The sequence below is a fragment of the Mesorhizobium sp. WSM4833 genome (assembly GCF_055811095.1).
The window spans coordinates 113,007-169,149 of record NZ_JBVVQG010000005.1; the positions used below are offsets into that span (position 1 = coordinate 113,007).

The 56,143-nt window shown below is 63.9% G+C and carries 55 protein-coding genes (2 of these 55 only partly in view); 22 read left to right on the forward strand and 33 right to left on the reverse strand.

The window, feature by feature from the left end; all coding sequences use genetic code 11:
- The 7 genes from bcoG to AC0L2D_RS11280 form a co-directional block, all read left to right on the forward strand.
- Positions 1-282, forward strand: partial view of a 3-dehydrocarnitine:acetyl-CoA trimethylamine transferase BcoG gene (gene bcoG, locus AC0L2D_RS11250; RefSeq protein WP_473541060.1) — the final stretch only. 636 nt of this gene lie to the left of the window's left edge; the window shows 282 of its 918 coding nt (coding positions 637-918); the start codon falls outside the window, past its left edge; the stop codon is at positions 280-282.
- A gap of 21 nt (positions 283-303) precedes the next feature.
- A complete protein-coding gene (locus AC0L2D_RS11255; protein WP_063169799.1) occupies positions 304-933 on the forward strand; it encodes an HD domain-containing protein in 630 nt (209 codons plus the stop codon).
- Positions 930-2,033 (forward strand): carnitine 3-dehydrogenase, encoded by a 1,104-nt coding sequence (locus AC0L2D_RS11260; RefSeq protein ID WP_024501970.1) that lies wholly within the window; start codon positions 930-932, stop codon positions 2,031-2,033. Before AC0L2D_RS11255 ends, AC0L2D_RS11260 begins: the two co-directional genes overlap by 4 nt.
- 4 nt (positions 2,034-2,037) lie before the next feature.
- A complete protein-coding gene (locus AC0L2D_RS11265) occupies positions 2,038-3,201 on the forward strand; it encodes an acyl-CoA dehydrogenase family protein (RefSeq protein WP_224675071.1) in 1,164 nt (387 codons plus the stop codon).
- 3 nt (positions 3,202-3,204) lie between these two features.
- Entirely contained in the window at positions 3,205-5,283 is a 2,079-nt protein-coding gene (locus AC0L2D_RS11270) for an acetate--CoA ligase family protein (RefSeq protein ID WP_013528297.1), read from the forward strand.
- Complete coding sequence (locus AC0L2D_RS11275; RefSeq protein ID WP_013528298.1) at positions 5,276-6,058, forward strand: carnitinyl-CoA dehydratase; 783 nt, start codon at positions 5,276-5,278, stop codon at positions 6,056-6,058. The genes AC0L2D_RS11270 and AC0L2D_RS11275 overlap by 8 nt, the downstream gene beginning before the upstream one ends.
- Positions 6,059-6,275: 217 nt before the next feature.
- Positions 6,276-7,214 carry an alpha/beta hydrolase gene (locus tag AC0L2D_RS11280; protein ID WP_473541061.1) on the forward strand — a complete coding sequence of 313 codons (939 nt, stop codon included), beginning with the start codon at positions 6,276-6,278 and terminating at the stop codon, positions 7,212-7,214.
- Between the two features lie 35 nt (positions 7,215-7,249).
- On the opposite strand, the gene AC0L2D_RS11285 is transcribed toward AC0L2D_RS11280, so the two are convergent.
- From AC0L2D_RS11285 to AC0L2D_RS11305, 5 genes are all read right to left on the reverse strand, one after another.
- Complete coding sequence (locus AC0L2D_RS11285) at positions 7,250-8,908, reverse strand: FAD-binding dehydrogenase (protein WP_473541062.1); 1,659 nt, start codon at positions 8,906-8,908, stop codon at positions 7,250-7,252.
- Between the two features lie 41 nt (positions 8,909-8,949).
- Positions 8,950-9,936 carry a Gfo/Idh/MocA family protein gene (locus AC0L2D_RS11290; RefSeq protein ID WP_063169794.1) on the reverse strand — a complete coding sequence of 329 codons (987 nt, stop codon included), beginning with the start codon at positions 9,934-9,936 and terminating at the stop codon, positions 8,950-8,952.
- Between the two features lie 68 nt (positions 9,937-10,004).
- Positions 10,005-10,580, reverse strand: a complete 576-nt coding sequence (locus tag AC0L2D_RS11295; protein WP_013528302.1) for a YceI family protein — start codon at positions 10,578-10,580, stop codon at positions 10,005-10,007.
- 69 nt (positions 10,581-10,649) lie between these two features.
- Positions 10,650-11,222: a cytochrome b gene (locus tag AC0L2D_RS11300; RefSeq protein WP_473541063.1), complete on the reverse strand. Its 573-nt coding sequence runs from the start codon at positions 11,220-11,222 to the stop codon at positions 10,650-10,652.
- A 291-nt stretch (positions 11,223-11,513) separates the two neighbouring features.
- Positions 11,514-12,404, reverse strand: coding sequence for a LysR family transcriptional regulator (locus tag AC0L2D_RS11305; protein WP_224675075.1), 891 nt, complete (start codon positions 12,402-12,404; stop codon positions 11,514-11,516).
- A 96-nt stretch (positions 12,405-12,500) separates the two neighbouring features.
- Here AC0L2D_RS11305 and AC0L2D_RS11310 point away from each other — a divergent pair, with 96 nt between their 5' ends.
- Positions 12,501-13,496 carry an aldo/keto reductase gene (locus AC0L2D_RS11310; RefSeq protein ID WP_275953207.1) on the forward strand — a complete coding sequence of 332 codons (996 nt, stop codon included), beginning with the start codon at positions 12,501-12,503 and terminating at the stop codon, positions 13,494-13,496.
- Between the two features lie 110 nt (positions 13,497-13,606).
- Here the strand turns inward: AC0L2D_RS11310 and AC0L2D_RS11315 are convergent, their stop codons facing one another.
- From AC0L2D_RS11315 to infC, 8 genes are all read right to left on the reverse strand, one after another.
- The gene (locus AC0L2D_RS11315) at positions 13,607-14,209 is read right to left on the reverse strand and encodes a nucleotidyltransferase family protein (protein ID WP_027161016.1); all 603 of its coding nucleotides are present in this window, start codon (positions 14,207-14,209) and stop codon (positions 13,607-13,609) included.
- A gap of 40 nt (positions 14,210-14,249) precedes the next feature.
- Positions 14,250-16,658: a phenylalanine--tRNA ligase subunit beta gene (gene pheT, locus AC0L2D_RS11320; protein ID WP_275953209.1), complete on the reverse strand. Its 2,409-nt coding sequence runs from the start codon at positions 16,656-16,658 to the stop codon at positions 14,250-14,252.
- Positions 16,655-17,077, reverse strand: a complete 423-nt coding sequence (locus tag AC0L2D_RS11325; protein WP_013528308.1) for a GFA family protein — start codon at positions 17,075-17,077, stop codon at positions 16,655-16,657. Before AC0L2D_RS11325 ends, pheT begins: the two co-directional genes overlap by 4 nt.
- Positions 17,074-18,171, reverse strand: a complete 1,098-nt coding sequence (gene pheS / locus AC0L2D_RS11330) for a phenylalanine--tRNA ligase subunit alpha (protein WP_013528309.1) — start codon at positions 18,169-18,171, stop codon at positions 17,074-17,076. The genes AC0L2D_RS11325 and pheS overlap by 4 nt, the downstream gene beginning before the upstream one ends.
- Positions 18,172-18,324: 153 nt before the next feature.
- A complete protein-coding gene (rplT, locus tag AC0L2D_RS11335) occupies positions 18,325-18,726 on the reverse strand; it encodes a 50S ribosomal protein L20 (RefSeq protein WP_013528310.1) in 402 nt (133 codons plus the stop codon).
- A 93-nt stretch (positions 18,727-18,819) separates the two neighbouring features.
- Positions 18,820-19,023 carry a 50S ribosomal protein L35 gene (gene rpmI, locus AC0L2D_RS11340; protein WP_006201248.1) on the reverse strand — a complete coding sequence of 68 codons (204 nt, stop codon included), beginning with the start codon at positions 19,021-19,023 and terminating at the stop codon, positions 18,820-18,822.
- Positions 19,024-19,204: 181 nt separating this feature from the next.
- Positions 19,205-19,852, reverse strand: a complete 648-nt coding sequence (locus AC0L2D_RS11345; RefSeq protein ID WP_013528311.1) for a methyltransferase family protein — start codon at positions 19,850-19,852, stop codon at positions 19,205-19,207.
- 163 nt (positions 19,853-20,015) lie between these two features.
- A complete protein-coding gene (infC, locus tag AC0L2D_RS11350; RefSeq protein ID WP_013528312.1) occupies positions 20,016-20,552 on the reverse strand; it encodes a translation initiation factor IF-3 in 537 nt (178 codons plus the stop codon).
- Between the two features lie 220 nt (positions 20,553-20,772).
- Here infC and AC0L2D_RS11355 point away from each other — a divergent pair, with 220 nt between their 5' ends.
- The 4 genes from AC0L2D_RS11355 to AC0L2D_RS11370 all read left to right on the forward strand — a co-directional run bounded on the left by AC0L2D_RS11355 (position 20,773) and on the right by AC0L2D_RS11370 (position 24,144).
- Positions 20,773-21,543, forward strand: coding sequence for an alpha/beta hydrolase (locus tag AC0L2D_RS11355; protein ID WP_473541065.1), 771 nt, complete (start codon positions 20,773-20,775; stop codon positions 21,541-21,543).
- Positions 21,543-22,685 (forward strand): benzoate/H(+) symporter BenE family transporter, encoded by a 1,143-nt coding sequence (locus tag AC0L2D_RS11360; RefSeq protein ID WP_275953213.1) that lies wholly within the window; start codon positions 21,543-21,545, stop codon positions 22,683-22,685. Before AC0L2D_RS11355 ends, AC0L2D_RS11360 begins: the two co-directional genes overlap by 1 nt.
- 117 nt (positions 22,686-22,802) lie before the next feature.
- Complete coding sequence (locus tag AC0L2D_RS11365; RefSeq protein ID WP_063169787.1) at positions 22,803-23,285, forward strand: DUF2852 domain-containing protein; 483 nt, start codon at positions 22,803-22,805, stop codon at positions 23,283-23,285.
- 100 nt (positions 23,286-23,385) lie between these two features.
- The gene (locus AC0L2D_RS11370; RefSeq protein WP_013528316.1) at positions 23,386-24,144 is read left to right on the forward strand and encodes a M48 family metallopeptidase; all 759 of its coding nucleotides are present in this window, start codon (positions 23,386-23,388) and stop codon (positions 24,142-24,144) included.
- Positions 24,145-24,149: 5 nt separating this feature from the next.
- Here AC0L2D_RS11370 and AC0L2D_RS11375 read toward each other — a convergent pair whose 3' ends face one another.
- Positions 24,150-24,368, reverse strand: coding sequence for a hypothetical protein (locus AC0L2D_RS11375; RefSeq protein WP_013528317.1), 219 nt, complete (start codon positions 24,366-24,368; stop codon positions 24,150-24,152).
- A gap of 112 nt (positions 24,369-24,480) precedes the next feature.
- On the opposite strand from AC0L2D_RS11375, the gene AC0L2D_RS11380 reads away from it, so the two are divergent.
- From AC0L2D_RS11380 to AC0L2D_RS11400, 5 genes are all read left to right on the forward strand, one after another.
- On the forward strand, positions 24,481-25,140 hold the full coding sequence (locus AC0L2D_RS11380) for a phosphoribosylanthranilate isomerase (RefSeq protein WP_024501981.1): 660 nt from the start codon (positions 24,481-24,483) through the stop codon (positions 25,138-25,140).
- 91 nt (positions 25,141-25,231) lie between these two features.
- Positions 25,232-26,482, forward strand: a complete 1,251-nt coding sequence (trpB, locus tag AC0L2D_RS11385) for a tryptophan synthase subunit beta (RefSeq protein ID WP_013528319.1) — start codon at positions 25,232-25,234, stop codon at positions 26,480-26,482.
- Positions 26,483-26,484: 2 nt separating this feature from the next.
- Positions 26,485-27,324: a tryptophan synthase subunit alpha gene (gene trpA / locus AC0L2D_RS11390; protein WP_013528320.1), complete on the forward strand. Its 840-nt coding sequence runs from the start codon at positions 26,485-26,487 to the stop codon at positions 27,322-27,324.
- A gap of 101 nt (positions 27,325-27,425) precedes the next feature.
- Positions 27,426-28,352 carry an acetyl-CoA carboxylase, carboxyltransferase subunit beta gene (gene accD, locus AC0L2D_RS11395; protein ID WP_013528321.1) on the forward strand — a complete coding sequence of 309 codons (927 nt, stop codon included), beginning with the start codon at positions 27,426-27,428 and terminating at the stop codon, positions 28,350-28,352.
- Positions 28,353-28,470: 118 nt separating this feature from the next.
- On the forward strand, positions 28,471-29,796 hold the full coding sequence (locus tag AC0L2D_RS11400; RefSeq protein ID WP_024501984.1) for a bifunctional folylpolyglutamate synthase/dihydrofolate synthase: 1,326 nt from the start codon (positions 28,471-28,473) through the stop codon (positions 29,794-29,796).
- A 64-nt stretch (positions 29,797-29,860) separates the two neighbouring features.
- Here the strand turns inward: AC0L2D_RS11400 and AC0L2D_RS11405 are convergent, their stop codons facing one another.
- The 15 genes from AC0L2D_RS11405 to AC0L2D_RS11475 form a co-directional block, all read right to left on the reverse strand.
- Complete coding sequence (locus tag AC0L2D_RS11405; RefSeq protein WP_013528323.1) at positions 29,861-30,274, reverse strand: type II toxin-antitoxin system VapC family toxin; 414 nt, start codon at positions 30,272-30,274, stop codon at positions 29,861-29,863.
- Positions 30,271-30,519 (reverse strand): type II toxin-antitoxin system VapB family antitoxin, encoded by a 249-nt coding sequence (locus AC0L2D_RS11410; RefSeq protein WP_013528324.1) that lies wholly within the window; start codon positions 30,517-30,519, stop codon positions 30,271-30,273. The genes AC0L2D_RS11405 and AC0L2D_RS11410 overlap by 4 nt, the downstream gene beginning before the upstream one ends.
- A gap of 108 nt (positions 30,520-30,627) precedes the next feature.
- Positions 30,628-30,909, reverse strand: coding sequence for a cupin domain-containing protein (locus tag AC0L2D_RS11415; RefSeq protein ID WP_013528325.1), 282 nt, complete (start codon positions 30,907-30,909; stop codon positions 30,628-30,630).
- A gap of 128 nt (positions 30,910-31,037) precedes the next feature.
- The gene (gene trxA / locus AC0L2D_RS11420; protein ID WP_013528326.1) at positions 31,038-31,361 is read right to left on the reverse strand and encodes a thioredoxin; all 324 of its coding nucleotides are present in this window, start codon (positions 31,359-31,361) and stop codon (positions 31,038-31,040) included.
- A 76-nt stretch (positions 31,362-31,437) separates the two neighbouring features.
- Entirely contained in the window at positions 31,438-34,956 is a 3,519-nt protein-coding gene (addA, locus tag AC0L2D_RS11425) for a double-strand break repair helicase AddA (RefSeq protein ID WP_473541066.1), read from the reverse strand.
- On the reverse strand, positions 34,953-38,087 hold the full coding sequence (gene addB / locus AC0L2D_RS11430; RefSeq protein ID WP_473541067.1) for a double-strand break repair protein AddB: 3,135 nt from the start codon (positions 38,085-38,087) through the stop codon (positions 34,953-34,955). Before addB ends, addA begins: the two co-directional genes overlap by 4 nt.
- Entirely contained in the window at positions 38,084-38,812 is a 729-nt protein-coding gene (locus tag AC0L2D_RS11435; protein WP_473541068.1) for a nucleotidyltransferase family protein, read from the reverse strand. Before AC0L2D_RS11435 ends, addB begins: the two co-directional genes overlap by 4 nt.
- Positions 38,809-40,320: a tRNA (adenosine(37)-N6)-threonylcarbamoyltransferase complex ATPase subunit type 1 TsaE gene (gene tsaE / locus AC0L2D_RS11440; RefSeq protein WP_473541069.1), complete on the reverse strand. Its 1,512-nt coding sequence runs from the start codon at positions 40,318-40,320 to the stop codon at positions 38,809-38,811. The genes AC0L2D_RS11435 and tsaE overlap by 4 nt, the downstream gene beginning before the upstream one ends.
- Positions 40,321-40,328: 8 nt before the next feature.
- Entirely contained in the window at positions 40,329-42,884 is a 2,556-nt protein-coding gene (locus tag AC0L2D_RS11445; RefSeq protein WP_473541070.1) for a sensor histidine kinase, read from the reverse strand.
- A gap of 199 nt (positions 42,885-43,083) precedes the next feature.
- A complete protein-coding gene (ahcY, locus tag AC0L2D_RS11450) occupies positions 43,084-44,484 on the reverse strand; it encodes an adenosylhomocysteinase (RefSeq protein ID WP_013528332.1) in 1,401 nt (466 codons plus the stop codon).
- 181 nt (positions 44,485-44,665) lie between these two features.
- Positions 44,666-44,962 carry an HPr family phosphocarrier protein gene (locus AC0L2D_RS11455; protein WP_013528333.1) on the reverse strand — a complete coding sequence of 99 codons (297 nt, stop codon included), beginning with the start codon at positions 44,960-44,962 and terminating at the stop codon, positions 44,666-44,668.
- Entirely contained in the window at positions 44,959-45,360 is a 402-nt protein-coding gene (locus tag AC0L2D_RS11460) for a PTS sugar transporter subunit IIA (RefSeq protein ID WP_010912939.1), read from the reverse strand. The genes AC0L2D_RS11455 and AC0L2D_RS11460 overlap by 4 nt, the downstream gene beginning before the upstream one ends.
- Positions 45,361-45,524: 164 nt before the next feature.
- Positions 45,525-45,986: an HPr kinase/phosphorylase gene (locus AC0L2D_RS11465; protein WP_013528335.1), complete on the reverse strand. Its 462-nt coding sequence runs from the start codon at positions 45,984-45,986 to the stop codon at positions 45,525-45,527.
- 17 nt (positions 45,987-46,003) lie between these two features.
- Entirely contained in the window at positions 46,004-47,788 is a 1,785-nt protein-coding gene (locus AC0L2D_RS11470; RefSeq protein WP_013528336.1) for a sensor histidine kinase, read from the reverse strand.
- Positions 47,789-47,808: 20 nt separating this feature from the next.
- A complete protein-coding gene (locus tag AC0L2D_RS11475) occupies positions 47,809-48,510 on the reverse strand; it encodes a response regulator transcription factor (RefSeq protein WP_013528337.1) in 702 nt (233 codons plus the stop codon).
- Positions 48,511-48,853: 343 nt separating this feature from the next.
- On the opposite strand from AC0L2D_RS11475, the gene AC0L2D_RS11480 reads away from it, so the two are divergent.
- Both AC0L2D_RS11480 and arfB read left to right on the forward strand, forming a co-directional pair.
- Entirely contained in the window at positions 48,854-50,464 is a 1,611-nt protein-coding gene (locus AC0L2D_RS11480) for a phosphoenolpyruvate carboxykinase (RefSeq protein WP_064992854.1), read from the forward strand.
- A gap of 85 nt (positions 50,465-50,549) precedes the next feature.
- Entirely contained in the window at positions 50,550-50,987 is a 438-nt protein-coding gene (arfB, locus tag AC0L2D_RS11485) for an alternative ribosome rescue aminoacyl-tRNA hydrolase ArfB (protein WP_027161031.1), read from the forward strand.
- 251 nt (positions 50,988-51,238) lie between these two features.
- On the opposite strand, the gene AC0L2D_RS11490 is transcribed toward arfB, so the two are convergent.
- From AC0L2D_RS11490 to AC0L2D_RS11500, 3 genes are read right to left on the reverse strand one after another with little or no spacing between them, the layout of a single operon-like run.
- Positions 51,239-52,489 (reverse strand): NAD(P)/FAD-dependent oxidoreductase, encoded by a 1,251-nt coding sequence (locus AC0L2D_RS11490; RefSeq protein ID WP_275953218.1) that lies wholly within the window; start codon positions 52,487-52,489, stop codon positions 51,239-51,241.
- On the reverse strand, positions 52,486-53,205 hold the full coding sequence (locus tag AC0L2D_RS11495; RefSeq protein WP_473541071.1) for a methyltransferase domain-containing protein: 720 nt from the start codon (positions 53,203-53,205) through the stop codon (positions 52,486-52,488). Before AC0L2D_RS11495 ends, AC0L2D_RS11490 begins: the two co-directional genes overlap by 4 nt.
- Positions 53,202-54,269 carry a type III polyketide synthase gene (locus AC0L2D_RS11500; protein WP_224618274.1) on the reverse strand — a complete coding sequence of 356 codons (1,068 nt, stop codon included), beginning with the start codon at positions 54,267-54,269 and terminating at the stop codon, positions 53,202-53,204. The genes AC0L2D_RS11495 and AC0L2D_RS11500 overlap by 4 nt, the downstream gene beginning before the upstream one ends.
- 70 nt (positions 54,270-54,339) lie before the next feature.
- Between AC0L2D_RS11500 and AC0L2D_RS11505 the strand changes: the two genes are divergently transcribed.
- The 3 genes from AC0L2D_RS11505 (at position 54,340) to AC0L2D_RS11515 (ending at position 56,019) form a co-directional block, all read left to right on the forward strand.
- A complete protein-coding gene (locus AC0L2D_RS11505) occupies positions 54,340-54,723 on the forward strand; it encodes a hypothetical protein (protein WP_473541072.1) in 384 nt (127 codons plus the stop codon).
- A gap of 90 nt (positions 54,724-54,813) precedes the next feature.
- The gene (gene lysM, locus AC0L2D_RS11510) at positions 54,814-55,287 is read left to right on the forward strand and encodes a peptidoglycan-binding protein LysM (RefSeq protein WP_013528340.1); all 474 of its coding nucleotides are present in this window, start codon (positions 54,814-54,816) and stop codon (positions 55,285-55,287) included.
- A 102-nt stretch (positions 55,288-55,389) separates the two neighbouring features.
- On the forward strand, positions 55,390-56,019 hold the full coding sequence (locus AC0L2D_RS11515) for an alpha-ketoglutarate-dependent dioxygenase AlkB family protein (protein WP_064993026.1): 630 nt from the start codon (positions 55,390-55,392) through the stop codon (positions 56,017-56,019).
- On the opposite strand, the gene coaA is transcribed toward AC0L2D_RS11515, so the two are convergent.
- Positions 56,006-56,143, reverse strand: the 3' end of a protein-coding gene (gene coaA / locus AC0L2D_RS11520) for a type I pantothenate kinase (protein ID WP_013528342.1). 822 nt of this gene lie beyond the right edge of the window; 138 of the gene's 960 nt are visible here — the last part of the coding sequence; its start codon lies off the right edge, out of view — the gene reads right to left on this strand; its stop codon occupies positions 56,006-56,008. The genes AC0L2D_RS11515 and coaA overlap by 14 nt on opposite strands.

A 56,143-nucleotide genomic window follows, 5' to 3' on the forward strand; every position in this document is an offset into this window, starting at 1 on the left:
TTCATGGCCATGGTCAACAATGTGCCGTCGACCTGGAACTGGTCGGCCTTCGCCATCGGCCGCAATCAGATGGCCTATGCCGCGGCGGCGGTGCTGGCCGGCGGCAATGTCCGCGTCGGGCTGGAGGACAATCTGTGGCTCGACAAGGGCGTGCTGGCCACCAACGCACAACTGGTCGAGCGCGCCGCCAGCATCGTCACCAATCTCGGCGCCAGAATCCTTGGACCGGAAGAGGTACGGCAGAAGCTCAACCTCACCAAGCGGGCGCCGATCGCGGCATAATTATTCATCGGGAGGGTCGGCATGACTACCGTAAAATTCACCGCGATGAAGGATGGCGACCGGGACGACTACGAGTTCCTGACCGCGCATGAAATCGACTATGCGGCCAGGACCGGCGAGCGGCTGCTCGACGCGCTGGTGCAGCTCGACGCGGGTCTTTCCGGCTACAAGATCACCCGGCTCGGCCATTCGCTGCAGGCAGCGACACGTGCCTGGCGCGACGGCGCAGACACCGACTGGATCGCTTGCGCGCTGCTGCACGACATCGGCGACATCTATGCGCCTTACAATCACGACGAATATGCCGCTTCGATCCTGAAACCTTTCGTGCGCGAGCAATGCACTTGGGTGGTGGAAAAGCATGGCGACTTCCAGCGGCTCTATTATGCCCATCATCTCGGCGGCAACCGCCACGCCCGCGACCGCTTTGCCGGCCATGCTTATTTCGACGATTGCGACCAGTTTTGCGAACGCTGGGACCAGCCCAGCTTCGACCCCGACTATGACACGCTGTCGATGGAATTCTTCCGGCCCTTCGTGCTCGAAGTCTTTGCCCGCAAGGCCTACGATCCCTCGGTGATCCGAGCCGGCGAGCGCGTACCCCTCATCGATCCCGCAACCGCCGCGACAAGAACCGGAGCTTCAGCATGAGCATCATCAACAAGGCAGCCGCCATCGGCGGCGGCGTCATCGGCGCCGGCTGGGTGGCGCGCCTGCTGCTCAACGGCATCGACGTGTCGATCTTCGATCCCGATCCCGAGGCGTCGCGCAAGGTCGGCGAAGTGATGAAGGGCGCGCGCCGCGCCTATAAGCAGATGGTGCCCGGCGGCCTGCCGAAAGAGGGCAAGCTGACCTTCGCCAAGACCATCGCCGAAGCGGTCGCCGATGCCGATTTCATCCAGGAGAGCGTGCCGGAGCGGCTCGACCTGAAACACCGCGTGCTGGCCGAGATCGACGCTCACGCGCCGGCCAACGCGATTGTCGGCTCCTCGACTTCCGGCATCAAGCCGACCGACATGCAGGTGGCGATGAAGAAGCATCCGGAGCGGCTGGTCGTCGGCCATCCGTTCAATCCGGTCTATCTCCTGCCGCTGGTGGAGATCGTCGGTGGCGAGCAGACCTTCCCCGAGGCGATCGAGGTCGCCAAGGAGATGTATGCCTCGATCGGCATGAAGCCTGTCGTCATCCGCAAGGAGATCGAGGCCTTCGTCGGTGACCGCCTGCTCGAAGCGGCATGGCGCGAGGCGCTGTGGCTGATCAAGGACGGCATCTGCACGGTCGAGGAACTCGACGACATCATGCGCTACGGCTTCGGCCTGCGCTGGGCGCAGATGGGCATGTTCCAGGTCTATCGCGTCGCCGGCGGCGAGGCCGGCATGCGCCACTTCATGGCGCAGTTCGGGCCGTGCCTGAAATGGCCATGGACCAAGCTGATGGACGTGCCTGAGTTCAACGACGAACTGGTCGACCTGATCGCCACGCAGTCGGACGAACAGGCGCATGGCCTGTCGATCCGCGAGCTGGAAAAGATCCGCGACGACAATCTGGTCGCCATCATGGATGCGCTGTCGAAACAAAACAAAGGCAAGGGCTGGGGCGCCGGCGCGCTGCACAAGGACTATACCAGGCAGCTGGCCAAGCTGGCGGCGAAGAAGCCCATGGCCTCCAAGGCGGCCGAGAAGGCCAAAGCCTTGAAACCGGTCAAGAAAGCCGAAAAGCCGAAGAAAAAGACCGGCAAGAAGAAAGGCTGAGAGCATGGATTTCGGGCTGTCGGAGGAACAGAAGCTCATCGTCGAGACGACGCGCGCGTTCGTCGAGAACGAGCTTTACCCGCATGAGCGCGAGGTCGAGCGCACCGGCGTGCTGCGCCGCGACCTGATCGAAGAGATCAAGGTAAAGGCGATCGAGGCCGGGCTCTATGCCGCCAACATGCCGGCAGATGTCGGCGGAGCGGGCCTCGATACGGTGACCTGGCTGCTCTACGAGAAGGAACTCGGCCGCGCCAATTACGCGCTGCACTGGACCTGCGTGGCGCGCCCCTCCAACATCCTCCTGGCCGGCACGCCCGAGCAACGCGAGAAATATCTGTTCCCCTGCATCCGTGGTGAGAAATGGGACTGCCTGGCGATGACCGAGCCGGGCGCCGGCTCCGATTTGCGTGGCATGAAGGCAACCGCCGTGCAGGACGGTGACGACTGGGTGCTGAACGGCACCAAGCATTTTATCTCCCACGCCGACCTCGCCGACTTTGCCATCGTTTTCATGGCCTCAGGCGAAGAGGATTCGCCGCGCGGCAAACGCAAGAAGATCACCGCCTTCTTCGTCGATAAGGGCACCAAAGGCTTCACCGTCCGTGACGGTTACCGCAACGTCTCGCATCGCGGCTACACCAACGCCATCCTCGAATTCGACGATTGCCGGCTGCCCGCCGCCCAAGTGTTGGGCGAAGTCCATAAGGGGTTCGACGTCGCCAATTCCTGGCTCGGCGCCACCCGGCTGCAGGTCGGCGCCACCTGCCTCGGTCGCGCCGAGCGTGCGCTTGGCCATGCCGTCGAATACGCCGCGCAACGCCAGCAGTTCGGCCAGCAGATTGGCAAGTTCCAGGGCGTATCGTTCAAGCTTGCCGACATGGCGACCGAATTGAAGGCCGCCGACCTGATGGTGTTCGAAGCCGGCTGGAAGTACGATCAGGGCACCGTCACCGACCAGGACATGGCCATGGCCAAGCTGAAGGCCACCGAAATGCTCGCGTACGTTGCCGATGAAGCGATCCAGATCCATGGCGGCATGGGGCTGATGGACGATCTGCCGCTGGAGCGCATCTGGCGCGACGCGCGCGTCGAACGCATCTGGGAAGGCACGTCCGAGATCCAGCGCCACATCATTTCGAGGGCGCTGCTGCGCCCGTTCGGGGCATAACATATGCATAAACTGGAGCGTCTCCTGCGGCCTAAATCGATCGCCGTCTTCGGCGGCGCGCAGGCTGCAGCCGTCGTCGCGCAATCGATCAAGATGGGTTTTGCCGGCGAGATCTGGCCGGTGCATCCGACCAAGGACGAGGTTGCCGGTCGCAAGGCCTATCGTTCGGTGGCTGACCTGCCCGGCGCGCCGGATGCTGCCTTTGTCGGCGTCAACCGGCATTTGACCATCGAGGTGATCAAGGCGCTGGCCGAACGCGGCGCCGGCGGCGCCGTCTGCTTTGCCGCCGGCTTCCTCGAAACCGAGGCCTATGACGATGATGGCGAGCGGCTGCAGGCCGAGCTGGTCGCGGCGGCCGGCCAGATGCCGATCATCGGGCCGAATTGCTACGGCCTGATCAATTATGCCGACGGCGCGCTGCTGTGGCCCGACCAGCATGGCGGCATAAGACTGGCCGAGGGCGGCAAGGGCGTCGCCATCATCACCCAGTCCTCCAACATCGCCATCAACATGACCATGCAGAAGCGCGGCCTGCCGATCGCCTTCCTGATGACCGCCGGCAACCAGGCGCAGACCGGCCTATCCGAAATGGCGCTCGGCCTGATCGAGGATGAGCGCGTCACGTCGCTCGGCCTGCACATCGAGGCCTTCGATTCGGTAGCCGGCTTCGAACGGCTGGCGGCACGAGCCCGCGAGCTGAAGAAGCCGATCATCGCCATGAAGGTCGGCCGTTCCGAACAGGCCAGGCAAGCGACTGTCTCGCATACCGCGTCGCTCGCCGGCTCGGACGCGGCCTCGGGTGCGTTCCTGCGGCGGCTCGGCATTGCGCGTGTCGATTCAATCCCCGCCTTCATCGAGGCGCTGAAGCTGCTGCACATCACCGGACCTTTGCCCGGCTATAGGCTGTCGTCGATGAGCTGCTCCGGCGGCGAGGCCTCCGTCATGGCCGACAGCGCCGAAGGCCGCTGGGTCAATTTCCCTGTGCTGACCGACAGCCATCGCGCCCATGTCAAATCGACGCTCGGGCCGCTGGTCGCGGTCGCCAATCCCTTGGACTATCACACCTTCATCTGGAACAACGAGCCGGCGATGACCGCCACCTTCACCGCCATGGTGTCGGGCGGTTTCGACCTCAACATGCTGGTGCTCGATTTTCCGCGACCCGACCGCTGCTCGGTCACCGACTGGTGGGCGACGTTGCGCGCTTTCGAATCGGCGCTCAAGACCAACAAGGCGCATGGTGCGATCGTCTCCTCGCTGCCGGAGAACCTGCCGGAGGAATACACCGCCGAACTGATGGCGCGCGGCATGGTGCCGTTGTTCGGCATTTCGGAAGCGATGGATGCAGCCGGCGCAGCAGCCTTCATCGGCTGGGCTTGGGCTGAACCGCAGGCGCAGCCGATCGACACGTCGGCCTCCGGCGCCTCTGGCGGGGACCACGTCACGCCCGACGAAGCCGAGGCGAAGTCACGGCTGATCAAAGCCGGCCTGCCGGTGCCGAAGGGCGAGCGCGCCGCCAATGCCGTCGAAGCGGTGATTTCGTCCATGGCGCTCGGCTTTCCCGTCGCGTTGAAGGCGCTCGGCGTCACCCACAAATCCGAAGTTGGCGCTGTCAGGCTCAATCTCAGGGATGCCGAATCCGTCAGCACCGCAGCGCATGACCTGTTGCCGCTCGGCACCGGGCTCTATGTCGAGCGCATGGTGCGCGACGGTGTTGCCGAACTCATCGTCGGCTTCACCCGCGATCCGATGTTCGGCGCGGTGATGACGCTCGGCACTGGTGGCGTGCTGGTCGAGCTGTTGCGCGACAGCGTCACGCTGATGCTGCCGGCGACCCGCGACGATATCGAGGCGGCGCTGCGCGGCCTGAAACTGTTCCCGCTGCTCGAAGGCTATCGCGGCCGGCCGAAGGCCGATGTCGCGGCTGCCATCGATGCTATCTCTGGCATTGCCGCCTTCGTGCAGCAGAATGCCGGTGAGATCGAAGAACTGGACATCAACCCGCTGATCGTCTGTGCAGAGGGCAAGGGCGCCTGGATCGCCGACGCGCTGCTGGTGCTGGGAGAGAACAAGAATGTCTGACGTCATTTCGACCCGCCGCGAGGGCACCATCCTCGAAGTCACCCTCGACCGGCCCAAGGCCAACGCCATCGACCTGAAGACCTCGCGGCTGATGGGCGAGACCTTCAAGGCGTTCCGAGACGATCCGGAATTGCGCGTCGCCATCGTCAAGACCGCTGGCGACAAGTTCTTCTGCGCGGGCTGGGACCTCAAAGCAGCTGCCGGCGGCGATGCGGTCGACGGCGACTATGGCGTCGGCGGCTTTGCCGGCCTGCAGGAGCTGCGCGACCTCAACAAGCCGATCATCGCGTGCGTCAACGGCATGGCGGTCGGCGGCGGCTTCGAGCTGGCGCTGTCCTGCGACCTCATCTACGCCTCCGATCATTCCTCCTTCGCGCTGCCCGAGATCCGAGCCGGCACGCTGGCCGACGCGGCGACGATCAAGCTGCCGAAGCGCATCCCCTATCATGTCGCCATGGACCTTCTGCTCACCGGCCGCTGGATGGATGTCGCTGAAGCGCATCGCTGGGGCTTGGTCAACGAAGTGCTGCCCAAGGAAAAGCTGGAAGATCGCGTCTGGGAGATCGCCCGGCTGCTCGCAGGCGGCCCACCGCTGGTGTTTGCCGCGATCAAGGAGACGGCGCGCGTGGCCGAGGCGCTGACCTTCCAGGACGCCATGAACAAGGTGACCCGCCGGCAATTGCCGACGGTCGATGCGCTCTATGGCTCCGAGGACAATATGGAGGGTTTTCGGGCTTTTGCGGAGAAGCGGGAGCCGGTGTGGAAGGGGAAGTAAGGATTGTTGCCGAAATGACGGCGCTTACCCCCCTCTGCCCTGCCGGACATCTCCCCCTCAAGGGGGGAGATTGGCAGCTTCGATCTCTGCAGTCTTCTTGCGACGCCGAAGGTTGGCGAAAGCCTTCGCAACATCCGATCTCCCCCCTTGAGGGGGAGATGTCCGGCAGGACAGAGGGGGGCGCCCAGGCTCAGCCTTGGCCGCCTCTCCAGCACCCATGACCGACTACATCAAGCTCATCGACGCCGAGACCTGGGCCTTCATCGAGCGCACCAATTCCTATTACCCGCCCGATACGATCGACTACACGATCGTGCAGCAGCGCGAGATTTACGACCGCATGTGCCGGGAATTCTTTGCCGGCTACCCCGAGGGCGTCGCTGTCGAGACCTCCGCCATTGCAACGCCGACGCATGACATCCCGATCCGCATCTACCGAAGCACACTTCAGGCAGCCGTGACGGTGCTCTATGTCCATGGCGGTGGCTTCATCCTTGGTGGGCTGGACAGCCATGACGATGTTTGCGCGGAGCTGTGCTCGCGCACAGGCTATGAGGTGGTCTCCGTAGATTACCGGCTGGCGCCGGAACATTTGCATCCAGCCGCCTTCGACGATGCCATGAGCGCCTTCGAATGGGCCGCCGCCAATCGCGATCATCCTATCGTGCTCTGCGGCGACAGCGCCGGCGGCAATCTCTGCGCCGCCGTCAGTCACGCCACGCGCGGCCATTCGAAAAGGCCGGTCGGCCAGGTGCTGATCTATCCCGGCCTCGGCGGAAACCGCTCGAAAGGCTCCTATGTCAAGCACGCCGAAGCGCCGATGCTGACCGTGCGCGATCTCGAATTCTACAAGCACATTCGCACTGGAGGGCAAGACCGTAGCGGCGATGCGACGCTGGCCCCGCTTGCCGACACCGATTTCTCCAACTTGCCGCCGACAGTGCTGATCACCGCCGAATGCGACCCGCTGTCATCGGATGGCGAGACCTATCGCGACCTGATCATCACGGCAGGTGGCCACGCGACGTGGTTCGAGGAGCCGGGATTGGTTCACGGCTATCTCAGAGCCCGGCACACGGTTGGCCGCGCCCGCACCAGCTTCACCCGGATCGTCGGTGCGGTGACCGCGCTTGGACGGGGCGACTGGCGCTGGTGATCGCGGCCAAACTCTGAGGACCAAGTGGCGCCCCATCACGCCACCGAGGCAGCCGCTGCCCGGCCGGCGCTGCGGCCGGAAAAGATGCAGCCGCCGAGGAAGGTGCCTTCGAGCGCCGCATAGCCATGCACGCCGCCGCCGCCGAAACCGGCGGCTTCGCCGACGGCATAAAGCCCGGCTACCGGCTGGCCATCTGCCCCCAGCACGCGGCTGTCGAGATCGGTCTGCAGGCCGCCCAGCGTCTTGCGGGTCAGGATGTTGAGCCGCACCGCGATCAGCGGGCCATTTGCCGGATCGAGCATCTTGTGCGGCTTGGCCGTGCGGATCAGCCGGTCGCCGAGATAGGCGCGCGCGCCGCGCAGAGCGGTGATCTGCATATCCTTGGAGAACGGGTTGTCGAGCTGCCTATCGCGGGCGCGGATCTCGCGCTCGACTTGAGCCACCCCAAGCAGCGCCTCGCCGCCGGCCAGCGCGTTCATGCGCGCGACCAGCGCCGGCAAATCGGCCTCGACGATGAAGTCTTCGCCCTTTTCCATGAACGCCTTGACGGGGCCCGGAATGCCCGATGTGGCGCGGCCGAGCACCTGGCGCCAGCTCTTGCCGGTCAGATCGGGGTTCTGCTCGGAGCCCGACAGCGCGAACTCCTTCTGGATGATCTTCTTGGTCAGGATGAACCAGGAATAGTCGAAGCCGGTGCTCATGATGTGGGAGAGCGTGCCCAGAGTGTCGAAGCCGGGATAGAGCGGCACCGGCAGGCGCTTGCCGCGCGCATCGAGCCACAGCGATGATGGGCCGGGCAGGATGCGTATCGCATGGTCGGTCCAGATCGGCGCCCAGTTCTTGATGCCCTCGACATAGTGCCACATGCGGTCGCGGTTGATGATCGAACCGCCGGCCTGTTCCGTGATCGCCAGCATGCGGCCGTCGACATGGTCGGGCACGCCGGTGATCATGCGCTTGGGCGCCGCGCCCAGCCGCTGCGGCCAGTTTTCCCGTACAAGCTGATGGTTGGCGCCGATGCCGCCGGAAGCGACGATCACGGCTTGCGCGCGAAGCTCGAAATCTCCTGATATTTCGCGCGAACTCTTGTGGCCGCGCTCGGCGGTGCTCGGTTGCAGGATGTCGCCGCGCACCCCGTCGACAGTCGCACCCGTGCGGGTCAATTCATCGACCCGATGGCGGAATTTGAAACTGATCAGTCCGCGCTTCTGCGCCTCGCGCACGCGCTGTACGAAAGGTTCGAGAACGCCGGGGCCCGTGCCCCAGGTGATGTGGAAGCGCGGTACCGAATTGCCGTGGCCGATGGCATTGCCGCCGCCTCGCTCGGCCCAACCGACCACGGGAAAGAATTTCAGGCCGCGCTGTATCAGCCAGGAGCGTTTTTCGCCGGCGGCAAAGCCGACATAGGCTTCCGCCCATTTGCGCGGCCAGAAATCCTCGGGCCGATCGAAAGCCGCGGTGCCCAGCCAGTCTTCCAGCGCCAGGTCATGCGAATCGCGGATGCGCATGCGCCGCTGCTCGGGCGAATCTACGAGGAAAAGGCCGCCGAACGACCAGAATGCCTGGCCGCCGAGCGACTGCTCCGGCTCCTGGTCGACGATGATGATTTTCTTGCCGGCCTCGGCAAGCTCGGCGGCGGCAACCAGCCCTGCAAGGCCGGCGCCGACAATGATCACGTCCGCATCGTCAGCCATTTTTCCTCCCAGAATTAGCCGGCTATTTCAATGCGAGGAATTCAGACGGTCTCCCAGCCTTCTTTGCCGCCGGCGCGGAAGATGGCGTCGATGACTTTCTGGTTGAGCACCGATTCCTCCAGCGTGAAGACGCGCTCCTTGCCGCCCTGTGCCGCGCGCGCGAAGGTCTCGACCTCCAGCCGGTACTGCTGCGTGCCGGGAAAGCGGAAAACCTGCGCCTCGGTGTGGTTCTGGTTGTGCAGTTCGACACGGTGATGGTCGTAGAGGCCGGCATTGAAAGGCGAGAACAACTCGATGAAACCCTTCTCGCCATGGAACACCATCACCTGGCGCGCCGCCATCTGCGTCGACAGATAGAACGACAGCTCGAAGTCACCGAAATCGGCACGGATCGAGGAGTAGATGTCGGTGCCGAATGTCTTGTCGCGCTCGATCGTCGCCTGCACGCGCAGCGGCTCCTTGCCGGTGGAAAAGCGCGTCGACACGGTCGGGTAAACGCCGATGTCGGGCAGCGCGCCGCCGCCGAGGTCGAGCTGGTTGCGCATGTTGCTGGGGTCGACGTTGTAGTAGGAGAACGCGCCCTGCACATGGCGCAGCCGGCCGATGGCGCCGCTGGCGATGAGCTCGCGCACCTTGATCCATTGCGGGTGGTAGATGACCATGAAGGCTTCGCAGACCAGCACCTTTTTCTGGTCGCGCAGCTTGATCAGCGGCAGGATGTCCTTGGCGTCGAGCGCCAGCGGCTTTTCGACCAGCACATGCTTGCCGGCTTCGATGGCCTTGGCCGACCACTCGACATGCTGCGAGGTCGGCAGCGGGATGTAGACGCCGTCTACTTCTTTCGAGGCGAGCAGTTCCTCATAGGAGCCGAAGGCATGGCGTGCACCGAAGCGGTCGGCCAGCGCCTTGGCCTTCGACAGGTCGCGGCTGGCGATCGCCGACAGCACGCCATTCTCCGCCTCGACCATCGCCGGCAACAAATGCTCGCGGCCGATCTTGGCCGTCGACAACACACCCCATCGGAACATCAGGCTTCTCCATCACGATTACAGGCGACGAGGTTTGCCCGAAATCGCCGGAAAAGCCAATGACGAGGTCAGCCCCTTTTGCCGGTCAGCGTCATGTCGAAGTCGACGATGTTGGAATAGATCGGCGTGCCGACATCCATGCCGTAGCGCGACCTCAGCACCTTGCCGGTGACATGGAATTTGATCATGCCGGCCTTGAGACCGCCGAGCTCGGCCGTGAATTTTTCCGGGAACGTCTTGCCGCGCGCCGTCAGCCGGCCGCTGACCAGGGCCGTGGTGTCGCTGGTTCGGGTCACGCTGGTAGAGCGGAACTGGATTTCCGGGCTGTTGGCGGCATCAAACACCGCGTCGGAGCGCAGGAAGGCATCGATACGGCCCTGGCCGGTGCCGACGCTTTCGGGAAAAATGGTGAAATTGACAGCTGAGCGCCCGACATCGCTGTTGTCGATGCGGATCGAGCCCTTGAAGCGGGCGAAGGTGCCATTGAGGCCGCCGCCGCCGACCTTGCCGATGGAGAAGCGGATGCTGGAACTGGCCGGGCTGATCGAATAGCTGCCGGCGGCGTCACCCAGCGCGACGGCCGCAGAAACAGGCATGGCAAGGCAAGCGGCGACCGCCGCAAATCCGAGGATGCGCGTGTACATGAGGATGTTCCTTGTTGGAGGCAGCGCATTTCTTGCGCCCTCACTTCATGAACGAATGAACCGCTCGCTCTATTCCGAATCTGACGAAGGCGTGACCATGCGCGTGAGCACGCCATCCCTGAGCTGGAAATGATGCCGCAGCGCCGCCGCGACGTGGAGAGCCACAAGCGTCATGCCGGCATAGGCGAGATACCAATGTGCCGCCGCCCAGAAGCTCTCGGCACCATCCGATTCGGCCAGCGGCAGGTTCGGCATGACGAACAGGTTGAATGGCAGGCTGGGGATCTCCAGCATCGAGACCGACACCAGCGCCCAGCCGGACAAGGGCAAGGCAAGCTGAAACGCGTAGAGCGCAAGATGGGCCAACGGTGCTGCCCGACGCTCCAGGGTTCCGACCGAGCGCGGCAGCGCCGGCGTTGCATTGCCAAGACGCCAGGCGATGCGCAGCAACACAAGCCCGAGCAGCAGGAAGCCGAGAGATTTGTGCAGTTGGATCAGCTCGAAGGCGGTGCGCTGGCTGGTCAGCCGCACCATGACGAAGCCGAGCCCGAACTGGCCGATGAAAATGAGCGCAATCAGCCAGTGGAGAAGGATCGCGCCCCAGCCATAGCGGGTGGCGCTGTTGGTGATCGATGTTTGCATGGGGAGTGAACGAATGTTGGTTCGGCTTTCTTCCAGCGCGCTTCACCCTCCCCCTTGTGGGGAGGGGCGCGCAGCAAATGCCGCGAAGCGGCTTTTGCGAGGCGGGGTGGGGGTCTCGTAGGGCGCTACCCACCCCGTCCCTCAGCCGACCTATCGGGGCGAGCCGCCGATCTCGCCCGTCCTTCGGACTCCCATCAGGGCCCTCCGGAGGGAGACGAAAGGCGCGAGCTTATCACAGCCGGTGCCCTTCCTCTCCCTCCGGAGGGCCACAAGGGGAGGGGCGAGCCCGCTCTATCCACTCACCTTGAAGAAATCGACAAACGCCCGGAGCGCCGGGCGCATTTGCCGGCGGCTCGGATAATAGACGAAGAAGCCGTCGAAGGAGGGGCACCAGTCCTCCAGCACACGGATCAGCCTGCCGTCGGCGAGCGGCGCGCGGACATAATCCTCAAAGACGAAGGCGAGCCCAGCGCCGTCGACCGCCGCCTGGGCGATCAAGTGGTCCTCGTCGAGGATCAGCGGTCCCTCCACCGCCATCTCGATCGCCTCGCGGCCTTTCTCGAACTCCCAGCGGTAGAGGATGCCGCTGGAGAAGCGGAAGCGGATGCAGCGGTGGTCAGCCAGGTCGCGCGGGTGACGCGGCTTGGGGTTGACCTCGAAATAGACCGGGGCGCCGACCACCGCGCCGCGAAGGTCCGGCCCGATGCGCACCGCGATCATGTCGCGCTGCAGGCTCTCGCCTAGCCTGACGCCAGCATCGAAGCCCCCTTCCACCACGTCGGTGAAACGGTCCTCGATGACGATCTCCAGCACGATATCGGGATAGGCCGACGCAAAGGCGCCCAGCCGTGGCGTCAGCGCCAAATGGGCTGCGGTGCGCGGCACGGTCAGGCGCAGATTGCCGGCCGGCCGGTCGCGTGTCTCGATTGCCGTCTCCAGCGCCAGATCGATCTCCGACAGCGCCGGTCGCAGCCGTTCCAGCAACTGCGCACCTTCTTCGGTCGGCGCGACGCTGCGTGTGCTGCGCGCCAGCAGCCGAACGCCAAGCCGCGCCTCTAGGCTGGACACCGCATGGCTGACCGCCGAAGGCGCGATGGCCAATTCCCTGGCCGCGCCGCGAAAGCTGCCGCATTGGGCAACGGTTGCCAGCACGGCCAGTTGGGAAAGATGCGCGCGATTCATTGATCTATCTTTTAGAACAGCCCGTGCAAATGAGAGCCGATTATCGAACACAAGGCAAGGCGCTATTTCTGCCGCATCGCAACAAGGAGACGCGTTATGCAAACCCGCAAGCTAGGAACTGAATTGAACGTCTATCCCGTCGGCCTCGGCTGCATGGGCATGAGCTTCGCCTATGGCGGCCAGGCGGAAGCCGACGCAATCGCCACGCTGCACCGCGCCATCGATATCGGCGTCAATTTCTTCGACACGGCGGAGGTCTATGGCCCGTTCGAGAACGAGATCCTGCTCGGCAAGGCGCTGAAGTCCGCGCGTGACAAGGTGACGATCGCGACAAAATTCGGCTTCAGGATTTTGGAGGAAGGTACAGGCCTCGACCGCATGGCCGGCGTCGACAGCCGCCCCAAGCACGTCAAGGCGGTCGCCGAGGCGTCGCTGAAGCGGCTCGGCACGGATGTGATCGACCTCTACTACCAGCACCGTGTCGACCCCAACGTGCCGATCGAGGACACGGTCGGTGCCATGGCCGAGCTGGTGCGCGAGGGCAAGGTGCGCGCGCTCGGCCTGTCGGAGGCGAGTGCGGCGACCATCCGCCGGGCCCATGCCGTGCATCCAATTGCTGCCGTGCAGAGCGAATATTCGCTGTGGAGCCGCGACCCGGAAGACGAGGTGTTCGCCGTCTGCCGCGAACTCGGCATCGGTTTTGTTCCCTACAGCCCGCTCGGCCGTGGCCTGCTGACCGGCACGATCGCCAAGCCCGAGGCGCTGAGCGACGACGACTGGCGCCGGACCTTGCCGCGCTTCCAGGCCGAGGCGATGGAAGCCAACGCCGCTGTCATCGCGACGCTGGAAAAGCTGGCAGCTGAAAAGGGGGTAACTTCGGCCCAACTGGCGCTGGCCTGGGTGCTGCACCAGGGCGATTTCATCGTGCCGATCCCCGGCGCAAGAAGGATACGCCATCTGGAGCAGAATGCGGCGGCTGCCGGGATCGCGCTGAGCGCGGTCGAGGTGCAGGCGATTGGTGACGCGCTGTCGCCCGACAAGGTGGTCGGTAGGCGCTATGCGGAGAAGGAGCTGACGCTGGTCAATGGTTGAAAACTGGTGAGTAATCGGAAGGGGCGCCGCGCGCCCCTTTTTCGTACGCAGCGCGGTGCAGAAGGTGGGGACGCTGACGTGAAGCGCCCCCCTCTGCCCTGCCGACATTTTTACCAAGGCTCGACACTAATCTCCGGCCAGTTCTCCCTTGCACGCTTACCCTTCGCCTCATGCGTGCGCTGATTGTCCATCACCCGGTTCGGCGTGATGCGAAACGAGAAAATGTCGTCAAGACCAAACGGTGCCACGATCTCGAGCTGCCCGTCAGCGTCGTATCGAACCCCGACGGCGTGCGTCTTCGAGGCAAAATGGCTGACGGATTCGCTGGCGCTCGAATAGCGCGGGCACGGCCGTCCGAACTTCTGCGGATACCACAGATGCACCCGCGCCTGGTTGCGCACCTCGACCGGCAACGCCAGCCCCTCGAAATGCTTCTCCGCCCGGCGGATCACCGCGTCCTCGGCCTCATAGGACAGGTCGCTGTCATCGAAGTAGAAAAGATCAACATCCTTGATGCCGTAGCCCGACGGTTTGCCGGTCAGGTGGTTCCAGATGCTGTTGTAGAGAGCGCCGGATACCACCAGCCAGTCCGGCAGGTCGAGCGTGCGAGCCCGCGCCACCGCGTCGCATAACAGCGGGTCGGCAGACACGATGGCGAGAAACGCCGCGCGCTGTTCTTCAAGGGGAAGGCCGGAATACCGCAGATGGTCCATCGCCCTTTGGAGGGCGATTCGCCATCTGCTCGCAAGTTTTTTAGCCCCGCAGAACGCCCCCGGTCTGCTTGCCGACATTCTCGATGATGCGCTTGGCCAACGCCTCGAAATCCTCGTCGGTGAGCGTCTTTTCGACCGGCTGGATCGACACTTCGATGGCGATCGATTTTTTGCCCTCGCCCAGCGAAGCGCCTTCGAAAATATCGAAGACCGAGACGGCGGTGATGAGCTTCTTGTCGGCGGCGAGCGCTGCGCGCACCAGCGTGCCGGCCTCGACCGACTTGTCGACGACGAAAGCGAAATCGCGCTTGACCGCCTGGAAGGGCGACAGTTCCAGTTTCGGCTTGGTTTTCGTCGGCTTGGCCTTCGGTTCAGGCACGGCATCGACGAAGACCTCGAAGCCGCACAGCGGGCCGGAAACATCGAGGCCCTCCAGCGTCTTCGGATGGAATTCACCGAAAGTGCCGAGTACGGTTTTCGGGCCGAGCTTGATCGTGCCGGAACGGCCGGGATGATACCAGGCCGGGCCGCCGGCCTCGATCTGCAGCCGGTCGACAGGCGCACCGCAGGCTTCAAGTGCGGCGATCGCATCGGCCTTGGCGTCGAACACGCCGACCGGGCCGGAATTGCCGGCCCAGTTGCGGCCGGAACCGTCGAGCTTGGCGGTGCCGCGGCGCACGCCGGCGGCGACGCGCCGCTGCTGGTCGGCGCCGTCGCCCTCATAGGTGCCCGACACTTCGAACAGCGCCACGTCGCCAATACCCTTGTCGGCATTGCGCTGGGCAGCCGCGATCAGCCCCGGCAGCAGTGAGGGCCGCATGTCGGACATGTCGGCGGCGATCGGGTTGGCGAGCTTCAGCGCGGTCTGGCCGCCGCCGAACAGCTCGGCGTGCTTGGCCGGAATGAACGACCAGGTAACGGCTTCCATCATGCCGCGCACGGCAAGCGCGCGCTTGGCCGTGCGGGTACGGACCTGCAGCGTGGTGAGGATCTTTGCATTGACCGCGTCATGCGCACCGAGCGGCTGCGGCGCGATGTTGTCGACACCGTGGATGCGCATGACCTCCTCGACCAGGTCTGCCTTGCCATCGACGTCGGGGCGCCAGGACGGCACGGCGACATCGACGACATCGCCCGAGCCCTCCGGCTTGAAGCCGAGGCGCGACAGGATGTCGAGGCTTTCCGCGCTGGGAACCTCGATGCCGGTCAGCCGCTTCACTTCCGAAAGCGGGAAGGAAACGATCTTCGGCGTGTGACCGGCATAACCGACGACCTCCATTTCGGTCGGCGTGCCGCCGCAGAAATCGAGCACCAGTTTCGTTGCCAGTTCGACGCCCGGAACCATGAATTCGGGGTCGACGCCGCGCTCGAAGCGGTAGCGCGCATCGGTGATGATGCCGAGCGTGCGGCCGGTGCGCGCCGTGGTGATCGTATCCCAAAGGGCGGATTCGATCAGCACATCTGAGGTGTTCTCGTCGCAGCCCGAATGCTCGCCGCCCATAATGCCGGCGATCGACTCGACGCCGTTGTCATCTGCGATGACGCACATTTCCGGCGTCAGCGTGTATTCGCGGCCGTCGAGCGCCTGCACCTTTTCGCCATCGCGCGCGCGGCGCACGACGAGATTGCCGGCAACCTTGCTGGCGTCGAACACATGCAGCGGGCGGCCGCGGTCGAAGGTGACGTAGTTGGTGATGTCGACCAGTGCGCTGATGGGTCTCAGCCCAATGGCGATCAGCCGCTGCTGCAGCCATTTTGGCGAGGGTCCATTCTTGACGCCCTTGACCAAGTTGAGCGCGAAGCCGGGGCAAAGCTCCGGCGCTTCGATCGTCACCTTGACCGGACACATGCCATTGCCGACATGCGGCATGATGGCGCCGCCGACGAGGCGGCCAAGCCCGCTCGCCGCCAGATCCCTGGCGATGCCGTAGACGCTGGTGGCATCCGGCCGGTTCGGCGTCAAGTTGATCTCGATGACCGGATCGTCGATGTGCGCATAGGCGGCGAAGCTGGTGCCGACCGGCGCATCCTCAGGCAGGTCGATGATGCCATTGTGTTCGTCGGACAGCTCCAGCTCGCGCTCGGAACACATCATCCCGTGGCTTTCGACGCCCCTGATCTTGCCGACCGTCAGCGTTACGTCGATGCCGGGCACATAGGTGCCGGGCGCGGCAAAGGCGCCGATCAGGCCCGCGCGAGCGTTTGGCGCGCCGCAAACGACCTGCACCGGAGGCTTGCCGTCGCCGGTGTCGACGGTCAGCACGCGCAGCCGGTCGGCATCGGGATGCTGAACCGCCGTCAGCACCCTGGCGATGACGAATGGTTTCAGGCTCGACTTGTCGTCGACATGCTCGACTTCGAGACCGATCGAAGTCAGCCGCTCGACGATCTCGTCGAGCGTGGCGTCGGTCTCGAGGTGGTCCTTGAGCCAGGAGAGGGTGAATTTCATGGGACTGTTCCGTCTGGTCTTTTGACGCTTGATTTCAGATGTCTCGGCAGGTCGTCGGACATATGCAGGAAGGCAAGCTGCTCGCCGATATAGGCATGCAGCGTCGGCTGGAAATCGGCCGGCATGTCCATGGCGCCGAGCATGAAGTAGATGTCTTCTTCCAGCCGCTCGTCGACATAGGCGATGGGTGAGCCGCAGGTGCCGCAGAAAGAGCGCGTCACCGGGCCGTTCTCATACATCTTCAGCGCCTTGCCGGTGAACGCGACCTGATCGACCAGGAAGCCGACAAAGGCCGACACCGGCGCGCCGCTGGCCCGCCGGCAATCGCCGCAATGGCAGTAGCTGACGTGATGCGGTTCGGCAGAGGCCTCGAACCGCACGGCGCCGCAGCGGCAGCCGCCGGCATAGGGCGCTGTCATGCGCTCAGGCCTCCGAACAAAGTCGGCATGTCGAGCGGCCGGAAGCCGTAATGCGACAGCCAGCGCACGTCTGCATCGAAGAAGGCGCGCAGGTCCGGCATGCCGTATTTCAGCATGGCGATGCGGTCGATGCCCATGCCCCAGGCAAAACCCTGATATTCGTCCGGATCGAGACCGCCATGGCGCAGCACGTTGGGATGCACCATGCCACAGCCGAGGATCTCCATCCAATCGGAGCCTTCGCCGAAGCGCACTTCGCCGGGCCGCGAGCGATCGCACTGGATGTCAACCTCGAGGCTTGGCTCGGTGAACGGGAAGAAGGACGGCCGGAAGCGCATCTTGACCTGCGGCACCTCGAAGAAGGCCTTGCAGAACTCCTCCAGCACCCATTTCATGTTGGCAACGTTGGCGGTCTTGTCGATCACCAGCCCCTCGACCTGATGGAACATCGGCGAGTGGGTGGCGTCCGAATCCTGCCGGTACGTCTTGCCAGGTATGACGATGCGGATCGGCGGCTTCTTCGTTTCCATGGTGCGGATCTGCACCGGCGAAGTGTGCGTGCGCAAAAGCTTGCGCTCGCCCTTCTCGTCCGGCTGGAAGAAGAAGGTGTCGTGCATCTCGCGCGCCGGATGGCCTTCGGGGAAATTCAGCGCGGTGAAATTGTAATAGTCGGTCTCGATGTCGGGACCTTCCGCGATGGAAAACCCGAGGTCGCCGAAGATCGCAGCAATCTCGTCGATGACCTGGCTGATCGGATGGATACGGCCGCGCTCGGCCGGCGACTGCCGCACCGGCAGCGTCACGTCGACCTTTTCGGCGGCGAGGCGGGCGGTGATCGCCACATCCTTGAGCTCAGCCTTGCGGGCAGTCAGCGCGTCGGTGACGCGGTTCTTGAGGCCGTTGATGGCTGGGCCTTTGATCTGGCGCTCCTCGGCGGTCATGGCGCCAAGTGTCTTCAGCATCTCGGACACGCTGCCCTTCTTACCGAAAGCAGCGATGCGCACGGCCTCGATGGCCGGCTCATCGGCGGCCGAGGCGATCTCGGCCAGAAGTGAGTTTTCAAGCGTATCCAGGCCAGTGGTTGCGTCGTTCACGGTCAAACTCGCTGCGTTGGGAGGTCGGCCTCAAAGTGAAAGTCACTCCTAAAGTGAAATCACTCCAAGGATCAGGCAAAAGAAAAACCCGCGCCAGCCGTGCCAGCGCGGGTTCCCCAAATCAGAATTGCGAATGCTTGGGAAGCGCTGGTCTTAGGCGACAGCGCTTTCAAAAGCGTTCGGCGTGGTGTTCTTCAGATATTCGAGCGCCACCTTGGCCTTGGCGACCAGGGCCGCGAAAGCCTGCGGCTCGTGGATGGCCATGTCCGACAGGATCTTGCGATCGATCTCGATGCCCGACTTGTTGAGGCCGTCGATGAAGCGGCCATAGGTCAGGCCATGCTCGTGGGTCGCGGCGTTGATACGCTGGATCCACAGCGCGCGGAAGGAGCGCTTGCGGTTCTTGCGGTCGCGGTAAGCGTATTGCAGCGACTTTTCCACCGCCTGCTTGGCGATGCGGATGGTGTTCTTGCGGCGGCCGTAGAAGCCTTTCGCGGCTTTCAGGACCTTCTTGTGCTTGGCGTGCGAAGTGACGCCTCTTTTTACGCGTGCCATGTCATGATCTCCTTAAAAGCAATTCCAGGAAAAGTGCCTTGCGGTTTTCCGTTCGGAATTGCGTAAAACAAATGCGTGTCCGGACCGAATGCCTTAGAGGCCGTTCGGCAGAAAATTCTTGATGACCTTCTTGCCATCCGGTTCAGCCAGAACCATCGTGCCGCGGGCATTTCGAATGAACTTGTTGGAACGCTTGATCATGCCGTGACGCTTGCCGGCCGCAGCCGACAGGACTTTACCCGTACCTGTGATCTTGAACCGCTTCTTGGCGGCCGATTTGGTCTTCATCTTGGGCATTTTGCTACTCCGTATTGTTGGCGCACTATCGCGCTTCTTGTTCGCTTCAGGCCGACCAAAGCCCGAAAAGCAAATGAAACCGCCACGGCATGCCCTGCCGGGCGGTTTTCTTGAACGGCGGTGCTATACGTCAAAGACGGCCCGCGCGCAACACCTGTGGAGATGCGGCGCTGTGTCCTCGTCAGGGCAGCGTGAACCAGACCGGCAACATGCCTGACAGCTGGGCGCCGTCGATCAATTCGAAGGCCGGCAGCGCGATCAGAAACACCAGGCCGTCGAGCAGCGTGGTCAACAGCAGGCGCGGCTTGAAGTTTCCGGTATCGCCCTCCTGGTAGAGCGACAGTTTTGGGAAGAAGCGCGGCACCCGCGCCAGATAGGCCTGATACGGCGCGCCGAGCGCTTCCTTGAGGAACTTCTCCTCGCGCAGGATGACGATATGGAACGCCCCCGCGCACAAAAGCCCGAAGAGGATGATACCGGAGAACGAACCGATCTGCGCGCCGACACCGGCTGCGGCTACGGTCGAGAACACATAGAGCGGGTTGCGAGTGATCGAGTAAGGCCCGCCAGTCACCACCTCGGACGATTTGCGCCCGCCTATGTAGAGTGTCGCCCAAAGGCGGCCCACGATGCCGAGGAAAATCAGCAGCACGCCGAACATTTCGATCGTCTCGTGCACGGCTGTGTCGGGCGGAAACGTCGATTGGCCAAATAGCAATGCTGCAAACAGCACGACCACGAGAACGGCAAGCACTATCCGGCGCATATGCTGGTAATTGCCCAGCCCGTGTTTGAAGTCCACGTCCGAAACCTTGACTTCATCGACCATAGTGAATCCGATCGTCAGGAATTTTGCCGGCGATCGCAGCGTCTGAACAAGAAGAAGGCGTCCCGCCGATCGCCGGGACGCCTTGCGATGTGATTCAGGCGGATTTAAGCGCGATGGCCAAGCCTGACGTCATCGTGATCCTAGATACGCGCCGATGCAGATCTTAGCGCGGCGACAGCACCATCATCATCTGGCGGCCTTCGAGCTTCGGTTCCGCTTCGACCTTGGCAATCGTCGCCACTTCCTCGCGGACCTTGTTCAGAAGCTGCATGCCGAGTTCCATATGCGCCATCTCGCGGCCACGGAACCGCAGCGTCAGCTTGACCTTGTCGCCTTCCTCGAAGAAGCGGCGAACCGCCTTCATCTTGGTCTCGTAGTCATGGCTGTCGATGTTCGGGCGCATCTTGATCTCCTTGATCTCGATGACCTTCTGGTTCTTGCGCGCCTCGGCCGCCTTCTTCTGGTTGGCGTATTTCAACTTGCCGAGATCAAGGATCTTGACGACGGGGGGCACCGCGTTGGGCGATATCTCGACGAGATCGAGCCCGGCCTCTTCGGCCAGCAGCAATGCGTCGTTGATGGAAACATCGCCGCGGTTCTGGCCTTCGGCGTCGATAAGCTGGACCCGGGGAACCCGGATGTCACGGTTGGAGCGCGGGCCATCCTTGGTCGGCGCCGCTGCTTTGAAAGGTCTGCGAATGGTCGTGGTCTCCTTGGCCGTTTCGTTCAGGATTTGTCAGTGTTGATGCATGGACGCGCCAATGTGGTGAGCGCGCGGGCGGAGTCAATAGCACAGCATTGACAGAAAATCACCCTGATCGCTGCCCTGCACCAAACAAAGAACATAGTGAGCACTTTTCGCCACGCCACCGACCGTGCCACAAGAATCCCGCGCCAGAAGAGGGCCTGAGGAAAAAGCCATGACCGCAACGCCCCCCGTCTTTATGGATGTCGACGGATCGCGCATCGCGGTGCGCCATACTGCTGGCTCTGCGCCCGGCATCGTCTGGCTCGGCGGCTACAAGTCGGACATGCTGGGCGCGAAGGCGCAGACGCTGTCGGGCTGGGCGGCAAAAGAAGGCCGCGCCTTTCTGCGCCACGATTATTCCGGCCATGGCGAATCCGGCGGCGCCTTTGCCGACGGCACGATTTCGACATGGCTTGCACAAAGCCTTGCCGTGTTCCGGCATTTCACCAAGGGCAAACAGATCCTGGTCGGCTCCTCGATGGGCGCCTGGATCGCGCTGCGCATGGTGCAGGAATTGCGCAAGGCTGATGACAGCAACGTCGCCGGCCTGGTGCTGCTGGCGCCGGCACCGGATTTTACCGCTGAACTGATCGAACCGGTGCTGACCAAGGCGCAGAAGCGCGATCTCGCCAAAAAAGGTTTCTTCGAAGAGCCGTCGGACTATTCCACGGAACCCTACATCTACACCCGCGCCCTGATCGAGGACGGGCGCGACAACCTGACAATGACAGGCCCGATCGACACCCATTGCCCGGTGCATATCCTGCAGGGCCTGGCCGATGCGGATGTGCCGGCAAGCCATGCACTGAAGCTGGTCAGCCTGCTGCCCGCCGACGACGTGACCCTGTCGCTGATCCCTGACGGCGACCATCGCCTGTCGCGACCGCAGGATCTCGACATGCTGGTGCGGGCCGTCGATGCGATGGCGCAGAGGGGAAACTGATGCGCCTTTCCATTCCGATATCCGCCTTCGTCGCGGCGATCGTCGGCTTCGGCGGCACGCTGGCCATCGTCATCGCCGCCGCCAACGCAGTCGGCGCGACGCAGATCGAGACGGCAAGCTGGGTGACGACGATCTGCCTGGCCATGGCGATCGAGAGCCTGTGGCTGTCATGGCGCACGAAAATGCCGGTCATCACCGCCTGGTCGACACCGGGCCTGGCGCTGATCGCGGCATCGAGCGGCTTTTCGATGGGTGAGGCCGTCGCCGCCTTCATCGTCACCGGCGTCCTTCTGATCGCCACCGGGCTGTTTCGGCCCCTGACGAAGCTGATCTCGAGAATACCGCCTTCCGTCGCCTCGGGCATGCTGGCCGGTATCGTCGTCACCTTCGCGCTCAATGCGGTGAAGACCATTCCCATCGACCCGTGGCTGATCCTGCCGCTGATTGCAGCCTTCTTCGTCATCCGGCTGTTCAACCCGGCGCTGTCGGTGCTGGCGGTGCTGATCGGCGGTGGCCTTGCCGCTTTCCTCACCGGCCGTGTCGGCGGCCTGCCGACACCGGAACTGTCGACGCTGACGCTGATTGCGCCTGATTTCACCGCCAAGGCGATGATCGGGCTGGCACTGCCGCTCTATCTCGTCACCATGGCTTCGCAGAACCTGTCCGGCCTCGCCGTGCTGCGCGCCGCCGGCTACCATCCGGAGCCCGGCCCGCTGATCGGCGTCACCGGCCTGTTTTCGCTGCTGTCGGCGCCGTTCGGCGGCTCGACCACAAATCTGGCGGCGATCTCGGCCGCGATCTGCACCGGGCCGGACGTCCACCCCGACCCCGCCGAGCGCTGGAAGACCGGGCCGTTCTATGCGCTCGCCTATCTCATCTTTGCGATTTTCGGCGCTTCGCTGGTGGCGATCTTCGCGGTGCTGCCACAGAGCCTGATCGTGCTGGTGGCGGGCCTGGCGCTGATGGCTTCCCTCGCCAACGCGCTGTCTATCGCGCTGAAGGAAGAGGCGGATCGCATGGCCGCCACCGTCACCTTTGTCGTCACCGCGTCGGGTCTGACGTTGTTCGGCGTTGGCGCCGCATTCTGGGGCCTGGTTGCCGGGCTGGTCGTGCTTTTCCTCGATATGATCAAAAAGCGATAAACATTTCAGATGCTTGTCCGGATTTGGCGGACATTGTCTTGAATCGCCGTTTTTCTCTTCCCATTTCGATTCCACGCAGCCGGGTTTGGCTGTCTCCAACCGAAGGAATGGGAGAAAATGAACACATCCGCATTGATCCGTCCGGCCTGGACGCCGGCAACCATCGCGTTGATGGTTGTGGGTTTCATGGTGTTCTGGCCACTCGGCTTCGCCATGCTCGCCTACATCATCTGGGGCGACCGCCTCGATGGCTTCAAGCGTGACGTCAACCGCGCGACCGACGGCATCTTCGCCGGTTGCCGCCGCGGTTCCGACAAGGCCGCGCGCTGGGGCAATGGTTCCGCCCGCACCGGCAACGTCGCTTTCGACGACTGGCGCGAAAAGGAACTTGAGCGGCTGAACGAAGAGCGCCGCAAGCTCGACGAGATGCTGACCCAGTTCGACGAATACGCCCGCGAATTGCGCCGCGCCAAGGATCAGGACGAGTTCGACCGCTTCATGGCCAACCGCAACAAGTCGACGGCGCCGACGAAGACCGATCCGAGCACCGGAACGACGACCACCAAGCGTGGCAAGGGTTCGAACCTGCTTGACGACTGAGATCCGGCGACTGGTCACATCGTGAAAAAACGGCGTCGCGCGAGCGGCGCCGTTTCTTTTTTGTTCTAGTCGTTTTTCTCGAATCGCGTATCGTCCCGCCATGACTCTCGGCTTCTTTCGCAATCTGACAAAGCCCAAGCCCACGCCTGTCGTGGAGCGCGAATATTGCGTCGCCGGTCGCACGCTGCCGCTCAAGATCGTCGAGAGCGCCAGGGCGCGCCGAATGACGCTGCGTATCGATTCAGGCGGCCAGGGTCTGCGCATCACCGTGCCGCCAGGCCTGCGCCGCGGCGAAGTAGACAGGTTCCTCGAGCGGCATCAGGACTGGCTGGAGCAGCGACTGGCCAAGGTGCCGACGCGGCCGCAGGTGCGGCCCGGCATCAGGATCCCGGTGCGCGGCGTGCCGCACCGCATCGTCCATGAACCGTCAAAGCGCGGCACCGTCACCGTGTCGCGCGACGAACGTGGTCCGCTCTTGATCGTGCATGGCGACCGCATACATCTGCCGCGCCGCCTCGCCGATTTCCTCAAGCGCGAGGCCAAGAAGGAAATCGAGAAGCTGGTGGCCAAGCACACCGAGGCGCTTGGCAAGCGCGCCAAGGCGATCCGCTTCAAGGACACGTCAAGCCGCTGGGGGTCATGCACCTCCGAAGGCAATCTGTCCTTTTCCTGGCGCATCATGATGGCGCCGTCGCCGGTCATCAACTATCTCGTCGCGCATGAAGTGGCGCATCTCAAGGAGATGAACCACGGCCCGAAATTCTGGAAACTGTGCGAAAAGCTCTGCCCCGACACCGATCGCTGCAAGGACTGGCTGAAGCGCAATGGCGGTGCGCTGCAGGCGATCATGTTCGAGTAGATCGCTCAATCGTCGTTGGCGGCGTTCAAGTCTTCGGGCCGCAACCCCTCATCGCCATGATGCGGCCACGGCAGGAAATTGCCGTCGAACTCATCGCCGCCGAAATAGTCGAGCGCGCGGTGCGCCTCGGCGCCATTGAAGGCGGCCTTGTCGATCAGGTGCGCGATGACCTCGCGCGCCTGCGCAATCTTCTGCCTGAGTTCGGCTACGGTTCTGTCGGCCATGATCGTGCTCCCGCCTTGCGTCCTGTCCATCCATAGGTAGCGCCTTTGGCCGTGCCGGCAAACAGCATGCTTTTTCTCGACTCTTATCGCTTTTCATGCCAATTCCCGCGCCATGGCACTCGACATCAAAATCTGCGGCTTGAAGACCGACGCGGCAATGGCCGCGGCGCTGGCCGGCGGCGCCAGCCATGTCGGGTTTATCTTCTTCGCCAAAAGCCCGCGCTATGTCGAACCTGCCGAGGCTGGCCGTCTGCGCGAGGCCGCGCGCGGCAAGGCGATGGCGGTTGCCGTCACCGTCGATGCCGGCGACGCCTTCCTGGATGAAATCGTTGCCAAAATGCAGCCCGACATGCTGCAGCTGCACGGCGCGGAAACGCCCGAGCGCGTCGCCGAGGTCAAAGCCCGCTATGGCCTGCCGGTGATGAAGGCGCTGCCGCTCAGCGAGGCCGCCGATCTCGAACGAATGAAGCCATTCATCGGCATAGCCGACCGGTTCCTGTTCGACGCCAAGCCGCCGAAAGGCTCCGAACTGCCGGGCGGCAATGGTGTTGCCTTCGACTGGCGCATTCTCGCCGGCCTTGACGGCGGCGTCGATTACATGCTTTCCGGTGGGCTCAACGCCGCCAATATCGGCGATGCCCTTCGGCTTGCCAACCCGCCTGGGATCGACATTTCTTCAGGCGTGGAAAGCGCGCCGGGCGTCAAGGATCCGGCGCTGATCGAACAGTTTTTCCGGGCCGTCAGGGCCGCGCGGAACACCCGCGCAGCCTAGTGGTGCCTCAAACCAGAGCATGTCCCGGAAAAGTGGGAACCGGTTTTCCGACAAGGACATGCCTCATAGTCAAGATGCCAGGAGATCGGCGATGAACAAGCCGGCGACACCCAATTCCTTCCGCACCGGGCCCGACGAACAGGGCATGTTCGGCATTTTCGGCGGTCGTTTCGTTGCCGAAACGCTGATGCCGCTGATCCTCGATCTGGAGCGGCACTGGAACGAGGTCAAGAACGATGCGGATTTCAGGGCTGAGCTGACTGACCTGTCGACCCACTATGCCGGACGGCCGTCGAAGCTTTATTTCGCCGAAGGCCTCACGAAGCATCTTCGTGAGGTTTCCTCGGCCAGGGGCCTCGCGGGCGGCGCGAAAGTCTACTTCAAGCGGGAGGATTTGAACCACACCGGTTCGCACAAGATCAACAACTGCCTCGGCCAGATCCTGCTGGCCAAGCGCATGGGCAAGAAGCGCATCATCGCCGAGACCGGCGCCGGCCAGCACGGCGTGGCCTCGGCCACGGTTGCGGCCCGCTTCGGCTTTCCCTGCGTCGTCTACATGGGCGCCACAGACGTTGCCCGGCAAAGCCCGAACGTCTTCCGCATGAAGCTGCTCGGCGCCGAAGTGCGCCCGGTGACCGCCGGCCACGGCACGCTGAAGGACGCCATGAACGAGGCGTTGCGCGACTGGGTCACCAATGTCGAGGACACCTATTACCTGATCGGCACCGCCGCCGGCCCGCATCCCTATCCGGAGCTGGTGCGCGACTTCCAGTCGGTGATCGGCATCGAGGCGCGGGCACAGATCCTCGAGCAGGAAGGCCGGCTGCCCGACACCATCATCGCCGCTGTCGGCGGTGGTTCGAACGCCATCGGCCTGTTCCATCCCTTCCTCGACGACAAGGAGGTCCGCATCATCGGCATCGAAGCCGGCGGTCGCGGTCTCGACGGCATCGAGCATTGCGCCTCGATGAATGCCGGCGCGCCGGGCGTGCTGCATGGCAACCGCACCTATCTCCTGCAGAATTCCGACGGCCAGATCATGGACGGCCATTCGATCTCGGCCGGCCTCGACTATCCCGGCGTCGGGCCGGAGCATTCCTGGCTGCGCGATTCAGGCCGGGTCGAATACGTGCCGATCCTCGATGACGAGGCGCTGGAGGCTTTCAAGCTGACGACGCGCGTCGAAGGCATCATCCCGGCGCTGGAATCCGCGCATGCCATTGCGCATGCGGTGAAGATCGTGCCCGCCATGGACAAGGATCAGATCGTCATCGTCAACCTGTCCGGCCGTGGCGACAAAGACGTGCACACGGTGGCTTCGATGCTGGGCATGGAGATCTGATCATGGCCACCCGCATCGACCGCCGCATGGCGAAGCTCAGGAACGAAGGCCGCCCGGCGCTCGTCACCTATTTCATGGGCGGCGACCCCGACTACGATACCTCTTTGTCGATCATGAAGGCGTTGCCGGGCGCAGGTTCCGATATCATCGAGCTCGGCATGCCGTTCTCCGATCCGATGGCCGACGGCCCGGCGATCCAGGCGGCGGGCTTGCGGGCGCTGAAAGGCGGCCAGACGCTGGCCAAGACGCTGAAGATGGCGGCCGACTTCCGCGCCGGCGACAATGAAACGCCGATCGTGCTGATGGGCTACTACAATCCGATCTACATCTATGGCGTCGACCGCTTCCTCAAGGACGCGATCGCCAGCGGCATCGACGGGCTGATCGTCGTCGACCTGCCCCCGGAGATGGATGAGGAACTGTGCATTCCGGCATTGAAAGCCGGCATCAACTTCATCCGGCTGGCGACGCCGACCACCGACGACAAACGCCTGCCCAAGGTGCTGCAGAACACGTCGGGCTTCGTCTATTACGTGTCGATGACCGGCATCACCGGCTCGGCACTGGCCGACACCGGCAAGGTGGCGGCGGCGGTCAAGCGCATCAAGGGCCACACCGACCTGCCGGTCTGCGTCGGCTTCGGCGTCAAGACCGCCGAGCAGGCCCGGGTGATCGGCGCCAATGCCGACGGCGTCGTCGTCGGCACCGCGATCGTCAATGCGGTGGCCAATGTGCTGGGGCCGAAGGGCGAGAAGACCGCCGATCCGGCCGAGGCCGTCGCCACGCTGGTCAGCGGGCTTGCGCAAGGCGTGCGCTCGGCCCGCCTTGCTGCTGCCGAATAGTTTCCCTACGTCAGGTCTTGTGCATGTCGTTATCCCAAAACCGGTTCCCACTTTTGGGCGACATGCATTAGCAACTCTTCGTCAGGACAGGAGCCGAAGCGATGAACTGGATCACCAATTACGTTCGCCCGAAGATCAATTCGATGCTCGGCCGGCGCACCGACATGCCCGAGAATCTCTGGATCAAGGATCCGGAGACCGGCGAGATGGTGTTCCACAAGGACCTGGAATCGAACCAGTTCGTCATTCCCTCGTCCGGCCATCACATGAAGATCTCGGCCAAGGAGCGGCTGAAATTCTTCTTCGATGGCGGCAAATACGAGACCCTGGACAACCCCAAGGTCATGCAGGATCCGCTGAAATTCCGCGACGAGAAGCGCTATGTCGACCGGTTGAAGGACGCCAAGGCCAAGACCGGCCTTGAGGACGCGATCATCAATGCGCTGGGCACCGTCGAGGGTCTGCCGGTTGTGGTCACGGTGCAGGACTTCGCCTTCATGGGCGGTTCGCTCGGGATGGCCGCCGGCGACGCCATCGTGCACGGCTTCGAAGTGGCCCTGCAGCGCAAGCGGCCGCTGATCCTGTTTGCCGCCTCCGGCGGCGCCCGCATGCAGGAAGGTATTTTGTCCCTGATGCAATTGCCGCGGACAACGGTCGGTGTCGACCGGCTGAAGGAAGCCGGCCTGCCCTACATCGTCGTTTTGACCAACCCGACCACGGGCGGCGTGACCGCCTCCTACGCCATGCTGGGCGACGTGCACATCGCCGAGCCCGGCGCGCTGATCGGCTTTGCCGGACCGCGCGTCATCGAACAGACCATCCGCGAGAAACTGCCCGATGGCTTCCAGCGCTCCGAATATCTGATGGAGCACGGCATGGTCGACATGGTCGTATCCAGGCTGGAAATGCGTGAAACGATCGCGCGCCTGCTCAAGATGCTGCTCAAGCTGCCGGAAGAGCAAAAAACGCTGGAGCCGGAAATCCTGCCGCCGGCGGTGGTTGCCGCGGAAGCTCGGCCGCAAGCCTGAAGCGACACGAAGCGCCGCGACCGCGATTGCACGAGGGCTTCGGCGCGCTGTAGCCTTTGATTGCCATGGCCATTCGAAACCGATTCTGGTTTTCAGGCCCATGCGCTAGGATTCCACCATGACGACGCTTGCCGCCGACCGCGAAATCGAAGCCCTGATGGCGCTTCATCCGAAAGGCTTCGACCTTTCGCTCGACCGCATTTCGCGGCTGCTGGAGCGGCTTGACAATCCGCAGGACCGGCTGCCCCCGGTCATCCACATCGCCGGCACCAACGGCAAAGGTTCGTGCGCAGCCTTTTCACGCGCCCTGCTCGAGGCTGCGGACTACCGCGTCCATGTCCACACCTCGCCGCATCTGGTCAACTGGCATGAGCGTTACCGGCTGGCCGCCGATGGCGGCGGCAGGCTGGTCGAGGACAGGGTTTTCGCCGATGCCATTGCCCGTGCGGCCAGGGCCAATGAAGGCGAGAAGATCACCGTCTTCGAGATCCTCACCGCCGTCACCTTCCTGTTGTTTTCCGAACACCAGGCCGACGCTGCGATCATCGAAGTCGGGCTCGGCGGCCGCTTCGACGCGACCAATGTCATCAAGGAGCCGGCCGTGTCGGTGATCATGCCGGTGTCGCTCGACCACGAGGCCTATCTCGGCGACCGGGTCGAACTGATCGCGGCCGAAAAGGCCGGTATCATCAAGCCCGGCTGTCCGGTGGTCATCGGCGCGCAGGAGAGCGAAACGGCGCTGCAGGTGCTGATCGAAACCGCCGAGCGGCTTGAATGCCCCACTTTCGTCTACGGCCAAGACTTCCTTGCCTTCGAGGAAAACGGCCGCATGGTCTACCAGGACGAAGACGGCTTGATGGACCTGCCGCCGCCCAGGCTGCCCGGCCGCCACCAGTTCGCCAATGCGGCGGCGGCGATCGCCGCGGTCAAAGCGGCCGGTTTCGAGATCAGCCATCGCGCCGCCGAAAAGGCGATGGTCAATGTCGCCTGGCCCGGCCGCATGCAGAAGCTCGTGCAGGGCCGGCTGGCCGAACTGGCACCCAAGGGCGCCGATATCTGGCTCGACGGTGGCCACAATCCGGGCGCCGGCGTGGTGGTTGCCGAAGCGCTGGCCGAGCAGGAAGAGAAGAACCCGCGTCCGCTGTTCCTCATCTCGGGCATGATCAACACCAAGGACCAGAGCGGCTATTTCCGTGCCTTCAAGGGCCTCGCCCGGCATGTCTACACGGTGCCGGTGAGCCTCAGCGAGGCCGGCGTGCCGAACGACGAACTGGCGATCCGCGCAACGGAAGCCGGGCTGACCGCCGAGCCGGTGAGTTCCGTCGCCAGCGCGCTGATGCTGCTGCGCGACACCTGGGACGGCCCGTCGCCACGCATCCTGATCAGCGGTTCGTTGTATCTGACCGGAGCGGTGCTGGCCGAGAACGGCACCCCGCCGACCTGAAGCAGGCGGCTATTCATGCCTTGGGTGGCTGCGGCGGCTGAGGCCGAACCTTGGCTTTCGACCTTCAGAAATCCCACGGTGAGATCAGATCAAGGCTGGTGGTGCCAAAGTCGCTGAGATTGCGCGTTGCCAGCCGGCCACCGTTCACGCGCGCTATCGCCGCAATCATGCCATCGGGGGCTGACATACCGCGACCTTGGCGTGTCGCGGCCCCCATGATCTCGCCGTAAGCCAAGGCAGCATCTTCAGTCAGTCCAAAAATCCGGCCGGCAAATCGATGGCGCCACCGGGAAAGTCCCTGCTCCAGCCGATCGGCACGCTCATCAGGCCGTATTTTTTGGATGCCGAAGGCGATTTCAGCAATCGTCACTGTGGGAAGGGCCAGTTCAGCGTCATTGCGGACAAGCCATGCCAGGACAGCTTGGTCCGGCGCCTTCTTCAGACTCTCCGAAATCACGTTGGTATCGACGAAAATCAAAGCTCAAGTCCCGAATGAACCTGGCGGCCTTCGCGAATGATCTTTTCCAGATCGATGTCGGCGCCATGGTTTGCAGTCAAGCTGGCATAGAAGGTGGAAGCAGGTTCACGGCCAGCTTCACGAATTTCGTAGGATTCGAGGGCACGTTCGACCACATCGGCTATCGAACGATTTTCACGACGAGCAAGTCTATGAGCCAGGTCGCGTGCTTTTGCGCTTCGGACTGAGAGTTGTGGTTCGGCCATTTCGAACTCCCTTTTAGAACGGATATAGGCCGATCCACTGCTGCCATCAAGGTGGCAGCTGATGGCGTGCCATCACGCGGTGGATTTCCAGCGCATTGATAGGCGACGTTACTTCAGCTCGATCTCGATAAAGGCGTATTCGCCTTCATTGGCGTTGATGACGTCGTGCTCTACGCCCTCCTTGCGGAAATAGGGCGCGCCCTTCTTCATCTCGGCGAAGGATTCGCCGTCCTTGGTCAACAGCTTCACCTTGCCGTCCATCAGCGGCACGACGACGTAGTCGTGGCCGTGGCGATGCCAGCCGGTGTTCTCGCCCGGCGCGAAGCGGTATTCGGTGACGATGACACGCTCGTTGTCGATGAAGACGGTGGCCTTGGCGGATCCGGTCATGGAGTTCTCCTGTCTGGCTCAAGCAGATGACATGGAGTGCCCGGATGCGAGAGCCAGAGCCACGCACCGATGACGCCAACAAAAAGCCCGGCGCGAGGCCGGGCTTGATATCAGGAATTTCAGATGGGTCAGGCGAGGTTGCCATTGATCCAGTGCGACAGCGCGGTCTTCGGCGCGGCACCGACCTTCATGTCGGCCATTTCGCCGCCCTTGAAGATCATCAGCGTCGGGATCGAGCGCACGCCAAACTGGGCGGCAAGCTCCGGATTCTCGTCGATGTTGAGCTTGGCGATCTTGACCTTGGCGCCAAGTTCGGTGGCGATATCTTCGAGCGCCGGCGCAATCATCTTGCAGGGACCGCACCATTCCGCCCAGAAATCGACGACGACCGGTACGTTGGCGTCAAGCACGTCAGCCTGGAAGTTGCTCTTGTCGACCTTCACGGTTGCCATATGGAAAAATCCTTTTGAAAGTTTTTGTCCCACCAAATGTGGTGGTGATCGCGCCCTTCTTCAAGCAGGTGTTGTGTCACGCTCCCGTGAGTCGAGCAAGGGCGTCGTCCATGGCGCTGGCAGGCAGTTCGATCAGCCGCGGCGCCTCGGTGAACAGCAAGGCCGCCTTGACCGTGCGGCCGGGATAGAGCGGCTGCAACAGCGCGCGGTAGAGCGCCAACTGCAGGACATAGGCCGGCGGCACCTCGGCCAGAGTGGCGGGCGCCGGCCGGTTGGTCTTGTAGTCGACAATCGATACCGTGTCCGGCGTTACCGCCAGCCGGTCGATCTTGCCGGAAATCGAGCGCTTCTTGCCCTTGACCTCCAGGCTGCCCATGATCGCAACCTCGGCACGCGACGATGGCGCAAACAGCTGACCGAAGCCGGGGTCGGCAAGGATCGATGTGACCGACGCCAGGGCCTTTTCACGCTCTGATGGCGGCCAGTCCGCACCAGTTCGCAAGAGATAGCGTTCTGCCGCTCCCGCACGTTCGGGCTCGGCAATACCGGGCAGCATCTGCAGCAGTTTGTGGAGGGCGAGCCCACGCAGCACGGCAAAGCCGGGCTCGGCATCGGCGTCGAGCACCGGCGACGCCTTGTCGACAACGGCTTGCTTGCCTTCGTCGATCAGCGCCGAGGCGCCCGATGGCGACAACGGACGCGGCAGATCCTCGAAGGGCGGCAAGGGCCGGAACAGCGTCGCCGGCAAAGGCCCGAAAGCGTCGGCCTGCCGTACCTGATCGGCGGAACTTGGCGCGACGGGGGGCAGCTTGGTGACATGGAAACGGTGCACCGGCTCGCCGCCGGCGGGATGCGCACGCTGCTCGCTCTCCGGCGCACCGATCAGCGCGCGGCTGACGATCGAGTGCCAGGTGCCGGCGTTCGGCGCCCGCTTGCCATGATAGCCGCAGACGATCAGCCGGTCCTCGGCACGGGTCATGCCGACATAGAGCAGCCGGCGGTATTCGTCGTCGGCGAGTTCCCGTGCCCTTGAGGCCGCCGCTTTCGAAAAACCGTTGGCGACCTCGCTGGCCGAGCGCCAGAGATAGCCCTTGCCGTCCCAGTTCGCGCCGGAGCCATCGAAGGGCATCAGGCGCGGCAAATGCTGGTCGCTGAACGGCGCGGAACCGCCATCGACCAGGAACACGACGGGCGCTTCCAAGCCCTTGGCGGCGTGCACGGTCATGACCCGGACCTCGTCGCGGGTCTGGTCCATCTCGCGCTTGATCTCGGGACCGGCGTTTTCCAACGTCGACAGGAAGGCTTCCAGCCCCGGCAGGCCGGTTCGCTCCTCGGCGAGGCAGAAGCTCAGGAACTCGTCGAGAATATCGCCGGCTTCGGGCCCGAGCCGCGCGATCATCTTGCGGCGCACGCCATCGCGCGCCAGCAGGGCGGCATAGAATTCGAACACCGGCTTAAACGCGGCTTCGTTCGTCCAGATGTCGACCTGGGCGACGATCTTCGCCAGTCTCTCGCTGTCGCCGGCGTGCTGTCGCAGCGACGCGATCAGCGACAGACCCGACGGCCTCTGCGCGGCGAGCATGAACAGCGTCTCTTCCGGCAGATCGAAGATCGGGCTGCGCAACACGGCGGCAAGCGACAAATCGTCCTGCGGCTGGATGAGGAGGTGACCGAGCGCGATCAGGTCCTTGACCGCGATGTGCCCGGGCAGGCTCAGCCGGTCGGCGCCGGCAACCGGAATGTCGCGGCGTTTGAGTGCGCGGGTCAGGGCATGGACGAAGCGATCGCGCTTGCGCACCAGCACCAGCACATCGCCCGGCCGCAGCCGCTTGCCGCGGCCTTCGATGATTTCGCCACTGCCGATCCAGCCGGCGATGGTGGCGGCGACGTTCTCGGCCACGCGCACCGCCGGCGCATGGGCATGGTCGATGGCTTGTGTCCAGTCATCTGGCTCATCGACGGCTTCAGCGCCGACCGACGGCCACACCTCGACATAGCCCGGCGCGTCGGTGCGGATCGCCTGGTGGCGAAGCGGATCGGGATCATGACTGATGCCGCGCCGCACGGCTGGATCGGCGAAGACGCGGTCGACCGCGGTCAGAACATCGTCGGTCGAGCGGAACGACCAGGTCAGCTTGAGATCGGCGAAGGACGCCTCGGCGTCACGCACTCGTCCGGCAAACAACAGCCGGCTGTCGGCGAAGGAGTCCGGGGCCGCACCCTGGAACGAATAGATCGACTGCTTCTCGTCGCCGACGGCGAACACCGTGCGATGGACCCTGTCGCGTGCGCCAAAGCCGGCAAAGAATTCCTCCGCCAGCCGTTTCACCACTTCCCATTGGTCCGGACTGGTGTCCTGCGCCTCGTCGAGCAGGATGTGGTCGATGCCCTGGTCGAGCTTGTACTGCACCCAGGGGCCGGCGTCCGGCCGCGCCAGCAGGTTGACGGTGCGGGTGATCAGGTCGTTGAAATCGAGGAAGCCGCGGCTGCGCTTCAGCATTTCGTAGCGGGCGATCAGCCAGTCGGCGATGGTCAGCGCGGCAGCCGTGCCTTCGAGCATCCGGAACAGGGCCAGCCGATCGGTGGTTTCGACGATGGCATTGGCGGCCGAGAGATAACGCTCCGCCAGATTCGGCAACCGGTCGACCAGGGCCTTCTTGAAGGCCTTTGCCGGGTCGTAAGCGTCGCCATCGGTCTTGAGGAAGGCTCGCGCGAGCAGTTGCAGGCGGCGAATGGGATCGCCCTCGGCAAAAGCCTGCCGCGCATAGGGCAGGATGTTGTTCAGTACCGATCTGGCGTCGGTGGCCTCGGCGGCGTGGGCGAAGCCGGCAAAATAGTCGGGCAGGAGGCCCGGCAACGGCCATACCGAAGTGGCTATGCCCTCGGCCGTCTGGCCTGGATGGAAATGGAATTCGTCGAACAGGGCCTGGAAGTGCGTGCCATCGCGCCCGACCGCGTCGATGAAATGGCGCAAGCCGTCGCGCTTGCGCACAATCTCACCCAGCAAGGCGTCGAGCCCGGCTTCGCCGCCCCGATCGAGAATGGAGGCAAAAGCCTCGGCCAGATCCCTGTCACCGGCGGACGTGCCCGAAATCATCTCGCGGCGCGCCGCGGCAAACAGCGATGCCTCCATCTGGCCGTCGAGCATCTCGAAATGGGCCGGGATGTTGGCCTCCAGCGGGAACTGGTGCAGCACCGATTCGCAGAAGGCGTGGATGGTCTGGATCTTCAGCCCGCCGGGCGTTTCCAGCGCCTCGGCGAACAGGCGCCGCGCCCGGCGCATGGTCTCGAGATCGGGCCGGCGCCCCTCCAGCGCCTCGACCTTTGCCGTCAGATCCACGTCACCAAGCGTCGTCCACTCCGACAGTGTCGAAAAGACCCGGTTCGACATGTTGGCGGCGGCGGCGCGCGTATAGGTCAGGCACAGGATCTTCGACGGATCGGTGCCGCGCAGCAGCAGCCGGATGACGCGCTGCGCCAGCACATGGGTCTTGCCGGAGCCGGCATTGGCCGACACCCAGGCGGAATTGCCGGGGTCGGCGGCGCGGGCCTGGCTGGTCGCGGTGTCGCTGGGAATGGGATAGGCCTTCTTCATGCCTCCCCTCCCTCGTCGCCGGCATCGCCGCCTGCCGACCATTCGAGCACGCGGGCAAGATGGTCGTAGTCGCCATCCGTCTCGCCTTCGCGGAACGGCAGCGCGCGCGACAGATACCCGGTCGCAGGGTCCGCATAGTGGATCAGCAGCTTTTCCAGCCGTGCCCAAGCCTCTTCGGCAAGATCGGTCGCGGTCCGCGGCTGGCGGTTGTGTTCGAGGATGGATTCCTCGAACACCTCGCCATTCGGCTTCAGCCTGATGAAAGCCAGTTGAGAGGGCTCACGCACGCCCAAATCCTTGAAGGCGCCGCGCCTGAGCAGCGCGCCCTCGAGCGCCAGTTGCGGCGCAAGCAGTGTGTGCGCCTGCGCCTTGGACGGCGAGGAGCCGGTCTTGTAGTCCAGTATGTCGGCCATGCCGCCGGCCAGAAGGTCGACCCGGTCGGCGTAGCCGGACAGCGTCACGCCGGACTGGCCGACAACGGTCTTTCCGGCGCGCTCCTCGGCATGGCGCCTTGTCACAGCATCAGCGCGCGTGCGCTCCCACTCGATGATGTTGACGGCGAGTTTTTCGAAGCGCGGCCACCACACCGCCTCGACGTCGGCCGGAAGGGCGGCTTCGGCAAAGCAGGCGCGGCCGGCGGCGATGAGGCCCGCAAGCGCATCGGGAGCGCGCGGATCGGCGACGCTGCCTGAGAACAGGTGCAGGATGGCGTGAAACAGCGTGCCGCGCTCGGCCGCACCGGGGTCGCGAATAACCGGATCGAGCGGCATCAGGCCGAGGATGCGTCTTGCATAGACGGCGTAGGGGTCACGGCGCAGGGTCTCGATCTCGGTGACCGAGAAATGCGTCGGGCGCACCGACAGCGGCGGCTTCGGCTGCGGCCGTGGCGCGAAATCCTGCCTTGGGCCGGCATCCAGCGCGCGCGCCCAGGCGAGCAGCTCGTCGCCACGCCGGCGCAGCTCCGCTGCCTGGTCGCTGCCGATGAAGGTCAGCAGCCGCTGAAGCCAGCGCGACGGCACGGCGGGTGCATCGCCGGCACGTGCCGAGCGGGACAGCACCACCTTCCCGGCGCCCATGGCCATCTGGAAATCATGCGCGGCAAGGCCGATACGCCGCTCGGGCGGTTCGAGGTCGATGCCGGTCTTCATCAGCCGCGACATGAAGCGGTCGCTCTCTGGCTTGCGCGGCCATACGCCCTCGTTGAGCCCGCCGATGACCAGCGTGTCGACCGTCTGCAACCGGGCTTCCAGCGCGCCCCAGATGGCGATGTTCCGGTCGGTGCCTTGTGCCGGCTTGACCGTTTCAGGCGCGATCAGCGCCGCCATGATGTCGGGCCACTCGGTCGCCGCGAAGGACAGCGAAGCCGAAGCCGCGACCAGCCCGCGCAGCAGTTCGGCAAGCTTCTCGCCGGCGTCACCGGCATAGATCTCGCCAAGACCCCCGTCGGCGGAGCGGCCGAGATTTTCGAGTGTCACGACACTGGCCCTGACAAGCGCGGCAAGGTCGGCGTCATCCTGGCCTCGGAAGGCTGCGAGCGGCGCCAGCGCCTGCTTGAGACGTTCGAGCAAATTCCGCGCAGTTTCGATAGAGCGCACGGTCAGCCGGGAAAACCAGAAGGGCTGTCGGCTGCCGCCGCCCAAGCCGGTGAGGCGGGCTTCGAACAGTTCCGGTAGCGAAACGATGTCGGGGCGGCCTGTGCCGCCGCGCAACGCCACCAGTTCGATCAGCTCCGACGCGTGGCGCACATCGGCCCGTTCGAGGCCGAGGCCGAGCAGCGGATGCTTGAGCAGCGACAGCAGGCCAACCGGATCGCCTGGCCGGAACAGTGCCTCGAGCGCCAGCCTGAGCAGGCTGGCCGCCGGGGTGTTGGCGAGCGGTGTGCCACCGGAATCGTCGGCAACGACGCCGAAGCGCTGGAGCTCGATCGAGACGCGCCGCGCCAATGCGCGGTCGCCGGTGACGAGAGCCGCCCTTTGGCCGGGATGTTCGACCGCGCGCCTGAGCGCGACGGCGATGGCGACGGCCTCATCACGTTCGCTGGCGGCTTCGAGCAAGGTCACCTCGGCGAAGGCGCCGGCAATGTCGGACGCCGGGAAACCGGCACGTGTCTCGGCCCAGAGTTCGGTGGTTTCGGCCGGCCGCAGCGCTTCGCCGACAAGGGCAGCGCGAAGCGCACGTCGCGGTTCGGCCACGCCAATCTCCTCGACGTCGCCGCGCAATACGCCGATCTTGCCGATCAGCCTGGCCAAGCCATATTGCGGGTGGCCGAGTACGGCTGGACGCGCGCCAGGCGCGGCAATCGCCTGGAACGACGCTTCGTCCAGCGTCCGGTCGAGACCCGGCAGCACGATGGCGCCGCCGGGCAGGCGCGCGATCGCGGCAAGCAATTCGGCCGTCGCTGGTATCGAGCCGGTCGAGCCTGCGGCGATGACCGGGCCGGCGGGCGGATTGCGCTGCAGCCGCGCCGCCTCGGCGCGGATCAGCGCACTGCGATGCGCGGCCGGATTGGAGCGGTCGCTTTCCGCGAGGAATTTCGGCCAGGCTTCGGTGACGATGCCGAGGAATTCGAGCGTCACCTGCCACCATCCGGCGAGATTGCCGGTCACCAGATCAGTGAGCTTGGCCCAGTCGGTGCCTTCCGTTTCGATCTCGTCCATCAGCCGGGCGAGATCGCGCGCCAGCCAGATCGCGTCGGCGGTGGAAGCCGGGATGACGATCTCCTCGGCGAAAAGGGCGGCGACATGCGCCGGCAGCCGGCGTTTCCAGGCGCGCACCAGCGGCGTTAGCAGCAACAGGCGTTCGGTTGCCGAAATCGGCGGCGCCAGATCGATGGCCGCCGATGCCTCGGTCTCGAACGCGGCCTCATCCTCGTCGAATTCGCCGAGTGGCCGGATGACCGGCAGGATCGCCGAGCCGCCGCCGCCGCGTGCCGCCAGGCTGTCGACGAAGACACCCCGCAAGGCACGCGCGGCACGGCGTGTCGGCACATAGATAGTGACATCGACCAAAGCGAGCGGGTCGCCGTCGAATCGAAACCCCGGAACAAGACGACCGGCAAGCAGCGCCTCGGCAAGCGTCGGCAGAAACGGCGCTCCGGGCGGGATCGAGAAGACGCGGCTGGAGCCGCTCATTGCGACTCGATGAGCGCACCGGCGACCGCCGCTTCCGCGAGCGGTACGGCATCGGGCGTGCCGACGGTGATCCAGTGGCCATGCATGGGCATGCCGAACAGGCGCCCTGCGGCGATGGCGGAATCAAAATAGGCGTTGAGCGAGTGCGGCCCGGCCGGTGCGCCCTTGAACAGGCGCGGATGGACGATCGCCGCGCCGGCATAGATCAGCCCCGCCGGGTCGCCTTTCGAACGCCGCAAGCCGCCATCCGGCGCCACCAGGAAATCGGTGCTGCCGCAGTGTCCGGTCGCCTGTTGGAGATCCGCCAGCATCAGCAGAATATCCATTTTCGCCGCGTCCCATGCAAGGGCGAGGCGCTGGAGATTGAGAGGACCGTCATCGATCCAGAAGGTGTCGGCATTGAGGATGTAGAAGGGTCGCTCGCCCAGTTCCGGCAGCGCCTTGACGATGCCGCCGGCGGAATCGAGCAGTTGTTCGCTCTCATCGGAAATGACGATTTTTGGCGCGCGGCGGGCGGCGACATGGGCGAGGATCTGTTCGGGAAAATAGTGGACGTTGACCACGGCCTTCGCGACACCGGCGGCAGCCAGGCTGTCGAGGCTCCAGTCGAGCAACGTCTTGCCGGCAATCCTGACCAGCGGCTTGGGAATGGTGTCGGTAATCGGCCGCATGCGTTTGCCAAGGCCGGCGGCAAGTACGATGGCGGTGTCCGGTCCTGCTGTCACAGCGCTCGCTCCTCCAGCAAACCGTGGGCGTCGTAGAACTCGCGCAGGCTTGCCAGCGCCGGATGAGACAAGGCCCGGCGCAGATAATCGCGAATGCGCGGCAGGTGTTTTAGATAATAGGGCTTGCCGTCGCGCTTTTCGAGGCGGACGAAGATGCCGAGGATCTTGGAATTTCGTTGCGCCGCCATGATGGCGTAGGATTCCAGGAAGCTTGCCTCGTCGAAAGCACCGGCTGCGTGGCGCGCCGCGACATAGGCATCCAGCGTCTTTCTCTCGATCTCGGGCGACATCGTAACACGCGCGTCCATGGCCAGCGAGGCGACGTCATAGGCGGACGGGCCGATCAGCGCATCCTGGAAATCGACGATGCCCAGCCGATCATGCCCTGAACGGTCGCCGCGCCAGATGATGTTGGGCGAATGAAAGTCGCGCAGCATCAGCGTATATTCGCGGCCGTGCAGCCGGTCGAGGAGCGCGCCCCATTGCTTGTGGTAGCCGGCGCGCAAGGCACCGCTTGCCGGGCTGCCCGTTATTGCCGGCACGTACCAGTCGACCAGCAGATCGGCCTCGATCATCATGGCCTCGCGGTCGAAAGGCGGGACATCGTGGAAGCCGCCATGCCCTGTTTCCAGGCGCTGCGGCCAGGTCCTGCCATGCATCATGGCCAGCAGCTCGGCCGCCGCCGCGCAGCGCTCGGGCAGCGGCTGGCCATCGCTGCCGAGGAACCCTTCCGAGCCAAGATGTTCGAGTAGCAGGAATCCCTGCTCCTGGTCCTCGGCATGGATTTCCGGAACGCTGACGCCGCCTGCCTTCAAGGCGCGGTCGATGGCGACGAAAGCGGAAACCGACTGGGCGGTGTGGGCGATCTCGGCATAGGGCTTGCCGTCGCGGACCGGCGGGCCGAGCACCAGCCGTGGCGAGTTCATCAGCACTTGCGGCTTTTGGCCCGGCAGCGAAACGATCTCGTAAGAGCGGGCAGAAGCATCGCCAATGAAATGGCGGCGCTGCGCTTGCGCCCAGCCGGCGCTCACGAGAAAGTCGCGCATGGCCAGCGACCGTGCGGCCCGATCGAAGGCAGGTCCCTGCCCCGACAATCGTGCCAGCCGGCCGTTGCCATGCTGGACGAGCTCGATCAGGACCGTGGTTTTCGGCAGATGGGCTTCCGCCCGCTCCGGCCATTCGACCAAAGCAGCACCTTCCGCCAAGGCTTCGTCGAACCCAAGCTCATCGATCTCGTCGGCCGAGGACAGGCGGTAGAGATCGAAGTGATGCACCGGAATGCGGGTGTCGTAGCTCTGCACCAGCGTGAAGGTCGGGCTCGGAACGTCGAGGCCGGCATCGTCGGCCAAGGTCCTGATCAAGGCCCGCGCCAGCGTCGACTTGCCGGCGCCCAGATCGCCCTTCAGGGCAAGCACGTCGCCTGGGCGCAGCGACAGCGCCAGATCTTCGCCCAGCCGCGCTGTCTGGGTCTCGTCGGCGAGTAATCGCTCCAGCACCAATCCGGTCATCGAACGCGCTACTCGGCCGCGGCACGGATGCCCGGCATGTCTGGAAAGGTGCAGATGACGGTCGTGCCCTTGTCCTTGCCGGTTTCGATGCGAACGCTGCCGCCATGCAGCTCGACGAAGCTCTTGACGATCGACAGGCCGAGGCCGGCGCCGCGCCGGCGGCCACCATTGGCGCGCGGCTCGAAACGGCGGAACACCGAATCGAGCACATCGGGCGGCATGCCGGGACCGTCGTCATGGACCGAGAATTCCACCCCATCCGCCAGATGGCGGCAAGTGAGCCGGATGGTGCTGGCTTCCGGGGCGTAATTGGCGGCATTGCTGAGCAGATTGTAGAGGATCTGGCGGACGCGGACCTCATCGCCGTGAAACGTCTTCGGCGCCGAGGCTGCTTCGACCTCGAGCCTGATCGAATGCTCTTCCAGGCGGTCGGCCACCAGTTCGGCCGCAGCGGCGATGGTGCGATCGACCTGCACCTCGGAAATATCGAGCTGCATGATGCCGGCGTCCACCGTCGCCAGGTCGAGTATGTCGTTGACGATGGTGAGCAGGACCGCGGAGGAGGAGCTGACATGCTCGACATATTCCCGCTGCTTCTGCGTCAGCGGACCGGTCGTGGGCTGTGACAGGAGTTCGGTGAAGCCGATGATGTTGGTCAGCGGCGAGCGCAGTTCATAGGAAACATGCTGGACGAATTCGTTCTTGAGCTGGTCGGATTTTTGCAGCGCCTCGTTCTTGTCCTTCAGCGCCCGCTCGACATGGACGCTGTCGGTGACGTCGACGAAGGTCATCATCACCTGCCCGTTGGGCAGCGGGATCATGGCGTAACTCAACACGTTGCCGTTGTTGAGCTCGGTCTGTCCGTGGCGGTCGCGGCGCTCGTCGTCGAAGCCGGTGACGGCGGCAACAAAGCCGGGCCAGGGGCTGTCCGCCGCCTGCCGGTCGCAAAGGTCGCGGATGGTGGAAACATGGACGCTGGGCTTGGCCGCTTCGCCGCTCAATCCCCAGAGCGTGGCAAAGGCAGGATTCGACAGCCGGAGCCTGCCGTCGGGTCCGAACACCGCTACGCCTTCGGCAAGATTGTCGAGCGTCTCGCCCTGGACCCGCACCGCTGTCTGGTAGCGGCTCTCGAGGTCCATCTTCTCGGTCAGGTTCTCGAACACCCAGGTCACGCCGCCCTTGGGCTGGGGGTTGGCGACGACGCGGATGGTCTTGCCATCAGGCAGATGCCACCAATGTTCCTGGGATTCCACAGCGCGATAGGCGCCGAGCAGGCCTTCCTTCCAGCGGCGCCATTCAGGCTGTTCGGCGATCTTGCCTTCGCTGCGCAGCCGGTCGAGCAGCAAGGCATTGTCTGGAGCGCTGTGCAGGAAGCCTGCGTCCAGGCCCCAAAGCTTCTGGAAGGCCTGGTTGAAGAACCGCAGCTTCTCGTCGGTGTCGAAAATGGCGACCGCCGTGTTGAGCTGGTCGAGCGTGTCGGCGTGGCTTCGCACCGTCCGTTCGTATTCGCCGCGAACGGCTTCGATGGCACTGGTGTCGCAGGCAAGGCCGGCCGAGCCATCGCTGCCGGCGAAATCGGTGACCGCGAACACACGGCGATCGCCTTCGATCACGGTGGACAGCGATTGCTCGAAAACCGGATGCGTCCTGTGCTGGGCGGCAATCGCATCGCGCGCCTGGCCGCCGAGGAACTCTTTCTTCTCCCGAACCGCGGCTTCGGCATTTTCGGCTTCGACGGCATCGGCATAGGCGCGGTTGACCCACCTCAGCCCGCCATCCTCGCCGCGGAGCCATGCCGGCATGTTCAGCGCGTCGAGCAGGCCGATCATCGTGTCGTGGTCGGCGGCCAGCCGCTGGTTCTCGATCTTCAGCCTGGCCTGGCTGCGCTGCGTCTCCGAGAGCGAGACGAAACGCACGAGCACATGCGCGGCACTCTTGCGGCCATGCACTTCGAGCGGCGCACCGGCCTGCGATTCGATGACCAGGTCGAAGGGTTTGGCCTTTTCGCGCAATCCCGCGACGGCATGTTCGAGTGCCGCCGCCGAACGCGGCATCAGCCAGCGGCCGAAAGCAAGAAAAGCGGCCCTATCCTCGGGAGCGCCGCTTTCGACGGGCAATGTGCCGATGAGCTCGGGCTTCTTGTTTTCCGCAGCCCAGACGACGACGCGCTGGTCGCGCAGATTGAGCAGCGCCTCGGAACGGCGGAGCGCCGCGTTGATGTCGGCGAGGCGGCTCCTGAGTTCGACATTCTCCGCCGAGGTGCGGGCTCTTTCGCGGATGAGAACGATGGCCGATATCAGTGCGGCACCCGTCACGCCGACGAACACTGCAAGCTGCATGACATCAATGGCACTCACCGACAGTCCGGCGACGCTGGCAACAGCGGTCTCGGCATGCGCGGCGGCGCCGGCCAAGGGCCCCGCGAGCGCGGAGGTGGCAAGGAATGTCAACGCGCGGGCGCGCCAGGACAGGCTCCCCCCTTCCAGGGCGGAGCCAGCAATCCCCGAATCGTCATGGCCGCCGGAAACGGCCCGTCCCGCTCTGTGCGGGTGTTGCCCCGGCATGTCTTGGTCCTCTCCGCCGCCTGAATGCAAGACCGCCCTGATGCGTGCCTCTCTTGACCCTCTCGGGCTGGAAGCATCGCCGAATCACCTGACAATAACCCCTCGCCGAATCGGCGTGAAGGCTGATGGCGCGCAAAAATAAGGCCGGGCGAAAAGTCAATCGCCCGGCCTCAATATCTGGTAGTAATTTTAGCTTTGGTTAATAGCGGTAGTGTTCCGGCTTGAACGGACCCTGCGGCGTGACGCCGATATAGGCGGCCTGTTCACCCGACAGTTCGGTCAGGCGGGCGCCGAGCTTGTCGAGATGCAGGCGGGCGACCTTTTCGTCGAGATGCTTGGGCAGGACATAGACCTGGTTCTCGTACTGGCCGGGCTTGGTGTAGAGCTCGATCTGCGCCAGCACCTGGTTGGTGAAGGATGCCGACATGACGAAGCTCGGGTGGCCGGTGGCGTTGCCGAGATTGAGCAGCCGTCCTTCCGACAAAAGGATCATCCGCTTGCCGTCCGCGAAGGTGATCATATCGACCTGCGGCTTGACGTTGGTCCATTTCAAATTGCGCAGCGCGGCGACCTGGATCTCATTGTCGAAGTGGCCGATGTTGCCGACGATGACCATGTCCTTCATCGAGCGCATATGGTCGAGGGTGACGACATCCTTGTTGCCGGTGGTGGTGATGACGATATCGGCGGTGGGGGCTGCATCTTCCAGCGTGACGACTTCAAAACCGTCCATCGCCGCCTGCAGGGCGCAGATCGGATCGACCTCGGTGACCTTGACGCGGGCACCGGCGCCCTTGAGCGAGGCCGACGAGCCCTTGCCGACGTCGCCATAACCGCACACGACAGCGACCTTGCCGGCCATCATCGTGTCGGTGCCGCGGCGGATGCCGTCGACCAGCGATTCCTTGCAGCCATACTTGTTGTCGAACTTCGACTTGGTGACCGAGTCGTTGACGTTGATGGCAGGGAAGGGCAGCAGGCCCTTCTTCTGCAGCTGGTAGAGCCGGTTGACGCCGGTGGTCGTCTCTTCGGTGACGCCGCGGATCGCCGCCTTCTGCTTGGTGAAGAAGCCGGGCGAAGCCTTCAGGCGCTTCTTGACCTGGGCATAGAAATATTCCTCTTCCTCGCTCTGCGGGTTGGACAGCACGTCCTCGCCGGCCTCGGCGCGGGCGCCGATCAGGATGTACATGGTGGCGTCGCCGCCATCATCGAGGATCATGTTGGAGAGGCCGCCATCGGCCCACTGGAAGATCTTGTCGGTGTAGTCCCAATACTCCTCCAGCGACTCGCCCTTGACGGCAAACACCGGGATGCCGGCCTCGGCGATGGCCGCGGCCGCATGGTCCTGGGTCGAGAAGATGTTGCAGGAGGCCCAGCGGATATCGGCGCCAAGCGCCTTCAGCGTCTCGATCAGCACCGCCGTCTGGATGGTCATGTGCAGCGAGCCGGTGATGCGCGCACCCTTGAGCGGCTGCTTGGGACCGAATTCCTCACGGCAGGCCATCAGGCCCGGCATTTCGGTTTCGGCGATCTCGAGTTCCTTGCGGCCCCAGCCGGCAAGCGAGATGTCGGCGACCACATAGTCCTTGCTACCCGTCATGGCAGTACTCCGATGCGAATGTTGTGCTTGCGAATTTGTTGCGGACACGCCCGCGCCGGTCGGCGCGTCCAAGGGCGCGAATTGCCGGCCTGACTAGCAGATCAGAGCAAGGACGACAATGGGATATAAAGAAATCTTTATTCGTGCATGTGTCTCGGACATGCTTTGGCAGTGTCCTAAATCAGCATTCCTCGCCGAAGCGGGACGCCACCAGTTGCTCCAGGGCGTCGATGACCTGCTGGGCCTCCGGCCCGCTGGCGGTGACGCGGATCGAATAGCCGGGGCTTGCCGCCAGCATCATCAGGCCCATGATCGAGGTGCCGCCAACCTTGACGCCATCCTTCTCGACATGCACCGAGGCATCGAAGCCGCTGGCCAGCTGGACGAACTTCGCCGAAGCGCGCGCATGAAGGCCGCGCTGGTTGATGATGGGAAAATCCCGGACTATCTGATCTTTTTCCGGGGACAGCGCGGTCATTTGCTGCTCAGGAGCTGGCTGGCAACATTGATGTATTTGCGACCGGCGGCCTGGGCCTCATCAAGGGCGGCCGCCATGTTGTCGCCCTTGCGGATCGAGGAGAGCTTGATCAGCATCGGCAGATTCATGCCGGCGATCACCTCGGTGCGGCCGGACTCCATCACCGAGATGGCAAGATTGGAGGGCGTGCCGCCGAACATGTCGGTCAGCACGATGACGCCCGCCCCGGTGTCGACACGGGCAACCGCGTCGACAATGTCGCGCCGACGCTGCTCCATATCGTCGTCGGCACCGATCGCCACGGTTTCGAAATTGTCTTGTGGCCCGACGACATGTTCGACGGCATGTCGGAACTCGGTGGCCAGTTGACCGTGCGTTACAAGCACGAGTCCGATCATTCTTTGGTGGCTCCCGTCATCGCCGCTTCACAGGCGCATTTTATGCTCGCCAGCCAATCCAGGCGGCGGGAGCGCTATCTTGTCGACGCGCGGCCCGTTGACAAGCCCAAAATTGCGCAGGCGCATGCCATTTTGACGCATTGCAGCAAAAAACCCGGAGCGGATCATAGAAAAGGCGCGATCGACAGCCGCGCCATCACGACCGGTAAGGCCGCCGGGATATTGCGTTCGACCACATCGACCTGTGGCACCAGACAACCCACGATGCTGCTAGCGGCATCCTCCTGGAAGCGCGGCGCTTCATCGGCCGGCACCAGGTGGACATGCAGGTCGACGAGGCCTGCCGGCTCGAATGGCAGAGGCCGGGGGCCGAGCCCAGGCACCTCGACGAGGCCTTCTATGGCGGCGGGAGCGCGGCACAGAAGCCGCCCGGCATGCGCCTCGACAAAGAGCTGATCGTCACCGACGAGCCGCGCGAACGATCCGCGCTGGCGACAATGATCTATGAGCGCCAGCGCCAGCGCCGTCTTGCCCGAGCCGGAGGCTCCGGTGATGAGAATGCCGCGCTCGCCGATCAAAACCATTGTCGCGTGAATGTTTTCAGGCTGCACGGCTGGACCAGGCATGGTTGGAATTCATGCCCTCAGCCTTCGGCCGGCAACGTCACCACAAAACGCGCGCCCTTGATCTCGCCGGGTTTGGTGCCGGGGATGTTTTCGGCGGTTAGCGTGCCGCCATGGGCCTCGACGATCTGCCTGGATATCGACAGGCCAAGGCCCGAATTCTGGCCGAACGCCTCGCCGGCCGGCCGGTCCGTGTAGAAGCGTTCGAAGATGCGGTCGATGTTGTCGGCGCGGATGCCGGGGCCATTGTCGTCGACGGTGACGATGTTGAACTTGCCGGCACGCGCCAGCGACAGGCTGATGTGGCCATGATCTTCGGGAACGAAGGAACGGGCGTTCTCGATCAAATTGGTGATGACCTGGCCGATGCGCAGATCATGGCCGACGACGACATAGCCTTTGACGCCCTGCGGCAGTTTGGCGGCCTTGAACTCGATCTCGACCGCCTTCTTGTTGCGCGTCGCCTCGCGCGAAACGGCGACCAGATCGGTGATGAATTTCTTCAAATCGACCGTTCCCGCATCTTCACGCGCAAGCTCCGCGTCCAGGCGCGATGCGTCGGAAATATCGGTGATGAGCCGGTCCAGCCGCCTGACATCGTGCTGGATGATATCCATCAGCCGGCCGCGCGAATCGTCGTTCTTGGCCAGCGGCAGGGTCTCCACCGCGCTGCGCAGCGACGTCAGCGGGTTCTTCAGCTCGTGCGAGACATCGGCCGCGAAGCTTTCGATCGCCTCGATCCGGGCGTAGAGCGCGTTGGTCATGTCGCGTATGGCGATCGACAGATTGCCGATCTCGTCCTGGCGGTCGGAAAAGTCGGGGATCTCCTCACGGCTCTTGACGCCGCGCCGCACTCGCACCGCCGCCGCCGACAGCCGGCGCAGCGGATTGGCGATGGTCGAGGCGAGCAGCATCGACAGGATGGCGGTGACAAGGGCCGCGATGCCGAAGACGCGCAGGATCGCCTTGCGCTCGGCGGCGACGATCTTGTCGATGTCGCCGCCTTCGGTCGACAGCATCAGCACGCCCAGGACGGCACGAAAGCGCTGGATCGGCACCGCCACCGAAACGATCTGCTCGCCCTGCTCGCTGACGCGCACGATGGTCGAAGGGCTGCCGGTGAGCGCCTTGACCACTTCCGGGAAAGCGGCACCATTGCCGCCCGGCTGCTCGTGATAGACCGGCAGCTCGGTGTTGCGGAAGAAGTCGAAGACGAATTTCTGGATGCGCTCGACCAGATCGGGCTCTTCTTCCTCGACCGGCGGCAGGTCGTAGCGCAGGATCTGGCCACGCGAATAGAGGTGGCGCGAATCGAGCAGCAGATTGGCGTCGCGGTCATAGATGCGGGCGCGGGTTCTGGTCGGCGAGATCAGCCTTCGCAGCACCGGGGCGACACGCTCCGGGTTGATCGGGAAATCGAGATTGTCGAGCTGGTCGGAGCCCGGCCCTAGGCTTTCGCCGGCCTGCAGTTCAAGCAGCTTTTCCGGGTCGATGCTGATCGAATCCGTCTCGACCGTCGCCGAAGCGGCGATGGCGCCGGCGATGATCTCGCCCTGGGTCATCAGGCTTTCGACGCGGGCGTCGATCAGCCCGTCGCGGAAGGTGTTGAGATAGAGGATGCCGGTCACCAGCACGGCGAGGCCGGCAAGGTTGAGGAACAGGATACGCCGCGTCAGGCTGGAAAAGATGTGATGGCCAAGGAAGCGGCGCATCGGCACCGTGATCTTCGAGACGAAGGACGGCATGATCCGCGACGGCCGCCTGGAGGCGCCCGCCGGTCTTGTTCGCTGTGCTTCCACTGCCATCGAATAGCAGGCCCTGCTACTTATGCTTCGCGGAACCGGTATCCGACTCCGTAAAGGGTTTCGATCATCTCGAAGTCGTCGTCGACGGCCTTGAACTTCTTGCGCAGCCGCTTGATGTGGCTGTCGATGGTGCGGTCGTCGACATAGACCTGTTCATCATAAGCCGAATCCATCAGCGCATCACGGCTTTTTACGACACCGGGACGCTGCGCCAGCGAATGCAGGATCAGGAACTCGGTGACGGTGAGCGTCACCGGCTCGCCCTTCCAGGTGCAGGTGTGGCGCTCCTGGTCCATGACGAGCTGGCCGCGCTCGAGAGAGCGGGCCTGCTGGCTGGGTGTCTTGGCGGCGGCCTCGCGGGCACTGGCGCGGCGCAGCACGGCGCGCACGCGCTCGACCAGCAGGCGCTGTGAGAAGGGTTTGCGGATGAAATCGTCAGCGCCCATCTTGAGACCGAACAATTCGTCGATCTCGTCGTCCTTGGAGGTCAGGAAGATCACCGGCAGGTCGGACTTCTGGCGCATCCGGCGCAGCAGTTCCATGCCGTCCATGCGCGGCATCTTGATGTCGAGAATGGCAAGGTTCGGCGGGCGTGCCGCCAGGCCTTCCAGCGCCGACGCACCATCCGTGTAGGTCTCGACGCGATACCCCTCGGATTCCAGGGCGATCGACACCGATGTCAGAATGTTGCGGTCGTCATCGACAAGCGCGATTGTTGCCATTTCAAGCGGCTCCCTCATGAGCTGTCCCTTCTGTCGTAGAGAAGGGGCTTTTGCAGGACAAATTAGGTACAAAATGTGGCATAGGCCTTGTCCGCTGTCACGCGCGGCATGCCGGCGGCCACAATCCTACCTCGACATGGATTGGACGAACGTACATCGCCGATCCTTTGGGCAACCGCGAAACTTTTTGCACATATAAACGATTTAAACAACTTTCAAAATATTTAAATCGATTAATGATTTGATATCATTTGGCTTTTCTGGTTCTGACCATCTCAGCCCGCGTAGTGGGCGTGCCGGGAAGGTGCCGGCAAAGATGCGGCAAATCCAAGAGGGACACTCGATGTCGGAAGTCGGCAAACGCAATTCCGCCTGCGCGATCGATCATATCGGCCTGAAAACCACCGGCGTGGTGCGCTATAATTTCGGTGCGGCTGCTCTTTATGAGGACTCGATCCGGCGCGGCGAAGCCCGCTTGACGGCACATGGCGCGCTGGTCGCCGAAACAGGCCAGCACACCGGCCGCTCGCCCAAGGACAAGTTTGTCGTCCGCAACAGTGACACCGAACCGCACGTCTGGTGGGACAACAACAAGGCAATTTCACAAGCCCAGTTCGACACGCTGCTCGCTGATTTCCAGGCGCATGCCGCGGACAAGGATCTATACGTCCAGGACCTGATCGGCGGCGCCGATGCGGAGCTGAAGCTGCCGACCAGGGTGGTCACCGAATTTGCCTGGCACTCGCTGTTCATCCGCAATCTGCTCATTCGTCCCGATGCCGCCGAGCTCAAGCATTTCGTGCCTGACATGACGATCATCGACCTGCCGTCCTTCCGCGCCGATCCCGCCCGCCACGGCAGCCGCACCGAAACGGTGATCGCCGTGGATCTCACGCGCAAGGTCGTGCTGATCGGCGGCACCTCCTATGCCGGCGAGATGAAGAAGTCGGTGTTCACCATGCTCAACTATCTGCTGCCGGCGAAAGGCGTGATGCCGATGCATTGCTCGGCCAACGAGGGTACGTCCGGCGACGCCGCCATCTTCTTCGGCCTGTCGGGCACCGGCAAGACGACACTCTCGGCCGATCCCTCGCGCACGCTGATCGGCGACGACGAGCATGGCTGGGGACCCCACGGCATCTTCAATTTCGAAGGCGGCTGCTACGCCAAGACGATCAAGCTGTCGGCGGAAGCCGAGCCGGAAATCTTCGCCACCACGCAGCGCTTCGGCACGGTGCTGGAAAATGTCGTGCTCGACGCTGATGGCGTGCCGGATTTCAACGACGGAAGGCTGACCGAAAACACACGCTGCGCCTACCCGCTGGATTTCATTCCCAACGCCAGCAAGACCGGCCGCGCCAACCATCCGAGGAACATCATCATGCTGACCGCCGATGCGTTCGGCGTGATGCCGCCGATCGCGCGGCTGACCCCGGCGCAGGCGATGTATCATTTCCTCTCCGGCTACACCGCCAAGGTGGCCGGAACCGAAAAGGGCGTGACCGAGCCCGAAGCGACGTTTTCGACCTGTTTCGGCGCACCGTTCATGCCGCGCCATCCATCGGAATACGGCAATTTGCTGCGCGAGCTGATTGCCCGCCACGGCGCCGATTGCTGGCTGGTCAACACCGGCTGGACCGGCGGCGCCTACGGCACCGGCAAGCGCATGCCGATCAAGGCGACGCGCGCCTTGCTTGCCGCCGCACTCGACGGCTCGCTCAAGACGGCCGAGTTCCGCACCGACCCTCATTTCGGTTTCGAGGTGCCGGTGGCGGTTCGAGGCGTCGACAGCGCCATTCTCGACCCGCGCTCCACCTGGGCCGACAAGGCCGGCTATGACCGGCAGGCGGCAAGGCTGGTCGGCATGTTCGCCATCAATTTCGAGAAATTCGAAAGCCATGTCGATGCCGTGGTGCTGGGTGCGGCGCCGCGCATGCAGGAAGCGGCGGAGTAATCGCGCTACGGGGTTCAGCTTTCGTTGAAAGGCCCGGCTTCGATCGGGCCTTTTCTTTTTCGATCCGCCGCGCCATGACTGCGGCATGGCGAGCGACGACAATATCTTCATATCAGGCGATGCGGTGATCCATCCGGGCGACCTGCACGAGGATTTCATCCGCTCGTCCGGTCCCGGCGGCCAGAACGTCAACAAGGTGGCGACGGCGGTGCAACTGCGCTTCGACGCCGCCAACGCAGCGGGTCTGTCGGAGCGCGTGCGCGAGCGGACGATCAAGCTTGCCGGCCAGCGTGCCACCAAGGACGGCGTCATCGTCATCGAAGCGGGCCGCTTCCGCACCCAGGAACAGAACCGGGCGGATGCGCGGGCACGGCTGACGGCATTGGTCGCCAAGGCCGCCGAGCCGCCACCGCCGCCGCGCAAGAAGACGCGGCCGTCGAAAGGTGCCGTGGAACGGCGGCTGAAGAGCAAGGCCGGGCGCGGCACGATCAAGAAACTGCGCGGCCGGGTGGAGAACGATTAAGCACCACACCAATCACGCGCACAAAACGACTTCCCAAGCACGCTCACTCAAAGGAAATATTGCGCCCTGGCGGAAATTCTCCCGGATCGGGCAGAGCGTCCGTAGACGCGGCGCGTCCACGTCTGATTGCATTGCATTCATGAAAGTTGGCTTGCAAATAGCAAGACCGTATGCAGAACGCCGGACGCCGGCGGGAATATTCCATAGCTTGGCTCTCGGCCCTGCGAGCAGCGGGAGTGCCGCAGCATCGGTCAAACAAGACCGGGGATCGGCCTCGTCTTGCCGCTCATATGGGCGCCCAGTGTCAATGCTCGCGGGAAATTCCGAACAGCCGCCGCCATCAAGGCGGGACCGGCGGGGCTGAGGGCTATTCGGGCGAGGACTGCAGCTGCGTGAACCCGCGTCGAAAACAATTCTCTCCAGGCCGCTTGATAGCGTCTGCCGGCCAGTTCGCGCCCGGCTCGGCCGCGTGGCGCGCGCGCGAGTTCCTCGGCCAGCAGCCAACCGGACTGAAGCGCCATTGAAATGCCTTCGGCGATGATCGGATGCGACTCGCCTGCGGCGTTGCCGACGCGGAAGATATCCCGCTCGTAACAGGAGCGGATGCCAGGCTGGATTGGACCTGCGGCAAGCCACGGACCATCGAGGTGGACTCCATCCAGAGCATCGCTCACGCCTCGGCAAGAAGCCATGAGATGGCGAAACACCGCTTCAGCAGCCGACACTTGGCCATCCTGTTTGGGGCCATCCCATCCGGAGCTACGGTTCCTGCGCAGTCGGGCGAGCATGTCGCGCCTTATGCAGCACGAGATCGACAGCCGGCCATGATCGGCCAGGACCATGCCGCCGTAGCCGCCGGGAAACGCCAGCAACGGCATCAGATCAGGCGCGAGTGACGACCCGGTGAAATGCGCCTTGAAGCCAAGCAAGTCCGACGGGTGGCTGGTCTTTTGGAGTTGGCTTGGCAGCGGTCCCGGTTCCCAGGAACCGTGCGCTCCAACAATTACCGGCGCCCGCAAGGTCGTCGTCTCGTCGCCCGAATTCTCGTCCCTCGCCTGAATGCGCACCCTTTGCATGTCCTCGTCCCGCTCGATGGCGACCGCCCGGCAAGGCTGGAATATCTCGGCGCCCGCCGATCGCGCCGCCTGCAAGAGCAGAGCGTCGAGAACGTCCCGGCCCAGCGCCCGGCCGAAGCCGTCGTTTGCAGCGAGCCCATATTTTGCACCCGGCATAGGCGCCTCGACGCAGGTCTCGCTGGAAAAGAAACCGACGCGGCGGACTTCGGGGCCGGCGTTGGCGCGCCAAGCATCGCCGATGTCCAGACGGTCGAGCAGAGCGATGTTACTCGCCGAGATGTACTCGCCGCAGACTTTGCGGCGGGGGAATGCACTCTTTTCCACAATGGCCACGGCCCATCCGCGCAGGGCCAGCGCCAGCGCGACGGAGGAACCTGCGGGGCCTGCGCCTATGATGATGGCATCGTAGGTCGACAATCGCGTCATGGGTCACTACCGGCATTGGTACTGGCGCCGACGAATACGTGCGAAAAGGGACCAACGCGCCGCTCTCTCAATGACTTGCCATTCGCTGCAAGCCAGAGAGCAGATAGCTCCCTGCCGCGAAAGCCGGCGCGCACGCTCTGGGCCGCGTCATGTCGGGTGACGTCGTTGGCGCCGATCGCCAGGAGAAGCCGGGCTGCGGCGAGCGCCGACATTGCCCTCTGCGGTTCGATCGCCAGGAACAGCGGGGCCTTCGGCGCCAGCAGCAAAAACAGACGCACCAGCTCTGCGTCGTCGAAATGATGCAGGAAAAGATTCACAGTGATAGCGTCGAAGCCCCTGCCGTCAGTTCTTTCCATCCAATCGAAGACGTCGGCGGTGATACCTTCGACAGCCCATCCCAGCCTGTCGAACTCGGCCGAAAGTTCAGTGGTGACGAGGCCGACGCGATCGAGGAGCGTCAGTTCGACCTCAGGCCAATGCCTGGCGATGCGCCGCGCCACTGCGAGCATGGAGGTACCGTCGCCAGCGCCGATCTCCAGAATACGACGTGGTGGCGTTGGCACGAATTTCCGCAACAATGACGCCATGATCGGCGCCTGAAACATCAACACATTAATACGTCGAAGGTCACGGCGCGACGCGCGCGCCCGCGGATCGTCGGCTGCAAGCCCGTCAAGGATTTCCGGGACAAGGCTGCGGTGGCTGAGCGAATTCATGACACGGTTCGAAAAAGCATGGTTTCGGCCGTCAATCCGGGTCCGAACGACATGCCGCAGCCAAGCAGTCCGGACGGCGCCCTCAGCATCTCTTCCATCACAAACATGACCGTCGCCGACGACATGTTGCCGTATCGGCGCAGCACATCGCGCGATGGAGTGAGCGCGGTGGGCGCGAGGTTCAGCGCCCTTTCGACGGCGTCAAGAATCGAACGTCCGCCGGGGTGTATGGCCCAGAGATCGATCGCTTCGGTTGGCCGGTTGCCGAGGATGGCGCCCTGGTTGGTCCGCACAATTTCATGAACCGTCGCCGGCACCTGACCGGAAAGAACCATATCGAAGCCGTGGTCGCGAATGTCCCACCTCATCAGGTCCCGCCGCTCGTAGGCGACGGTGCAATGAAAGCTGTCGAGTTCGATGCCGGGCGGCTCGGCGGTGACAAGTGCTGCCGCGCAGCCGTCGCCCCAGAGGCAGAAGGACAGCAGTTTTTCCAGCTCGGCGGTTTCCCTGAGATGCAACGTGCAGAGTTCGATATTGACCAGCAGGACCCTCGATTGCGGGTCGGAGCGAACGATGTGACGGGCCAGCTTGAGGGCGTTGACCGCGGCATAGCAACCCATGAACCCGATCATCGTGCGCTCGACCCTGTCCGACAGACCGCAGCGCTGAATCAGGTCCAAGTCGATACCTGGCGCGGAAAACCCTGTGCAGGTGGTGACGATGAGATGGGTGATGCGTGATGCTTCGTCGCCAAGCTGCAATCCGTCGACGCCTTTTTGTGCCAGCACAGGCGCGGCTTCGCAAAACATCGCCATTCTCGCGGCCGTTCCGGGGAATGCACCACGGACAAAGGTTCCGGCACGATCTACATAGGCCCCCTCGGGGTCGAGGGCGGGCGCAAAGCAGGAATAACGGCTTTCGATGCCGGCAAGGCCGGCCATGCGTTCAAAAATCCTCCGGTGATCGGCAGCAAGCATGGAAGCCGCGAATTGCAGATAGAATTGATGAACCTCATGTTCCGGAACCACTGTCGCGATCCGGTTGATATAGGCGTTGGCAGACATTTCCGGTCTCCCTGGGCGTCGTGCGGCGTCGCGCTGCCGCCAAAGGGTCTTTGCTCAATAGGCACCAATGTTGGTCGCCGGGCTTGAGCGTTGCCTGTTCCATAAACGTTTCAGAAAACGAGTTTCGTCCCGGACGGGGCGGCCGCCTGCCGGCCCGGCTGACATTGCAGCAGCATTTCTGCTCAGGGCTGATGTCAATGGGTGGCGCAGCTCATCCCAGCGTACCACCAAGGACGGTGTCATCGTCATCGAAGCGGGCCGCTTCCGCACCCAGGAACAGAACCGGGCGGATGCGCGGGCACGGCTGACGGCACTGGTCGCCAAGGCCGCCGAGCCGCCACCGCCGCCGCGCAAGAAGACGCGGCCGTCGAAAGGTGCCGTGGAACGGCGGCTGAAGAGCAAGGCCGGGCGCGGCACGATCAAGAAACTGCGCGGCCGGGTGGAGAACGATTAAGCACCGCGAAGCTGCAACGCGCGGGTGGCTTCCAATTCTGGGTTGCAGATGGCAAGCTGCGATCACCCACCACAGCAATGGAGACCAACGATGGGCATGTTCGATTTCGTCAAGAGTGTCGGCAAGAAACTGGGCATCGGCGGTGACGACGAAGCCGCACCCACGGCCGACACACTCAAGAAGGAGCTCGATTCGCACAAGCTCGGCACCGATGGCGTCGAGGTCGTCGTCAACGGCGATACGGCAGTGCTGAAGGGTGTGGTCAAGGACCAGTCGATCTTCGAGAAGGCGGTCATCGCCGTCGGCAACACGCTCGGCGTCTCCAAGGTGCAGGCGGACGAATTACAGGTCGCGCCAGCACCTGGCACGGCCGCCGCCCCGGCCAAGGAGCCCACCTTTTACACCGTGAAGAAGGGCGACAATCTCTGGAAGATCGCCGAGAAAAGCTACGGCAAGGGCCAAGGCGTCAAGAACACGGTCATATTCGAGGCCAACAAGCCGATGCTGACCCATCCCGACAAGATCTATCCGGGCCAGGTGCTGCGCATCCCCGACCTCGCCTGATCGGCGACTGCCAATTCGACAAGAGCGGCGGCTTTCGGGTCGCCGTTTTCATTTGATCGTGACATTTTACGGTTCCGAACCATCCAAAAGGTGATCGAATCCGTGCTCGTTCTGCCCAAAGGCGTCCGCCACATGCCGGCCTACCTGTCACGCACCGTGCAGGAAGAACTGGTCGACGAGGTGAGACGGATCGTGCAGCAGGCGCCGCTGTTCGTGCCGGCCATGCCGCGCACCGGCAAGGAGATGAGCGTGCGCATGACCAATTGCGGGCCGCTGGGCTGGGTCACCGACAAGGAGCACGGCTATCGTTACCAGCCGGCGCATCCGCTAACCGGGGCGCCTTGGCCGCCAATTCCGGATGCGCTGCTCGACCTGTGGCGCGAGGTCTCGGGCTATCCGCATCCGCCGGAAGCGTGCCTGATCAATTTCTACACGGCGGATGCGAAGATGGGCCTGCATCAGGACCGCGACGAGGCCGACTTTTCGGCGCCGGTCGTCTCCGTCTCGCTCGGCGACGACTGCCTGTTCCGGGTTGGCCAGACCACGCGTGATGGCGCCACCAAGTCGTTCAGGCTGCAAAGCGGTGACGTCGTGGTGCTCGGCGGCGAGGGGCGGCTGTGCTTTCACGGCGTCGGTCGGATCTATCCCTCGACCTCGGCGCTGCTGAAAAACGGTGGGCGGATCAATCTGACATTGCGACGGGTGACGAAGCCGGCCGTCACAGCTTCCTGAGCGCCACTTCCTCGATCAGGTGGTCGGCCCCCTTGCGCAGGATCAAGTCGGCGCGGGCCCGCGTCGGCAGGATGTTCTCGCGCAGATTCTTCAAATTGATGTTGGTCCACAGGCCTTCGGCGAT

Bases quoted from the DNA above. Each gene is read 5' to 3' on its own strand.
- AC0L2D_RS11255 (WP_063169799.1), top strand. From the start codon at position 304: ATGACTACCGTAAAATTCACCGCGATGAAGGATGGCGACCGGGACGAC.
- AC0L2D_RS11260 (WP_024501970.1), top strand. From the start codon at position 930: ATGAGCATCATCAACAAGGCAGCCGCCATCGGCGGCGGCGTCATCGGC.
- AC0L2D_RS11265 (WP_224675071.1), top strand. From the start codon at position 2,038: ATGGATTTCGGGCTGTCGGAGGAACAGAAGCTCATCGTCGAGACGACG.
- AC0L2D_RS11270 (WP_013528297.1), top strand. From the start codon at position 3,205: ATGCATAAACTGGAGCGTCTCCTGCGGCCTAAATCGATCGCCGTCTTC.
- AC0L2D_RS11275 (WP_013528298.1), top strand. From the start codon at position 5,276: ATGTCTGACGTCATTTCGACCCGCCGCGAGGGCACCATCCTCGAAGTC.
- AC0L2D_RS11280 (WP_473541061.1), top strand. From the start codon at position 6,276: ATGACCGACTACATCAAGCTCATCGACGCCGAGACCTGGGCCTTCATC.
- AC0L2D_RS11285 (WP_473541062.1), bottom strand. From the start codon at position 8,908: ATGGCTGACGATGCGGACGTGATCATTGTCGGCGCCGGCCTTGCAGGG.
- AC0L2D_RS11290 (WP_063169794.1), bottom strand. From the start codon at position 9,936: ATGTTCCGATGGGGTGTGTTGTCGACGGCCAAGATCGGCCGCGAGCAT.
- AC0L2D_RS11295 (WP_013528302.1), bottom strand. From the start codon at position 10,580: ATGTACACGCGCATCCTCGGATTTGCGGCGGTCGCCGCTTGCCTTGCC.
- AC0L2D_RS11300 (WP_473541063.1), bottom strand. From the start codon at position 11,222: ATGCAAACATCGATCACCAACAGCGCCACCCGCTATGGCTGGGGCGCG.
- AC0L2D_RS11305 (WP_224675075.1), bottom strand. From the start codon at position 12,404: ATGAATCGCGCGCATCTTTCCCAACTGGCCGTGCTGGCAACCGTTGCC.
- AC0L2D_RS11310 (WP_275953207.1), top strand. From the start codon at position 12,501: ATGCAAACCCGCAAGCTAGGAACTGAATTGAACGTCTATCCCGTCGGC.
- AC0L2D_RS11315 (WP_027161016.1), bottom strand. From the start codon at position 14,209: ATGGACCATCTGCGGTATTCCGGCCTTCCCCTTGAAGAACAGCGCGCG.
- pheT (WP_275953209.1), bottom strand. From the start codon at position 16,658: ATGAAATTCACCCTCTCCTGGCTCAAGGACCACCTCGAGACCGACGCC.
- AC0L2D_RS11325 (WP_013528308.1), bottom strand. From the start codon at position 17,077: ATGACAGCGCCCTATGCCGGCGGCTGCCGCTGCGGCGCCGTGCGGTTC.
- rplT (WP_013528310.1), bottom strand. From the start codon at position 18,726: ATGGCACGCGTAAAAAGAGGCGTCACTTCGCACGCCAAGCACAAGAAG.
- rpmI (WP_006201248.1), bottom strand. From the start codon at position 19,023: ATGCCCAAGATGAAGACCAAATCGGCCGCCAAGAAGCGGTTCAAGATC.
- AC0L2D_RS11345 (WP_013528311.1), bottom strand. From the start codon at position 19,852: ATGGTCGATGAAGTCAAGGTTTCGGACGTGGACTTCAAACACGGGCTG.
- AC0L2D_RS11355 (WP_473541065.1), top strand. From the start codon at position 20,773: ATGACCGCAACGCCCCCCGTCTTTATGGATGTCGACGGATCGCGCATC.
- AC0L2D_RS11360 (WP_275953213.1), top strand. From the start codon at position 21,543: ATGCGCCTTTCCATTCCGATATCCGCCTTCGTCGCGGCGATCGTCGGC.
- AC0L2D_RS11365 (WP_063169787.1), top strand. From the start codon at position 22,803: ATGAACACATCCGCATTGATCCGTCCGGCCTGGACGCCGGCAACCATC.
- AC0L2D_RS11370 (WP_013528316.1), top strand. From the start codon at position 23,386: ATGACTCTCGGCTTCTTTCGCAATCTGACAAAGCCCAAGCCCACGCCT.
- AC0L2D_RS11375 (WP_013528317.1), bottom strand. From the start codon at position 24,368: ATGGCCGACAGAACCGTAGCCGAACTCAGGCAGAAGATTGCGCAGGCG.
- AC0L2D_RS11380 (WP_024501981.1), top strand. From the start codon at position 24,481: ATGGCACTCGACATCAAAATCTGCGGCTTGAAGACCGACGCGGCAATG.
- trpB (WP_013528319.1), top strand. From the start codon at position 25,232: ATGAACAAGCCGGCGACACCCAATTCCTTCCGCACCGGGCCCGACGAA.
- trpA (WP_013528320.1), top strand. From the start codon at position 26,485: ATGGCCACCCGCATCGACCGCCGCATGGCGAAGCTCAGGAACGAAGGC.
- accD (WP_013528321.1), top strand. From the start codon at position 27,426: ATGAACTGGATCACCAATTACGTTCGCCCGAAGATCAATTCGATGCTC.
- AC0L2D_RS11400 (WP_024501984.1), top strand. From the start codon at position 28,471: ATGACGACGCTTGCCGCCGACCGCGAAATCGAAGCCCTGATGGCGCTT.
- AC0L2D_RS11410 (WP_013528324.1), bottom strand. From the start codon at position 30,519: ATGGCCGAACCACAACTCTCAGTCCGAAGCGCAAAAGCACGCGACCTG.
- AC0L2D_RS11415 (WP_013528325.1), bottom strand. From the start codon at position 30,909: ATGACCGGATCCGCCAAGGCCACCGTCTTCATCGACAACGAGCGTGTC.
- trxA (WP_013528326.1), bottom strand. From the start codon at position 31,361: ATGGCAACCGTGAAGGTCGACAAGAGCAACTTCCAGGCTGACGTGCTT.
- addA (WP_473541066.1), bottom strand. From the start codon at position 34,956: ATGAAGAAGGCCTATCCCATTCCCAGCGACACCGCGACCAGCCAGGCC.
- addB (WP_473541067.1), bottom strand. From the start codon at position 38,087: ATGAGCGGCTCCAGCCGCGTCTTCTCGATCCCGCCCGGAGCGCCGTTT.
- tsaE (WP_473541069.1), bottom strand. From the start codon at position 40,320: ATGACCGGATTGGTGCTGGAGCGATTACTCGCCGACGAGACCCAGACA.
- AC0L2D_RS11445 (WP_473541070.1), bottom strand. From the start codon at position 42,884: ATGCCGGGGCAACACCCGCACAGAGCGGGACGGGCCGTTTCCGGCGGC.
- ahcY (WP_013528332.1), bottom strand. From the start codon at position 44,484: ATGACGGGTAGCAAGGACTATGTGGTCGCCGACATCTCGCTTGCCGGC.
- AC0L2D_RS11455 (WP_013528333.1), bottom strand. From the start codon at position 44,962: ATGACCGCGCTGTCCCCGGAAAAAGATCAGATAGTCCGGGATTTTCCC.
- AC0L2D_RS11460 (WP_010912939.1), bottom strand. From the start codon at position 45,360: ATGATCGGACTCGTGCTTGTAACGCACGGTCAACTGGCCACCGAGTTC.
- AC0L2D_RS11465 (WP_013528335.1), bottom strand. From the start codon at position 45,986: ATGCCTGGTCCAGCCGTGCAGCCTGAAAACATTCACGCGACAATGGTT.
- AC0L2D_RS11470 (WP_013528336.1), bottom strand. From the start codon at position 47,788: ATGGCAGTGGAAGCACAGCGAACAAGACCGGCGGGCGCCTCCAGGCGG.
- AC0L2D_RS11475 (WP_013528337.1), bottom strand. From the start codon at position 48,510: ATGGCAACAATCGCGCTTGTCGATGACGACCGCAACATTCTGACATCG.
- AC0L2D_RS11480 (WP_064992854.1), top strand. From the start codon at position 48,854: ATGTCGGAAGTCGGCAAACGCAATTCCGCCTGCGCGATCGATCATATC.
- arfB (WP_027161031.1), top strand. From the start codon at position 50,550: ATGGCGAGCGACGACAATATCTTCATATCAGGCGATGCGGTGATCCAT.
- AC0L2D_RS11490 (WP_275953218.1), bottom strand. From the start codon at position 52,489: ATGACGCGATTGTCGACCTACGATGCCATCATCATAGGCGCAGGCCCC.
- AC0L2D_RS11495 (WP_473541071.1), bottom strand. From the start codon at position 53,205: ATGAATTCGCTCAGCCACCGCAGCCTTGTCCCGGAAATCCTTGACGGG.
- AC0L2D_RS11500 (WP_224618274.1), bottom strand. From the start codon at position 54,269: ATGTCTGCCAACGCCTATATCAACCGGATCGCGACAGTGGTTCCGGAA.
- lysM (WP_013528340.1), top strand. From the start codon at position 54,814: ATGGGCATGTTCGATTTCGTCAAGAGTGTCGGCAAGAAACTGGGCATC.